Annotated in this window: 51 protein-coding genes, 2 pseudogenes and 1 riboswitch (2 of these 54 only partly in view); of the genes and pseudogenes, 16 read left to right on the top strand and 37 right to left on the bottom strand. The window is 43.9% G+C overall.

Annotated features, from left to right (window positions below):
• The 4 genes in view from TY16_RS06200 to TY16_RS06185 are tightly spaced (at most 58 nt apart) and all read right to left on the bottom strand, a layout consistent with a single transcriptional unit that may run on beyond the window.
• Positions 1-360, bottom strand: the 5' portion of a protein-coding gene (locus tag TY16_RS06200; protein ID WP_331281077.1) for a potassium channel family protein. 48 nt of this gene lie to the left of the window's left edge; only the first 360 of its 408 coding nucleotides appear in the window; the start codon lies at positions 358-360; the stop codon falls past the left edge of the window.
• Between the two features lie 58 nt (positions 361-418).
• Positions 419-1204: an ABC transporter permease gene (locus TY16_RS06195; RefSeq protein WP_043930943.1), complete on the bottom strand. Its 786-nt coding sequence runs from the start codon at positions 1202-1204 to the stop codon at positions 419-421.
• Between the two features lie 2 nt (positions 1205-1206).
• Positions 1207-1998 (bottom strand): ABC transporter permease, encoded by a 792-nt coding sequence (locus tag TY16_RS06190; protein WP_043930941.1) that lies wholly within the window; start codon positions 1996-1998, stop codon positions 1207-1209.
• 11 nt (positions 1999-2009) lie between these two features.
• Positions 2010-3023: an ABC transporter ATP-binding protein gene (locus TY16_RS06185; RefSeq protein ID WP_043930939.1), complete on the bottom strand. Its 1014-nt coding sequence runs from the start codon at positions 3021-3023 to the stop codon at positions 2010-2012.
• A gap of 558 nt (positions 3024-3581) precedes the next feature.
• Between TY16_RS06185 and TY16_RS06175 the strand changes: the two genes are divergently transcribed.
• The 4 genes from TY16_RS06175 (at position 3582) to TY16_RS06160 (ending at position 11669) form a co-directional block, all read left to right on the top strand.
• The gene (locus tag TY16_RS06175; protein WP_043930937.1) at positions 3582-4877 is read left to right on the top strand and encodes a glutamate-1-semialdehyde 2,1-aminomutase; all 1296 of its coding nucleotides are present in this window, start codon (positions 3582-3584) and stop codon (positions 4875-4877) included.
• A 301-nt stretch (positions 4878-5178) separates the two neighbouring features.
• On the top strand, positions 5179-9648 hold the full coding sequence (locus TY16_RS06170; protein WP_043930936.1) for a glutamate synthase-related protein: 4470 nt from the start codon (positions 5179-5181) through the stop codon (positions 9646-9648).
• 386 nt (positions 9649-10034) lie between these two features.
• Positions 10035-10382, top strand: a complete 348-nt coding sequence (locus TY16_RS06165; RefSeq protein WP_043930935.1) for a hypothetical protein — start codon at positions 10035-10037, stop codon at positions 10380-10382.
• A gap of 207 nt (positions 10383-10589) precedes the next feature.
• Positions 10590-11669, top strand: coding sequence for an FUSC family protein (locus tag TY16_RS06160; protein WP_043930934.1), 1080 nt, complete (start codon positions 10590-10592; stop codon positions 11667-11669).
• 116 nt (positions 11670-11785) lie between these two features.
• Here TY16_RS06160 and TY16_RS06155 read toward each other — a convergent pair whose 3' ends face one another.
• From TY16_RS06155 to fabL, 5 genes are all read right to left on the bottom strand, one after another.
• Complete coding sequence (locus tag TY16_RS06155) at positions 11786-13537, bottom strand: ABC transporter ATP-binding protein (protein ID WP_043930932.1); 1752 nt, start codon at positions 13535-13537, stop codon at positions 11786-11788.
• Positions 13538-13656: 119 nt separating this feature from the next.
• The gene (gene ntdP, locus TY16_RS06150; protein WP_043930931.1) at positions 13657-14187 is read right to left on the bottom strand and encodes a nucleoside tri-diphosphate phosphatase; all 531 of its coding nucleotides are present in this window, start codon (positions 14185-14187) and stop codon (positions 13657-13659) included.
• A 196-nt stretch (positions 14188-14383) separates the two neighbouring features.
• On the bottom strand, positions 14384-14647 hold the full coding sequence (locus TY16_RS06145) for a YgaB family protein (RefSeq protein WP_043930930.1): 264 nt from the start codon (positions 14645-14647) through the stop codon (positions 14384-14386).
• A gap of 180 nt (positions 14648-14827) precedes the next feature.
• Positions 14828-15037 (bottom strand): gamma-type small acid-soluble spore protein, encoded by a 210-nt coding sequence (locus TY16_RS06140; RefSeq protein ID WP_043930929.1) that lies wholly within the window; start codon positions 15035-15037, stop codon positions 14828-14830.
• Between the two features lie 76 nt (positions 15038-15113).
• Positions 15114-15863, bottom strand: a complete 750-nt coding sequence (gene fabL / locus TY16_RS06135) for an enoyl-[acyl-carrier-protein] reductase FabL (RefSeq protein ID WP_043930928.1) — start codon at positions 15861-15863, stop codon at positions 15114-15116.
• Between the two features lie 113 nt (positions 15864-15976).
• Here fabL and TY16_RS06130 point away from each other — a divergent pair, with 113 nt between their 5' ends.
• Positions 15977-16201 carry a hypothetical protein gene (locus TY16_RS06130; protein WP_043930927.1) on the top strand — a complete coding sequence of 75 codons (225 nt, stop codon included), beginning with the start codon at positions 15977-15979 and terminating at the stop codon, positions 16199-16201.
• Between the two features lie 487 nt (positions 16202-16688).
• On the opposite strand, the gene mutY is transcribed toward TY16_RS06130, so the two are convergent.
• Positions 16689-17783 carry an A/G-specific adenine glycosylase gene (gene mutY / locus TY16_RS06125; protein WP_043930926.1) on the bottom strand — a complete coding sequence of 365 codons (1095 nt, stop codon included), beginning with the start codon at positions 17781-17783 and terminating at the stop codon, positions 16689-16691.
• Between the two features lie 295 nt (positions 17784-18078).
• Here mutY and TY16_RS06120 point away from each other — a divergent pair, with 295 nt between their 5' ends.
• The gene (locus TY16_RS06120; protein WP_043930925.1) at positions 18079-19059 is read left to right on the top strand and encodes a metal-dependent hydrolase; all 981 of its coding nucleotides are present in this window, start codon (positions 18079-18081) and stop codon (positions 19057-19059) included.
• Positions 19060-19380: 321 nt separating this feature from the next.
• Here TY16_RS06120 and TY16_RS06115 read toward each other — a convergent pair whose 3' ends face one another.
• On the bottom strand, positions 19381-19650 hold the full coding sequence (locus TY16_RS06115) for a YfhJ family protein (protein WP_043930924.1): 270 nt from the start codon (positions 19648-19650) through the stop codon (positions 19381-19383).
• Between the two features lie 111 nt (positions 19651-19761).
• Here TY16_RS06115 and TY16_RS06110 point away from each other — a divergent pair, with 111 nt between their 5' ends.
• Positions 19762-19935, top strand: coding sequence for a small, acid-soluble spore protein K (locus TY16_RS06110; protein ID WP_043930923.1), 174 nt, complete (start codon positions 19762-19764; stop codon positions 19933-19935).
• A 51-nt stretch (positions 19936-19986) separates the two neighbouring features.
• Here TY16_RS06110 and TY16_RS06105 read toward each other — a convergent pair whose 3' ends face one another.
• Positions 19987-20307 (bottom strand): YfhH family protein, encoded by a 321-nt coding sequence (locus TY16_RS06105; protein WP_043930922.1) that lies wholly within the window; start codon positions 20305-20307, stop codon positions 19987-19989.
• A 91-nt stretch (positions 20308-20398) separates the two neighbouring features.
• Between TY16_RS06105 and TY16_RS06100 the strand changes: the two genes are divergently transcribed.
• Positions 20399-21076, top strand: a complete 678-nt coding sequence (locus tag TY16_RS06100; RefSeq protein WP_043930921.1) for an SDR family NAD(P)-dependent oxidoreductase — start codon at positions 20399-20401, stop codon at positions 21074-21076.
• An 18-nt stretch (positions 21077-21094) separates the two neighbouring features.
• Here the strand turns inward: TY16_RS06100 and recX are convergent, their stop codons facing one another.
• Positions 21095-21904, bottom strand: a complete 810-nt coding sequence (gene recX, locus TY16_RS06095; RefSeq protein ID WP_043930920.1) for a recombination regulator RecX — start codon at positions 21902-21904, stop codon at positions 21095-21097.
• A gap of 97 nt (positions 21905-22001) precedes the next feature.
• On the opposite strand from recX, the gene TY16_RS06090 reads away from it, so the two are divergent.
• The 4 genes from TY16_RS06090 to TY16_RS06080 all read left to right on the top strand — a co-directional run bounded on the left by TY16_RS06090 (position 22002) and on the right by TY16_RS06080 (position 25197).
• Positions 22002-22931 (top strand): TIGR01777 family oxidoreductase, encoded by a 930-nt coding sequence (locus TY16_RS06090; protein WP_043930919.1) that lies wholly within the window; start codon positions 22002-22004, stop codon positions 22929-22931.
• Positions 22932-23174: 243 nt separating this feature from the next.
• Positions 23175-23300: a YfhE family protein gene (locus tag TY16_RS25575; RefSeq protein WP_081772900.1), complete on the top strand. Its 126-nt coding sequence runs from the start codon at positions 23175-23177 to the stop codon at positions 23298-23300.
• A gap of 354 nt (positions 23301-23654) precedes the next feature.
• Complete coding sequence (locus tag TY16_RS06085) at positions 23655-23843, top strand: YfhD family protein (protein ID WP_043930918.1); 189 nt, start codon at positions 23655-23657, stop codon at positions 23841-23843.
• Between the two features lie 289 nt (positions 23844-24132).
• Positions 24133-25197 carry a M20 family metallopeptidase gene (locus TY16_RS06080; RefSeq protein WP_043930917.1) on the top strand — a complete coding sequence of 355 codons (1065 nt, stop codon included), beginning with the start codon at positions 24133-24135 and terminating at the stop codon, positions 25195-25197.
• A gap of 103 nt (positions 25198-25300) precedes the next feature.
• Here TY16_RS06080 and TY16_RS06075 read toward each other — a convergent pair whose 3' ends face one another.
• The 3 genes from TY16_RS06075 to TY16_RS06065 are packed head-to-tail and all read right to left on the bottom strand — an operon-like array spanning position 25301 to position 27531.
• Positions 25301-25972 carry a hypothetical protein gene (locus TY16_RS06075; RefSeq protein ID WP_043930915.1) on the bottom strand — a complete coding sequence of 224 codons (672 nt, stop codon included), beginning with the start codon at positions 25970-25972 and terminating at the stop codon, positions 25301-25303.
• Positions 25962-26651 carry a GNAT family N-acetyltransferase gene (locus tag TY16_RS06070; protein WP_043930914.1) on the bottom strand — a complete coding sequence of 230 codons (690 nt, stop codon included), beginning with the start codon at positions 26649-26651 and terminating at the stop codon, positions 25962-25964. The genes TY16_RS06075 and TY16_RS06070 overlap by 11 nt, the downstream gene beginning before the upstream one ends.
• 4 nt (positions 26652-26655) lie before the next feature.
• Entirely contained in the window at positions 26656-27531 is an 876-nt protein-coding gene (locus tag TY16_RS06065; RefSeq protein WP_043930913.1) for a carbon-nitrogen hydrolase family protein, read from the bottom strand.
• A gap of 210 nt (positions 27532-27741) precedes the next feature.
• Between TY16_RS06065 and TY16_RS06060 the strand changes: the two genes are divergently transcribed.
• Complete coding sequence (locus TY16_RS06060; protein ID WP_043930911.1) at positions 27742-28374, top strand: hypothetical protein; 633 nt, start codon at positions 27742-27744, stop codon at positions 28372-28374.
• 5 nt (positions 28375-28379) lie between these two features.
• Here the strand turns inward: TY16_RS06060 and argH are convergent, their stop codons facing one another.
• Both argH and TY16_RS06050 read right to left on the bottom strand, forming a co-directional pair.
• Positions 28380-29753 carry an argininosuccinate lyase gene (gene argH, locus TY16_RS06055; RefSeq protein WP_043930910.1) on the bottom strand — a complete coding sequence of 458 codons (1374 nt, stop codon included), beginning with the start codon at positions 29751-29753 and terminating at the stop codon, positions 28380-28382.
• A gap of 152 nt (positions 29754-29905) precedes the next feature.
• Positions 29906-31117 carry an argininosuccinate synthase gene (locus TY16_RS06050; RefSeq protein ID WP_043930909.1) on the bottom strand — a complete coding sequence of 404 codons (1212 nt, stop codon included), beginning with the start codon at positions 31115-31117 and terminating at the stop codon, positions 29906-29908.
• Between the two features lie 94 nt (positions 31118-31211).
• Here TY16_RS06050 and TY16_RS26080 point away from each other — a divergent pair, with 94 nt between their 5' ends.
• Positions 31212-31376, top strand: coding sequence for a hypothetical protein (locus TY16_RS26080; RefSeq protein ID WP_155922158.1), 165 nt, complete (start codon positions 31212-31214; stop codon positions 31374-31376).
• 91 nt (positions 31377-31467) lie between these two features.
• Here the strand turns inward: TY16_RS26080 and argF are convergent, their stop codons facing one another.
• The 9 genes from argF to TY16_RS06000 all read right to left on the bottom strand — a co-directional run bounded on the left by argF (position 31468) and on the right by TY16_RS06000 (position 43429).
• Positions 31468-32439: an ornithine carbamoyltransferase gene (gene argF, locus TY16_RS06040; RefSeq protein ID WP_081772899.1), complete on the bottom strand. Its 972-nt coding sequence runs from the start codon at positions 32437-32439 to the stop codon at positions 31468-31470.
• A gap of 21 nt (positions 32440-32460) precedes the next feature.
• Positions 32461-35685 carry a carbamoyl-phosphate synthase (glutamine-hydrolyzing) large subunit gene (carB, locus tag TY16_RS06035; RefSeq protein WP_043930906.1) on the bottom strand — a complete coding sequence of 1075 codons (3225 nt, stop codon included), beginning with the start codon at positions 35683-35685 and terminating at the stop codon, positions 32461-32463.
• Positions 35672-36754, bottom strand: coding sequence for a carbamoyl phosphate synthase small subunit (locus TY16_RS06030; RefSeq protein WP_043930905.1), 1083 nt, complete (start codon positions 36752-36754; stop codon positions 35672-35674). Before TY16_RS06030 ends, carB begins: the two co-directional genes overlap by 14 nt.
• A 31-nt stretch (positions 36755-36785) precedes the next feature.
• On the bottom strand, positions 36786-37979 hold the full coding sequence (locus tag TY16_RS06025) for an acetylornithine transaminase (RefSeq protein WP_043930904.1): 1194 nt from the start codon (positions 37977-37979) through the stop codon (positions 36786-36788).
• A complete protein-coding gene (gene argB / locus TY16_RS06020; RefSeq protein ID WP_043930902.1) occupies positions 37966-38775 on the bottom strand; it encodes an acetylglutamate kinase in 810 nt (269 codons plus the stop codon). Before argB ends, TY16_RS06025 begins: the two co-directional genes overlap by 14 nt.
• Before the next feature lie 274 nt (positions 38776-39049).
• Complete coding sequence (argJ, locus tag TY16_RS06015; RefSeq protein WP_043934542.1) at positions 39050-40267, bottom strand: bifunctional ornithine acetyltransferase/N-acetylglutamate synthase; 1218 nt, start codon at positions 40265-40267, stop codon at positions 39050-39052.
• Between the two features lie 253 nt (positions 40268-40520).
• Positions 40521-41558, bottom strand: coding sequence for an N-acetyl-gamma-glutamyl-phosphate reductase (gene argC, locus TY16_RS06010; RefSeq protein WP_231505568.1), 1038 nt, complete (start codon positions 41556-41558; stop codon positions 40521-40523).
• A gap of 307 nt (positions 41559-41865) precedes the next feature.
• Positions 41866-42822 carry a glycerophosphodiester phosphodiesterase family protein gene (locus tag TY16_RS06005; RefSeq protein ID WP_043930900.1) on the bottom strand — a complete coding sequence of 319 codons (957 nt, stop codon included), beginning with the start codon at positions 42820-42822 and terminating at the stop codon, positions 41866-41868.
• A 46-nt stretch (positions 42823-42868) separates the two neighbouring features.
• A complete protein-coding gene (locus TY16_RS06000; protein WP_043930898.1) occupies positions 42869-43429 on the bottom strand; it encodes a GNAT family N-acetyltransferase in 561 nt (186 codons plus the stop codon).
• Between the two features lie 341 nt (positions 43430-43770).
• On the opposite strand from TY16_RS06000, the pseudogene TY16_RS27250 reads away from it, so the two are divergent.
• Positions 43771-43998: pseudogene (locus TY16_RS27250) on the top strand (sugar phosphate nucleotidyltransferase); the annotation flags it as partial.
• 328 nt (positions 43999-44326) lie between these two features.
• Here the strand turns inward: TY16_RS27250 and TY16_RS05990 are convergent.
• The 4 genes and pseudogenes from TY16_RS05990 to TY16_RS05975 all read right to left on the bottom strand — a co-directional run.
• Positions 44327-44896, bottom strand: a complete 570-nt coding sequence (locus tag TY16_RS05990) for a CBO0543 family protein (RefSeq protein WP_052342616.1) — start codon at positions 44894-44896, stop codon at positions 44327-44329.
• A gap of 100 nt (positions 44897-44996) precedes the next feature.
• The gene (locus tag TY16_RS05985) at positions 44997-46304 is read right to left on the bottom strand and encodes a homoserine dehydrogenase (RefSeq protein ID WP_231505567.1); all 1308 of its coding nucleotides are present in this window, start codon (positions 46302-46304) and stop codon (positions 44997-44999) included.
• A complete protein-coding gene (gene metX, locus TY16_RS05980; protein ID WP_043930897.1) occupies positions 46268-47350 on the bottom strand; it encodes a homoserine O-acetyltransferase MetX in 1083 nt (360 codons plus the stop codon). Before metX ends, TY16_RS05985 begins: the two co-directional genes overlap by 37 nt.
• Positions 47351-47358: 8 nt before the next feature.
• Positions 47359-48672: pseudogene (locus TY16_RS05975) on the bottom strand (homocysteine synthase); the annotation flags it as partial.
• Positions 48673-48770: 98 nt separating this feature from the next.
• Positions 48771-48881, bottom strand: a riboswitch (SAM riboswitch).
• A gap of 243 nt (positions 48882-49124) precedes the next feature.
• Here TY16_RS05975 and TY16_RS25095 point away from each other — a divergent pair.
• Complete coding sequence (locus TY16_RS25095; RefSeq protein WP_052342615.1) at positions 49125-50024, top strand: YhcN/YlaJ family sporulation lipoprotein; 900 nt, start codon at positions 49125-49127, stop codon at positions 50022-50024.
• 112 nt (positions 50025-50136) lie between these two features.
• Here the strand turns inward: TY16_RS25095 and TY16_RS05965 are convergent, their stop codons facing one another.
• The 6 genes from TY16_RS05965 to TY16_RS27050 form a co-directional block, all read right to left on the bottom strand.
• Complete coding sequence (locus tag TY16_RS05965; protein ID WP_043930894.1) at positions 50137-51084, bottom strand: siderophore ABC transporter substrate-binding protein; 948 nt, start codon at positions 51082-51084, stop codon at positions 50137-50139.
• A 39-nt stretch (positions 51085-51123) separates the two neighbouring features.
• Positions 51124-51882, bottom strand: a complete 759-nt coding sequence (locus tag TY16_RS05960; RefSeq protein WP_043930893.1) for an iron ABC transporter ATP-binding protein — start codon at positions 51880-51882, stop codon at positions 51124-51126.
• A gap of 1 nt (position 51883) precedes the next feature.
• Positions 51884-52828 (bottom strand): iron chelate uptake ABC transporter family permease subunit, encoded by a 945-nt coding sequence (locus TY16_RS05955; RefSeq protein ID WP_043930892.1) that lies wholly within the window; start codon positions 52826-52828, stop codon positions 51884-51886.
• Positions 52821-53771: an ABC transporter permease gene (locus TY16_RS05950; protein WP_043930891.1), complete on the bottom strand. Its 951-nt coding sequence runs from the start codon at positions 53769-53771 to the stop codon at positions 52821-52823. Before TY16_RS05950 ends, TY16_RS05955 begins: the two co-directional genes overlap by 8 nt.
• A gap of 360 nt (positions 53772-54131) precedes the next feature.
• Positions 54132-54896: a MerR family transcriptional regulator gene (locus TY16_RS05945; protein WP_043930890.1), complete on the bottom strand. Its 765-nt coding sequence runs from the start codon at positions 54894-54896 to the stop codon at positions 54132-54134.
• A gap of 547 nt (positions 54897-55443) precedes the next feature.
• A protein-coding gene (locus TY16_RS27050) for a S8 family serine peptidase (protein ID WP_081772898.1) crosses the window boundary here: on the bottom strand, positions 55444-57671 show its 3' end. 2302 nt of this gene lie beyond the right edge of the window; the window shows 2228 of its 4530 coding nt (coding positions 2303-4530); the start codon falls outside the window, past its right edge; the stop codon is at positions 55444-55446.

The raw sequence follows: 57671 nt of genomic DNA, 5'->3' as shown, positions 1-57671 counted from the left end.
GGTGTAGCCGATCAGTGCTTCGAGGATGGCAATCCACCTGCCTGCGCCGAGTGGCACAACATCGCCGGGGCCAACCGAGAATAGGGTCATGGCACTGAAGTAAATGGAGGATTCTGCTTGATGAATGAACTGTTTTGAAGCAGCATGTGGATCTGCGAGGACGGGTTCTGCATAGAGGCCGAGCAATAAGTAAATCATTCCAAAACCAACGAGCACTGTAAAATAAATCATCCCTAGAAATAGGAAGTTTTCAAACGATACAATCCTGCCTCTAACCTGGTTCGGTGTAAATAGTGTTTTGAGGCTCATGAACAGGCAAAAGCTTGTTCCAGCCAATAAAAAATAAAACAAATCGCCCACCACCCGCTTATGTTTGTCCATTCTAACTATATGCGGGTATGGCGGACTGTATTAGTTGTTAATTTCCGGCACCTCTGTATTTCTTTACTCCCTGATTCCAAAGCAGGACAGAGACTGCGAAAAAGATAATTCCCATGAGCGGTGTCAGGAACGCGTAGCCAAACCATTCCTCCCTGCCAAGGAAGTATGCGGCTGGGTACACGCCAACGAAAGCAAATGGCAAAATCCAGGTGAGGACGAAGCGGATGGCTTTATTATAAATATCTACCGGGTATCTTCCGTAGTTTCCAATATTGTACATCATTGGCATGATCGAGGTCTTTGCATCGGCCCAGAAGCTGATGCAGGCAAGCATTACGAAGACGCCTCCATAAATGAGTGCCCCTCCGGCCACAAACAGCAGGAAGATGAGCACATCATACCAGACAAGTTCAAGGCCGAGGTTCTGTCCGGCATACCACATGACGGCTATCCCTGTCACTGCTCCAAAGAGGGCTTCCAATTCAAGCCGTTCAAGAATGATCTGGAACAGGCTATGAATCGGCCGAGTCAAGATCCGGTCAAGCTCCCCTTTTACGATGTACCGCTCATTAAAATCCCATATATTAAAAAAAGCCGAAAAGACAGCATATGGAACAAGAAAGAATCCATATATAAAGATAATTTCATCTCTTGTCCAGCCGTTTAAGAGCGATGTATGGCCAAAAACGACAAGGATGAAAATGAAATTGACAGCCTGGGACAGCAGGTCCGAAAAAATTTCTACAACCAGATCAGCCCTGTACTGAAGCCGGGTTTTCATATATTGTCCCGCATACTGAAAAAACATTGATCCGTAAAACATGGTCAGCCCCCCTGGATAATAAGCTGTTTTTTCGCCAGCTGCCACAAAATATAAATTGGTACAAGCAGGATGAGGACCCATACTGCTTGCTGAAGCAGTGCTTCAACTACCTGGCTGCCGGTGAAACCCTTAGTCACTATCATGCTCGGAATATAGCTGATTCCCTGGAATGGCAAGTATTTCATGATTTCTTGAGCCCAGCCTGGAAAGAAGCTCATCGGCAGGAGCAGTCCGGAAAATAGATCGATGACAACCCGCTTCGCCCGAATCAGGCCGGCATTATTATATAAGAAGAAAGTCGTGATACCTGTCAGCAAATTGATTTGTGTGTTGATCAGAAAACTGAAGGTTATGGATACTGCAAACAGCCCCCAGATTACCGGATCAAGCGGCAGCCTGACTGGGAAAATAAGCATAACAATGATCATTCCGGGTACCGAGAAAAAGAAAAGGCGGAATATCCCTTCACCGAATCCCTGCATCATTTTCATCCCCAGGTAGCTGTATGGGCGGATCAGCTCGATCGCAACTTTCCCCTCCATGATTTCCTGCGCCATTTCCCGGTCAAGGTTATTGAAATAAAACGCCCTTGCCATCCAGGCGATAGCCACATACGTAGTCATTTGTCCTACCGACAGCCCCTGGATTTGGTCTTTCCCGCTATATATTGCCTCCCAAAGGAAATAGTAAGCACCGATATTGATGCTGTAAATTAGGATGCCTGTGTAGTAATTTGTCCTATAGGCAAGCATCATTAAAAAACGGATCCTTACCATTTCAAGGTATTTATCCATCTTACGCCCCCCTATGCTGAACCTTTTTCGTATATATTGCGAATGATTTCCTCAGTCGATGTTTCATTTATTTTTACATCTTTTACTTTGAGGACAGAAACCACCCGGGCGATGATCTGGGAGATGATTTCATCTACATCGTCCGTCTGCGCAGAGAATATTTGACCTTTTTCGTCCATTTCCCATTTAACTGGGAGTCCCGAGGTTAGATGCTGGAGCCTGGCCAAATCCGTTTGCTCGAGGAATTGGAATTGCAGTATCTTCCCTTCGCCCCATTTGTCCTTCAGGTTTTGAAGCGCGCCATCATAGATGATTTTTCCTTCATCCAGCATGACGACACGTTCACATAGAGCTTCGATATCAGTAAGATCATGAGTGGTTAATAAAATTGTCGTGTTATATTTTTCGTTTATTTCCTTTAGGAACTCCCGGATTTTCAGCTTCACAAGAACATCAAGCCCTATTGTCGGTTCATCAAGAAATAGGAGTGGCGGATTATGGATCAATGCGGCTGCAAGCTCACAGCGCATACGCTGACCCAGCGATAATTTCCGGACCGGTTTATCCAGGAGCGGGCCGAGATCCAAAGTCCTGATGACGTGTTCCATGTGGGAGTTATAATCCGCATCAGATACTTTGTAGACTTTTTTCAATAGCCTGAACGACTCCTGGACTGCGATATCCCACCATAGCTGGGAGCGCTGTCCAAAAACAACGCCGATTGTCTGGGTGAATTTTTCCCGTTCTTTATGTGGATTCATTCCATTTACGATGATTTTTCCTGACGTCGGGGTAAGGATACCCGTCAGCATTTTAATTGTTGTTGATTTTCCCGCACCGTTTTCACCTATATATCCAACCATTTCGCCTCGTTTGACAGTGAAGTTGATGTCATTGACGGCCGGAACTATTTTATAATTGCGTGTAAAGAGGTCTCTGAAGGCACCAGCCAGGCCGGACCTGCTCGAATACGCCTTGAATTCTTTGCGGAGACCTTCCACTACAATTGCATTTTCCTTGTCCATTTGCAATCCTCCTGAACATACACTCTAACCAAGTCAGTTTATCCATTTCCTTTTTCTAAAACAACTTTTATGTCTTTGGGAATGGCTGGGTTAGGTTTCCAGGCAGATTAGTTTAGTAGATTAATCTCTTGCTGCCGATTCATAATTAATCCACTAAATGGGGTTTCGTGGATTAATCTCTTGTTGACCACCTATGATTAATCCACTAAATGGGGTTGTCTGAATACAAACCCCGGTGGCATTATTCACCAAGACAGTATGCTTATCAATTAAGATAACGTTTGGATTTATTAGAACAAATTCCAATATAATGGAGAAGACAAACGCGTCCCATAGCAGAAAGTTTAAATCCAATAATTAGAACAAACGCTGCCCAAACCTGGTTGTGGACGAATAATGGTGTGATGCGCTCACCAGCGCTGCCGAACTGGGCGGCGTAGGCCATGCTTTACCGTCCTCTAGCGTCGGCCATACTCCACCGAAAAGGCTTCTGCGCTTTTTCCATATAAAAAACAGTGCTAGAATAATAACGTACTTACTACAGGAGGTTACTATAAAATGAACTTTACCAATTCGGAACGATTACATAGCGAGGCTCTTGAGCATATTGTTGGCGGTGTAAATAGTCCATCCCGTTCATACAAGGCTGTTGGCGGGGGAGCACCTGTTGTGATGGAGCGTGCGTCTGGCGCATATTTCTGGGATGTCGACGGCAATCAGTATATTGACTATTTGGCTGCTTATGGGCCGATTATTACAGGCCATGCCCATCCCCATATTACAGAGGCGATTAAAAAGGCAGCTGAGTCCGGTGTTTTGTATGGGACGCCGACTCCGCATGAAATTACTCTTGCGAAGATGCTTAAGGAAGCAATGCCGGGAATGGACAAAGTTCGGTTTGTGAACTCAGGTACTGAGGCTGTTATGACTACAATCCGTGTTGCCCGCGCATATACCGGGCGCGACAAGATTATTAAATTTGCGGGATGCTATCATGGCCATTCCGACCTGGTTCTCGTTGCTGCCGGTTCAGGCCCCTCGACACTTGGAACACCTGACTCTGCCGGGGTACCGAAGAGCATTGCCCAGGAAGTTATTACGGTTCCATTTAATGAAGTGGAGCCGTTGAAGGAAGCACTTGATAAATGGGGCAGCCAGGTTGCGGCAGTGATGATTGAACCAATTGTCGGCAACTTTGGGATTGTCGAGCCAAAACCTGGCTTCCTCGAGCAGGTTAAGGAACTCACCCATGAGGCGGGAGCTCTGTTAATTTTTGATGAAGTAATTACAGCCTTCCGTTTTGCTTATGGAGGTGCTCAGGATATTCTCGGGATTACTCCTGATTTGACCGCGCTTGGTAAAATCATTGGCGGCGGACTCCCTATTGGGGCTTATGGCGGCAAACAGGAAATCATGGAAAAGGTTGCACCGCTTGGCCCTGCGTATCAAGCCGGCACGATGGCAGGAAACCCAGCTTCGATGCTATCAGGAATTGCCTGCCTTGAAGTTTTGAAGCAGGACGGGGTATACGAGTATCTTGACCGGCTCGGTGCGATGCTTGAAGATGGAATCCTGGGTTCTGCAGCAAAATATAATGTCCCGATTACGATTAATAGGCTAAAAGGAGCACTGACAGTATATTTTACAACAGAAAAAGTTCAGAATTATGAGCAGGCGGAGAATACCGATGGCGAGATGTTTGCGCGATTCTTTAAGCTGATGCTGAATCAAGGAATTAATCTGGCTCCTTCCAAGTATGAAGCATGGTTCGTTACGATTGCCCATACAGAAGAGGATATTGAAGCAACGCTCCATGCAGTCGATAACGCGTTTTATTCACTTATGAGCGAATAAATATACATTTTTTATGCAGCAGCCAGGGAGGGGAATTTCTGGCTGCTTTAATAATTTTTATTGAAAACGCTTACACGTTACTATCTTAGTGCTTATTTCACTAAATTGTAATGGATTTTACATCCAAAAGTTTGCATAATTATTTGAATATTGAATATTCGTGTGATAATATTAATCTATTATTTTTGTTTTCTGCACACCAGCCCTTCCCTATGAATGACCAGGAGACATTCTTATAGCCACAAAAAACTTGGCCAACACAAAACTGAACTCAGGAGGTGACTGGCTCACGCCGGACCCTATGTCAAAAATCTGGAGCCCTCATACTTTCAAGGATTTCCATAAGCACGAGCATGATGCCTGTGGCATTGTCGCCTGCATGGAAAAAAAACGCATTCCGACGAGAGAAAATATTTATGCTTGCATAGATGCACTTGTGACAATGAATCACCGCGCTGGCTTCATTAATGGTGAAGGTGATGGAACAGGCATCCACATTGACATCCCTCGTTCCCTATGGAAGGAAAAGCTTACCGCTTCAGGAGCCGACCCGTTGCTTGCTGATAGACCTGATTTATCTATTGGCCACATATTTATTAGCAGAAAAGCAGATGCGGAGCTTGTGAAAAAAGATATTAAGATTTTGTTAGCAGCCAACAGCCTGAAGCTTGTTTTTGAAACCGATTCGGTAACGGACAGTTCAGCACTTGGCCCAATTGCCATCCAGGAGAATCCTGTCTTTTGGCAGATCGCATGTGTACCTGCTTCAGAGACTGCGAACCTGTCCCAGCTCCTTTTTAATTTGATCGTAACAATCGAGAAAAACCAACAAGTTCATGTTGCCTCATTTAGCCAGTACCACGCAGTTTACAAAGTTATGGGTGCCGGTGATATCCTCCCTCATTATTACAGTGATCTTGCAAGCCCGGTTGTTGCCTCGACGATGACCCTTGGCCATAACAGATATTCTACCAACACGCTTTCCAGTTTTTTTAGAGTCCAGCCCTTCAGTGTCCTTGGCCATAACGGTGAAATAAATACCATTGCAAAATTGCGCGAGGAAGCGCTCCAGATTGGCGTGCCGCTTGTTCATGAAGGAAGCGACTCCCAAGATTTGAGCAGGACAATTGAAACCTTGATTTGCAGAGACAACTATACTCTTTTCGAAGCAATGGATGTTCTTTTCCCGCCAATCATTAATGAAATAAAAGCATACCCATCCCATCTTCAGGATTTATATGTATATATCCGCGAAGCCTGGGGACATTTTGCCCAGGGTCCGGCCGGAATTATTTCACGATTTGCCGATGAGGCTGTCTTCAGTGTCGATGCTCTCGGCCTGAGGCCGCTTTGGATGCTTGAGACCGAAAGCTCCTTCTTGTTTTCTTCCGAACCCGGGATTCTTCCAACAAGCGAGTATGTAAGCGATCCGAAACCTCTTGGGCCAGGAGAAAAGGTTGGCTTAAAGTGGAACGGAGACACTCTGAATGTATATTGGCAGCCTGACTATCAGCAGGAAGTGTATGAGCGTTTTTCGAAACGCGTGAGCCTTGATGGTTCTCAGGCAAGAATCAATGTGCCTGTCCTGCCTAAAACAATTATTGTTACCTATCCGGATAAAATCCACAATGGACAGTATAAGGCATTTGGATGGGAACGCGACCATATTCAGCTTATCGAGCAGATGGCTGAAAAAGGTATTGAGCCGATCAGGTCGCTTGGCCATGACGCACCGCTTGCTGCCTTGAACCCTGAAAGAAAGAATATTGCCGACTATATAAAGGAAAGTGTCGCAGTGGTCACAAATCCTGCAATTGACCGGGACCGGGAAACGGAACACTTTTCTACCCGTGTCATTGTTGGCAGACGCCCTTCCCTTATCCATTCCGAGGCTGCGGGAACTATTCTTGAACTACTTTCACCGATAGTGATTGAAGGCAAGGAAGGGTTGGATTGCTCCGATGAGACTGGACAGCCCAGCTTTGATCAGATTACAGCCTTTTATCGTGAAAAAGGGCTTGCTTTCCATATTCCTGCCACCCTTCAGAAGCAGGAAGACATTGAGGGCGCGCTCCAGCGACTCTCGAATCTTGCTGTGGAAGCTGTCAAGGGCGGCAAAACATTGCTGATTGTGGATGATTCCCCAGCCCATGCAGACAATTCCTATTGGATTGACCCGCATCTGGCCATTTCAGCAGTCGACCAGGCACTAGCTCTCGCAGGCATGAGAAGAAATTGCTCGCTTTTGCTCAGGTCCGGGGCTATTCGTTCCTTGCATGACATTATTACTGCTTACGGCCTTGGAGCAGATTTGATTTCACCATACTATATGTTCCTAACTGTTTCGGATGGACAGACGAAGCCGATTTCCAATCTGTATAACGCGCTGATTAAAGGCCTTGAGAAAGTTGTATCGACTATTGGAATTCATGAGCTCCGCGGCTATGCACGGCTTTTCTCATCAATCGGGTTGAATCAGCATGTTGCCGACTATTTAAAAATAGTCAATTTCTTCGGGTCGAAGTCCCTAGAATCTGGTTTTGTTGAAATGAAGCAGGATACGATTCAGCGCGCTGCTGATTTCCAGAGTGATAAGGAACGGGTCGGCAAGACGTTCCATCTATTCCCGCGAATTTGGAAGGCAATCGGGGAAATGGCCCAGACCGGAAGCTATGATGTATATCGCGATAAAATATCAGAGCAGGAAGAAGCTAATCCGACGACGATTCGCCATTTGACCTCGTTGAAAAAGGCATCCAATCCCGTTTCACCAGCTGATGTCGATTTAAGTGTTGGTGACCACAGCCTTCCGTTTGTGATTGCCTCGATGTCGTTCGGTTCGCAAAATGAAACTGCTTTTCGTGCTTATGCTGAAGGTGCAGACCGTCTGAGTATGATCAGTATGAATGGTGAGGGCGGAGAAATTAAGGATATGCTTGGAAAATATCCAAGAACTCGCGGACAGCAGGTTGCATCTGGGCGATTCGGCGTCAATGCTGAGCTGCTCAATTCCTCGAACCTTCTTGAAATCAAGATTGGCCAGGGGGCAAAGCCAGGAGAAGGCGGCCATCTTCCTGGATCAAAGGTTACGGCAAAAATAGCCGAAGCCCGTAACGCAACAATCGGTTCGGATTTGATTTCACCTTCAAACAACCATGATATTTATTCGATTGAAGATCTTGCGCAAATGATTCTGGAATTGAAGACCGCCAATGACCAGGCACGGATTGCCGTAAAGGTGCCTGTTGTCCCAAATATCGGCACGATTGCTGTCGGCATCGCCAAGGCGGGCGCTGATATCATTACATTGAGCGGTTTCGACGGCGGAACAGGTGCAGCGAGGATCCATGCAATTCAGCATGTCGGCCTTCCGGTGGAAATTGGTGTTAAAGCGGCACATAACGCCCTGCTTGAAGCTGGTCTTCGTGATAAGGTGGAAATTTGGGCCGATGGCGGAATGAAAAGTGCCTCTGATATTCTGAAAGTTATGCTGCTTGGTGCAAATAGGATTGGCTTTGGAACTCTGTCCATGCTCGCAATCGGCTGTACAACCTGCCGTGGATGCCACCTTGATACCTGCCATGTTGGTATCGCAACGCAGATTGACTCTGAAGCCAAGGCAAAAGAGCATGGGCTTAGACGATTTGTCCCCCGCCAGTTTGATCTGGCCGTACAGGGCCTTATCAACCTGTTCACGGCATTTTCAGAAGAAGTAAAGGGTTTAGCAGCACAAGCTGGCATTAAAAGGCTCCAGGATTTTGTTGGCCGTTCCGATTTGCTTGAACAAACTAAGGGACTTAACAAGCTGGATCTGTCTTATCTGCTAAAACCATTGGAGATCAGCCAATTCAGCACACTGGAAGGCGCTGTATTACGGAACACCACTCAGCTTGAGGTTGCAGCAGGGGCTGAGTACCTGGATTCAAGCGTGGAACAGCTTCATACCTCAAGGGAATTCGCGTCCGTTACCTCTAACCAAAGGGTGTTGGGCAGTAGGGTTTCCTGTCACCGCGTCCGCGGACGCCTTGACGGTGCCTATAAAAAGCTCGCCAAGGTAAAGCTCGCGTACCGGAACGGTTCAATCCCTGGCAACGGGCTTGGCGCATATAACAGCGAGGGCATTGATATTGTAGTCAACGGCGGCGGCCAGGATGGTGTTGGAAAGACTTCCTTTGGCGGAAGCGTTGTAATTTTAAAAGAAAAAGGTAAGAACGGCAGCTATCTGAACGGGTCTGTTGGAAAAGGTTTCGGATATGGAGCCCAAAGGGGATTGTTAATTGCTCAGGGAACTGCTGACGCTCGCGCTGGTATTAGGCTTTCCGGTGCGGATATTCTAATCGGCGGACAGCTCGTGCAGCCATTGCCTGAAAAGGATGCCGGGAATGTTGGGGTCCATTCAACCATTAAGGGTTTTGCATTTGAGTATATGACGAATGGACGCGGCCTTGTACTGGGAGACCCTGGTCCATGGATTTGCGCCGGCATGACTGGCGGTGTTGTTTACCTCCGGCTCCAGCCTGAAATGGGGCTGACCGTCGATCGTCTGAAATCGCGGATTGCAAAAGGAGCTAATGTCTCCCTGCTCCCTCTTAATGAGACAGGAGTGAAGGATATCCAGGAGCTTCTAGGCACTTATCATTCTATCCTTCTCGATAATGGTCAGACTGAGGAAGCTGAAAAAATTGCTTCCCTCCTTTCTTCTCCTCAAGAAAATTTTGTCATGGTCTTGCCAGTCAAGGAACAGGCAGATCCATCTGTTTCGACGGAATAACTTTAATGTTTAGATAAGAATGAAGTATGCCCAGAGCCGTCTCTGGGCATTGCTTTCGTTTAAAAGCTTTTATTTAAGGAGAAGATAATTCTAGTAAAGTTGCGGGGCTTAGGCGGAAGAGAGCTTAAAGGTTATCACTCAGCCGCACCATTGGCCGAATAGGCTTCGAAGCGCTTTGAGCAAAATTGAACTTAACCTCTTCTAATAATACTCACGCCTTATTGCAAAAGGTAAAAATAGTACTTGATTGGCAGGATTATATGGATAATAAAATATAGACGTAAAACCGACATGATTTGTTCGACAGTTTGTGACATTCACTTTTCCTATTAACATAGTTTTTAAGTGATAATACAGGAAACCGGTACCAAAAGAAAGGGATTGCGATGAAAACCACACTAGGTGATATGCTGGAAAAACGCCCCGGGATGACTATGCTTCAGCTGAAGAAATCTCTTCAGCATTTTCAAAAAAGGGGAATTCTCTATATGGATGCAGAGCTTCTTACACTAGAACTTGACCAGTCCTTTTCTGTTTTTTATGCTCGCCATAGACGCAACGGTGCTCATACCGGTCCATTTCCTGTCCCGGCAGACAAATATAAACAGGATTATGATTTTAATTATCTTAAAGCTTTCTATCTTGATTATTATCGGAGACAGCCTGATGATTATGACCTTACCGGGCTTTCCATTGTAAGTGGAACAGAATTTATTTGGTATACAAAATCATAAATCATTGTATATTTTGATTAGGAGAAGGAGTGCTCATGCGCCCCTTCTTTTTATATAGAAATGTCTTTGTCCAAATCTATACGATTCATTTTTCCGCGAAACTCTCTTGCTTCCAATTCGTAAACAGGTTATAGTAACAGAATTGTTTAATGCAAATACAAAAGGTTTATAGTAGAGATAAAAGATGATTGAAAGGACTTTTTTAAAATGAAGTTAGGAGCCCGGATTTTAAAAACGGGAATATCCATTGTTCTCGCATTATTTCTTGCTGAATTACTGGACGTCCCTTCACCCGTTATGGCACCCATTGCTGCTATTTTCGCAGTCCAGCCAACCATATATCGCTCTTATCAATCCATACTCGAGCAGGTGCAGGGAAATTTTTTAGGGGCTTTGATGGCTACAGTATTCTATCTGCTTCTAGGCAACCATGTCGTGGTCATAGGACTTGCGGCTATCATTGTTATTACCTTGAACCTAAAGTTAAAGCTGGGGAATTCAACGGGATTGGCTCTAGTAACCTTAGTCTCCATCATGTATATGCCCGGAGATCAATTTATTCAGTTCGCTGCACTCAGGTTCGGAACCATTATGCTGGGGGTATTCTCGGCATTTATCGTAAACCTTGTGTTCCTGCCACCCCGGTATGAAAACAGACTGTACCATAAAATTTCGGACACAACCGAAGAGATTATTCGCTGGATTCGGCTTTCGACACGGAATGCATCCGATCACACCCTTTTAAAAACAGATATAGAAAAACTGAAGGATACGCTCCTTAAAATAGACCTCACTTACACGATGTATAAGGAGGAACGGAGTTATTTTAAACGGGATGATGCTGTTAAAGCACGGAAGCTTGTTATCTACAGACAAATGATTTCCACAGCTAGAAGGGCATTGGCAACACTCAACCGCCTACACCGCTTTGAAAATGAATATCTCGCCCTGCCGGATAAATTTCAGCAATCCGTGCAGGAACAGCTTGACTGCCTCATTACACTTCACGAACAGGTCATGCTAAAGTTCATTGGCAAGGTACGTCCATCGGCTGCAGCGGAAAATCCGATTCAATGTCTTGATAAAAAGGAAGTATTCCGCATGTTCATTTCAAGGCAGCGTGAATACGAAGAAGAGGATGACAACCATCTATATCACACAATGCAAATCATTTCCGCCATCCTTGATTATGATGAGCATGTCGAACACCTCGATACCCTTGTCACCAGCTTCCTCTCTTACCATAAGGAAGACAATGAAATAACAGTTGAAGAAACATTAGAATAAAGTTTCAACCAAAAAACCGGAATAGAGCTGTCGCTCCATTCCGGTTTTTCATTCAGCATCGTCCACCCCAAACGGACAAAATAGCTTGAAAGTCCACGATAGGGGTCTGACCCCTTTTACTCATGTTCGAGCTGCTGGACTTGGAATAGTCTGTAGTAGCCGCCTTGTTTTTCCATGAGTTCTTCGTGGGTGCCTATTTCGACGATTTCACCGTGTTCGATTAGGACTATTTTATCGGCATGAGTGATTGTGGATAAGCGATGGGCAACAATGAAGGTTGTCCGGTCCTTGGCCAGCTTCTCAAGAGCCTCCTGGATTTGGTGTTCGCTTTCCAGATCCAGCGCTGATGTTGCCTCGTCAAGGATAAGGATTGGCGGGTTCTTCAGGAACACCCTGGCAATGGCGACCCTCTGTTTTTGCCCGCCCGACAGTTTGACTCCTCGTTCGCCCACCTTTGTTTCATAGCCTTCCGGGAGGTTCAAAATAAACTCCTGGGCATTCGCCTGCCTTGCCGCTTCCTCCACCTCCTCATCACTTGCCTCGGGTTTTCCTAACAGGATATTCGTACGTACCGAGTCACTGAATAAGATATTATCCTGAAAAACAACACCGATTTTATCTCTCAACGATTGGACATTGAATCTTCGTATGTCAACTCCATCGAGGAGAATCTGTCCTTCGGTTACATCGTAAAAGCGGGGAATTAGGCTCACAAGCGAGGACTTTCCTCCACCGCTCATGCCAACGAGAGCAATCGTTTCCCCTTTCCTCGCTTCCAAATTGATATTTTTCAAAACCAACTCATTTTCTTCGTCGTATGAGAAGCTGACATTCTCAAATCGGATATTGCCTTTTACCTCGGTACACTCGATTGCATTCGGCTCATCCACGATATCGTATTTTTCATCAGCAAATTCAAATACACGGTCCATCGAAGCAAATGACTGGGTCAAGGTGGTAGATGAATTAACCAGCCTTCTCAGCGGATTATAAAGCCGCTCAATATATGCAATGAATGCGACCATTGTCCCAAGTGTCAACTGTCCTTCAATCACCAAATATCCCGAATAGCCAATGACAATCAAAGGAGCAATGTCCGTTATCGTATTAACGACCGCAAACGCCTTTGCATTCCAGCTTGTATGGTCCAAAGCCTTTTGCAAAAAATTCTTATTCCGTTTATCAAATTGGTTCTGCTCATATTCCTCAATCGCGAAGCTCTTAATAACAGACATACCCGCAACCCGCTCATGCAAATAGCTTTGCACCTCGGCTAGCGCCTGAGAGCGCGTCCTTGTCAGGCTTCTAAGGTTTCCGAAAAAATACTTAACGGAAAATGCATATAAAGGGAAAAGCACAAGCGAGACAATTGTCAGCTTCACATTCAACGTAAGCATGACGGCTATCGCTATCAGGATGGTTGCGACATCGAGCCACAGATTCATTAACCCTGTGATGACAAAAGTTTTCGTCTGTTCAACATCATTTATTACCCTGGATATGACCTCGCCTGCCTTCGTATTTGAATAATACTTAAAGCTTAACTTCTGCATATGGTCATACAGTTTATCGCGAATATCATAGAGGATTTTGCTGGACGTCCACTGAGCGAAATATTGCCGATAATATTCAACCGGCGGCCTCAGGACAACAAAGATGACAATCATGATACCCATAATCCAAAACAGCTTATCAATCTTCTCATCCTTGTTCAGCGTGTCACTTCCAACAATATCATCCATGACATATTTAATGAGTATCGGAATGATCAGTGGTATTGCAAATTTAATGATTCCAATGATGATTGTGCCTATGATTTGCCACTTATATGGCTTGACGAAATGGAGATACCTTCGGATACTCTCCAACTTGTTTCCTCCCCTGGATTCTCTGATTTATTTCATATGTATTACTTATCCAGTAATGAAGCAGCCAAACAAAAACCTGTTGATATGTGATCAACAGGGCGCTTTGCTTGAAACCAGCTTTACTTTCTGTAATTCAGGTATCGTTCATACCAAGTATCGATGAATTCTGGTGAGAATGGTCCCTTTCGCTGGTTGATCCAAATGATGAGCTTCTCAACATTCTTTTTTAGAATCTTGTCAATCACCTCTGGATAGTTCATCTCTCGGCGATGCCGTTCATACTCATCCTCGTCCAATAGATTATAAGTCATATCTGGAAACACTTTAATATCAAGATCATAATCAATATATTTCAACGTATCGCCATCAAAAATGAATGGAGAACTAATATTGCAATAATAGTGCACGCCATCCTCACGAATCATCCCAATCACATTAAACCAGCACTCCGAATGGAAGTAACAGATTGCAGGTTCCCTGGTCACCCAAGTACGGCCATCGGACTCTGTAACGACGGTCCGGTCATTACCGCCAATCACCAGGTTTTCGGAACCTTTCAGGATGATCGTCTCGTCCCATATGCGATGGATGTGCCCATTATGTTTATAGCTGTGTATTTGCATTGGTTCTCCTTCAATGGGTAAACCCATGAATCTCCCCTACTTTCATTTCCCGAACGCTTTGCACCTATCTTAAATCAAAAAATCGACAAAAGGCAACAAAAGACAATTCCCGTTTGCTTCTATTATAACGGTTACAGGGCAATTTTAAAACAAAAGAGCCATTTTTAGGATAAAATGGCCCATTCAAAACTCTATTTATTTTCCCCGCACATCATTAAAGCATTTATACGGATGAACCATTCAGGCTTTTCCCAGGCTGATAGGAACGGATCACTTCTTCTGTCTGATGCTCAAAAACCTCTTGAATTTCCCTAAGTTCTCTTTTCATTGCCGCTATTTCCTGCTGGATGCTCTCGAGGCCTGTTTCATGCTGAAGTAATTGCAGCTGTCCTTCAATTTCCTGGCAACGTTCCAATTCACCTTGTAAAAAAAGCAGTTTTTCCATTGTTTTCATTTGTTCAGAAATTAAACAATTGAAGGTTTTCACACTTTCACCGCCCTCATATTTTGCTCCTCTATGTATTCTTGAAAACCTCGCTTATTCCTTTGACTACTTCTGTAGGTTTAAAAGAAGTTTTGTCGAAGGATATTTTATCCAAATGTGGAACCCCTAAACATAAAGCAGGGCACCCTTTCGTTAAAGGGCACCCTCTTTCAGCAATAAAAATTAACGATTTTGACCTTGTTGGCCAGAATTTTGGCTCTTACGGCTTTCAGCTTGTTGGTTTTGTTGTCTTACTTCTTGAGCATTAGTTTCGCTTGCGAATTCAGTACCGAATTGCCCTTGTCCGCCTTGAGCAGATTGAGCATTTTGGCGACGAACTTCTTGAGCGTTTGTTTGAGAAGCTTGGCTTCCTTGGTTGTTGAAGTTTGCCATTGTAATCACCTCCACGACTGTTAATTTAACCATGAAGGGGATTATCTATCCGGGATTTTTTTGGAAAAAATAAACATTAGACCAAAAGGGATAAGCCACCATCCACAATAATGGTCTGTCCGCATATCATGTTGGACTCCTCTGATACAAGGAACATCACACAATCAACGAGGTCTTTCATATCAACAATCCTGCCCGCTGGCGTTTTCGTCCTGGATTCAGCCAGAAGTGTTTCTCGATTAGGGAAATGGGTTAAAGCATCTGTATCGACTGGTCCTCCGGAAACGGCATTTACAATGATATTTTTTGGTGCCAGCTCTACGGCCAGATATCGGGTTAATGCCTCAAGTGCCGCTTTCGATACTCCGACAGCCGTATAATTTTCCAAATAACGAATTGAACCGATAGAGCTGATACTAACAATTTTGCCTCCACCGTTCTTTTCCATTAACTTTGCAGCTTCCTGGGCACAAAAAAGGAGAGCCTTGCTATTAATATTCATGGTCCAGTCCCAATGTGACTCCTCAAGCTCCATTGCCGGACGAAGTACTCCAGATGCAGCATTGTTAACAAAAACATCAAGCCTTCCAAATTCCTCTTCAACAGTCGCGAACATGCCCTTAATTTTTTGGACATCACCGACATTGGCGCGGATCACCACCGCTTTTCTGCCAAGTGCCTCTATTTCTGCCGCGGTTTCAAGTGCTGCCGATTTGCTTCGGGCATAGTTAATAGCGATATCATATCCTGCTTCAGCAAGTCGTAAGGCAGCTGCCCGTCCTATTCCCCTGCTGCTCCCAGTAATAAGCGCAACTTTTTGTGTCATAATATGTAGTCCTTTCTTGTTTCATTTTGTTTCTATTTTAGCCGTTCGGGGTATAGAAGACAATTGATTCCTAACACTAAACCTGAGCAATCCATTACGAAAGGAGAATTGCCATGTATGTTGGACGGGATATGACGGAATTGACGATGATGCCAAAAAGCGATTGGGAGGACAGCGAGCTGGCATTTTTTCACCATTCATTACAGCAGGTTGTACCATACCTAAACGCTGAGGGCCAGACGATTCACCGCGAAATCGTTGAGGAAATTGAAAAGCGCGGCGGCCTCAACCGGAATGAAGCTGATTATACACACGGGACTAAGGTAAGTTACGATTAAGAACAAAAGCGCAAGCGCCTTCGTGACAGACAAAAGGCGTCTGTCCCTGCGATGACTATTCTCAGGAGCTTTCCTTTGTGGTCATCGCCGTATAAACTGGAGGGGCTTTGACTGAGATAAAATGAACCTTCCATCAGCGCTTTTTGCTGATGGTTAGGTGAATGAATCGGACCTTTAGGGACAGTTGCCGACGTAGGAGGCCTACTGTCCTTTAAGGTGGGGGTAAAGGAATCACGAAGAGCGTAAGAGATTCGATGATGACTTATCGTAGGGAGTAGGCCTAAAGTTTACTAGGCGATAGGCGCTCCTCATTACGCTATCGCGTAATTTTGTGCGATGCAATTTCGGGGAAGCCTTCCTTGTGGAGCTAGACGTAGCCATGCCTCATAAATAGAGTTATAAACTGTCGTAAATCTAAAGTATCTTTAACATTTAAAAGAGCCAGGCTGTACGAATGTCTCAAACAGCCAGGCCCTTCTTTTGTATATTATTGGTTTCTGTTAAGGTATAAAGCAAGCATTTTCTGATGAGGTACGGGCAGAGCAAATTCCGATAGCTCCTCCAGCGTAACCAGTTTTACTCCAATGGTCTCGGGAAGTTCAGAATTTAATTTCCCGGTATACACAGTAACATTCCAGATGAGATGGGAGAAAATATGCTGAATCTGGCCAAGCGCTTCACCGAATTCCACATCCACATCAAGAAACTCATTATACAGACCTGACAGCCCTTTACGGTCATCAGCAAACGGAAGATGCAGTTCAACTGATGGCAGCTCCCACATATTTGCCAGCAGTCCCTCGTTTGGCCGCTTGCGAATGAGTATTCTTCCAGCTTCATCTTCAATCACCGCGGCTGCAAGACGGAGCTCCCTTGGCTTTTTCTTTTTAGCTTTGATAGGGAGCTCATTTTGGGCTCCTTCATGAAAGGCCTGACAATGCTCCCTTACCGGGCAAAGCAGGCAGGACGGTGAGGTCGGCGTACAGACAAGTGCCCCTAGTTCCATTAGCGCCTGATTGAAATCAGAAGGTGAATCCGGGGATATTAATACCCGAACTGCTTTTTCAAAAATCTTTCTTGAAGAGGGCTTGGCAATATCTTCTCTAATCAAGAGGATTCTTGATAGTACTCTCATTACATTGCCATCAACAGCCGGTTCAGGGATTCCATAAGCAATACTTAAAATCGCACCCGCTGTATAAGGGCCTACACCTTTTAGCGTAGCTATTTCTTCAGGTGTATCGGGTACAATGCCATTGTATTTTTCTTTAACCTCCCTGACAGCAGCCTGTAAGTTTCGTGCCCGTGAATAGTACCCAAGCCCTTCCCATGCCTTCAGAACCTTATCCTCATCCGCATTAGCCAGTGCATCTATAGTTGGAAACTGTTCCATAAATCGGTGATAATAAGGAATCACAGTATCAACTCGAGTTTGCTGGAGCATAATTTCCGAAACCCAGACTTTATATGGATCCTTATTGAGACGCCATGGCAGACTCCTTTGTTCGGCCCTGAACCAGGAAATTAAATCGTCGCGAAACTGTTCTATGTTAATTGTTCCAATATTTTCCAATGCCTTCATTGTTAGATTTAGCCTCCCTGATGTTAAAAGACAAACGAAAGTGGGAATATAATAAATGTACTTACGATCAGTTGTCCCCACTGATGGTAATTACTATAGTTTTTTCTGAGCTTACGGGCGGTTTATCCCACAGTAAATTCTATAATTTTTAGATGTATTACTTCCCTCTAAAAATGTGGTAAAGTAATTATTTAAAACGGAGTACCCGTTAACACCATCTTCTACGGTAAAACATACGATGGAAACTGGCAAGCAATTTCGGCGGGGAAACTCATTAAAAGGAGGAACCGGCACCTTGGATACTGGTACACATGTTGTTATGGGGCTAGGCCTTGGCGCTTTGGCCACGCTTGATCCAGCTGTTGCCGGGCATACTGCGACAGCAACCAGCGTTATGGTCGGCACCATTGTCGGCTCACAAATTCCCGATATTGATACAGTACTTAAATTAAGAAATAACGCAGTCTATATACGCAATCATAGGGGTATCACCCACTCCGTACCCGCAGTCTTTTTATGGCCACTCCTTATTACAGGCGCAGTGTATTTATTTAATCCTGACGCCAATCTGCTGCATTTGTGGCTATGGACACAGCTCGCTGTATTCTTGCATGTGTTCGTGGATATATTTAATGCTTACGGCACCCAGGCACTTCGTCCGTTTTCTCCCAAATGGGTTGCTCTTGGTGTTATCAACACATTTGACCCGTTCATCTTCGGTATCCATGTCGCCGGTCTGGCAGTCTGGATTATGGGAGTACATCCGGGTTATACCTTTGTTGTAGTGTACGCGATTATGATTTTCTATTACTTCCTGCGGTTTTCAGCGAAGCGGGAGGTTGTGCAGGCAGTCAGAATCATGTTCCCTACTGCTACGCAAATTGTTGTCGCACCCACCATGAGATTCAATCACTGGCGTGTTGCCGTTATGACCGAACAGGAATTTTTTGTAGGTCGGGCCCAGGGTGCAACCGTACGTATTCTTGATAAATTCAAGCGCGTGCCGGTTCCGGATACACCAATCATTCATGCGGCGAAAAAGGATTCCAATATCTCTGCCTTTTTATCCTTCTCCCCTGTTTATCGATGGGAAGTAAAGGAATTCGATGAATACCATGAGGTTCGCTTTATTGATTTGCGATACCGCAGCAATGGGCACTATCCATTTGTAGCTGTCGTCCACTTGGATCCAGATTTAAACATTAAGAATTCATACACTGGCTGGATTTATAGCGAGGAAAAACTTCGGAAGAAACTCGAAATTCTTCCAGGTTAACACAAAAAGCGTAAGCGCCTTCGTGACAAGCAAAGAACGCTTGTCCCTGCGATGATTATTCAAGGGAGCTTTCCTTAGTGGTCATCGCTCTACAAACTGGAGGGACTTCGTCTGAGATAAAGGAATCACGAAGAGCGATAGCGCATTTGTGCGTGGCTTATCGTAGGGAGGAGGCCTGAAATTTTCGCACGCGTAGGCGCTCCTCATTACGGTACCGCGTAATTCGTGCGATGCACTTTCGTGGAAGCTTTCCTTATGGAGCTAGATTAAACAAAAGAAACGGCAGTCCAATTTTTTTAATTGGATGCCGTTTTTAATTTGTTAGTGCAGTCTATTTTTATCCTCATTTAGATACTGGCTGTATTTCGGGTTTCTTGCTGCGAACTCATGAAGGTTTTCACCGTAATGTTCAATCCATTGGCGTACAACCTTTTCAGTCATCTCGCTTCCCAGATATTCTCTGCCAGCTTTGGCATAGGTAGTCTCAAAATCATCCCATAGCAATTCTACCCATGTCCTGGCTTGGCCGTAGGAAAGCAAATCATTTTTATCGAGGAGCAGATTGGTCAGCCTTTCATGATAATCATTCATATACAATCACCTCTCTTGGGAGAATTGTGAAAACATATCGCCAACTAATGTGTAAATACTAACGATACGCAGACTTGTTCTGCATTACTAATTAAGGATGGAGGCTGGACAATGAGAAACAAAGCAAAGGGCTTCCCATACAACAATGATGACAAACTCGAAGGGGAACCTCGTGCGAAAGCTGAGTATGCCTCAAAGCGGGCAGATGGTTCAATCAATACTCATCCGCAGGAACGAATGAAAGCTTCTTCTCAAAGGAACCCAGACGAGATTAAGTCTTTTTAACACATTTTTCACTGTCTGCCTGGTATTGTAATGGATGCCAGGCATTCTATTTTATCTATTCATAAGCATTGAAATCGGCAGGGCTTCTTCTTTTCCATCGCCATTAAGACGGTATCCCCAGGCAAATACACCATTTAGATAATCAATTTTAAAATATGAACCCGGGTCGCCTTCAATTGCATAAATTTCACCCGGCGCAAAGTTCGCCGGATCGAGCAAATAAGCTTTTGCCATGACAGCTTTTCTCTCAAGAACAGCGAATTCGTTCACAATGCCCATCTGTTCCGCTTTCCTTGCTTTTTCTTTTAAAAAGGCGATTTCTTGCTTTAATTCGTATTCTGTCATTTCGCTATAACGCTTTTCCTGCTGCATTCGGGCAACCACCTTTGTTATTTTTCCTACCTTAAGTATAGTAAATTTAAGATAGATTAGAAAGAATACTGCTTTATTACGGAGGTATCTTATGAAGACTTTAATTGTAACAGGTGCAGGGTCCGGGCTTGGACGTGAGCTTGCATTGCTTTTTGCTAAAAAGGGGTTTAGGTTAATCCTCGCTGGAAGGTCTGATGTGCGGCTTCAGGAGGCAAAAAAGGAAATTGAAGCCCTTGGCGGGACAGCAGAAACACTGGCCATCGATGTAAAAGAAACATCCGCAATCCCAAATAGACTTGCAAACATACTCAAGGATAAGCAAGTTTACGGTCTTATTAACAATGCAGGCATTGGCCATTTCGGGCCATTTACACAGATGAAGGATAGCGACATTATCGAAATGCTCCAAACGAATATATCTGGGACCATATTTATGACAAAAGCGATACTGCCCTATCTGGAGAGAGCCGGAGAAGGCCACATAATCAATATTATTTCTACCGCAGGCCTTCGGGGCAAGGTGAATGAATCTGTTTACGCTGCCTCCAAGTTTGCAGTAAGGGGATTTACCGAGAGCCTGCAAAAGGAGTATGAAGGCCAGAAGATACGGTTTACCGCAGCTTATATGGGTGGTATGGATACTCCGTTCTGGTCAAACAGTACACATGTTGCAGATCCTTCACGATTCAGGGCGCCTCGCGAGGTTGCTGAATATATTGTTACCAATCTTGGAAACGACGAAATCATACTAGAGAGTAAAAAATCATGACAAACGTGTCATGATTTTTCATTCTTCTTGCCTTGATTCAAGGTAACGTTCGATTAAGTCTATTGGGAAACCTTTTCGAAAAAGAGTTTCTTTCATTTTTTGCTGATATGCGTACCCTGTCAACTTCCCGTATTTTCGGTGCGCTTTTTCCCCCTGGACTCTGATTGCCTCAAGCTCATCATCTTCTTCCCTGCCAAAATCAGCTTCACTCAAAGCAAATTGGATGGCATCGGTTTGATATCCCTTTCTTCTGAGCATGGCATCAAGCTTTTGCTTCAAGACTCTTTCGGATTCAGAAGAATATTTCCTCGCATACTTTTCAGCAAGTAGTTTTGCTTTTTCAAATTGCTGCTCCTGGGTAAATTGCTCCATTGCATCGGCAATTAAAGCCTCATCTACCCCGCGCTCTTTTAGTTCCATTTTTACAACATAGGTTCCTTTATTGGTGGTGCTGATTTGGGTCCTTACATAAGCATCCGCATATTCCGCGTCATTCAGGTAACCCTGTTCCTTAAGCCTGATTATGACTTCGCTGATTGCAGCATCTTCAAGCTTTTTTTCCTTCAAGTAGCTGTAAATTTCCTTTTCTGTCCTCATCTTATGCGCCAGATAGTTAATCGCGTTATTATATGCCTTACGAATTTCGTCATGATAACCGACTTCAGCCAGTAAAAACTCATCCAGTTCCATCCCTTTCTTGAGACGGAAATTGACAATGACAGACTCATCCGCACTAAAGGCATATTCTTCCCCTTTGCCGAAATCCATATAAATATTGTAACGCCCTGTATCTCTTTTCTGGGTGGTAATTTTGGTTATGGTTGGCATGTCCTCACCTCTATTTCACTTTACCACACCTTTACTATGCCATTCATACTCCAAAAATGTAAAATAGAAACAAACGGTTTGTAGAGGGGGAATTCTATTGAAACTGGCAATTGCGGGCGGAACAGGATTTCTGGGCAGCGCATTAGTTGACACATTGCTATCCGACGGGCATGAAATAGTTATTTTAACAAGGAAAAAGGCCTCAAGTTCCAAGACAAACCTTACCTATGTTCAATGGATGGCTGAGGAAAGCGAGCCTGAACGCTATCTTGAAGGAATCGACGTTTTCATTAACTTGGCTGGGGAATCCTTAAATAGCGGACGCTGGACAACTGTGCAGAAGGAAAAGCTTTTAAAAAGCCGGCTGGATGCCACAAATGAAGCTATCCGCATCCTCTCCAAGCTTTCTAAAAAGCCCTATGCCTATATTTCTGCAAGCGCAGTCGGCGTGTATGGCACTTCCGAGGAGAAACTGTTTACTGAGGAAAGTAGTCTGGGCCAAGATTTTCTGGCAAGTCTCGTTAAACAATGGGAAGTTGCCGGCTCCAAAGCTGAAAAGCTTGGAATCAGGACCGTTTTTTGCAGATTTGGAATCATTCTGGACCGGGAAGAAAGCGCCCTCCCCCAAATGGTTCTTCCTTATAAACTCTTCGGGGGCGGAACGGTTGGCTCCGGAAGGCAATGGGTATCCTGGATTCACAGGGAAGACGCAGTCGGTGCCATCCTTTTTATAATTAAGAATAACAGTATCAGTGGCGCCGTAAATTTCACTTCTCCCAACCCGACAACCATGAAAGAATTTGGCCAAACAATCGGCCAAGTGCTTTGCAGACCTCATTGGCTCCCGGTTCCTTCCTTTGCGTTGAAGCTTTTGCTCGGCGAAATGAGCATACTTGTACTTAAAGGGCAAAGGGTCATGCCAGTAGTCCTTGCTGAGGCGGGCTACCAGTTCCGTTTTCCACAATTAAAAGAGGCGCTGGAGGATCTTTTCAGTAAGCAAAATCCTTTTCCATCTCACACTGATTAACCATATGACACTTTGCGTCAACCGGTACTCCGTAATCTCATATTCGGCTTTATTAGCGGGATATCCTAGCATTGCTTAGCACAAATGTTTTATTTGACGATTTTAGGTTAAAGAATGAACACCGGCTGCTTTTTGCCCCCGGTCAATACTTAATTAAGAAATATCTTTGCAGGTTGAATCAATGGCTTCCATATAGGAAAGGCTGGAAGTAGCAGTTTACTTTTCAAGAAGGAAGGGACCAAAATGGAAAAACCTAAAAAAGATAAGAATCGAAAAACATTGACGAGTACCCAGGAAGTCCTGTACCAAAGAGAATTTAAAGCCGCTGATAGAGCAGCGGGTTTTGATCCGCCAGGAAGAAGAAGGTAAAAACAAAAGCGTAAGCGCCTTGGTTATCGCCGTACAAAATGGAGGGGTTTCGACTGAGATAAAGGAATCACGAAGAGCGATAGCGCATTCGTGCATGACTTATCGAAGGGAGGAGACCTGAAGTTTGCGCACGCGTAGGCGCTCCTCATTACGCTATCGCGTAATTTCGTGCGATGCATTTTCGGAGAAGCTTACCTTGTGGAGCTAGACGTAAACAAGCAAGACTAAAGGAGCTATCAACAATTGCTAAAGCGTGCTTGTGGAAAATTTCCACTCATGTAGAAGTCCCGGACGGAAACGATAAGACCATGGGGGTACTCCTCCGACTTTTATTTCCGAAAGGGGTTTTTGCTTTTGGCACGTTCACGTGGACATAGGAATCGCGATAAAAATTCTGCTTCTCTGCCGCAAACTCCGAAGAATTTAAAGATCAGTGATGGACTTGATGTGGAATTTGACCGTGACCTTGCCGATCATGACGATCTTGAAGCAATGGCAAGATCAAAAGCTGCCGATCAAAGGGCAAAAAGCAGGCGGAAATAATTTTAAAAGCGCAGCTTCTTATTGGAGCTGCGCCTATTTTATGAATACGTTTTAAATTTATTTGGATTTATTTCTGTGGATTGTGCATAACATCTGGGGATAGAACTGTGGATAATGTGGATAAGCCTGTGGAGTACTTCGAAAAACTATACTTTTCTTGTGGAAATCTCTTTGGATAACTTAGTAATTTATCAACAATGCTTTATTCCATACAAATATTTTCGAATTCATTCTTCAATAAAGTTTCCGTGCTAAAATGGATGGTATGGTTATAACAGAGGTGAAACTGATGGTTCTTAACTTATTAAAAACATTAATTTCAATAGACAGTTCAACTATTCCTGGTGCAAATGAAGCTGTGGAATTTTGCGGAAATTGGCTTAAATCTCACGGTATGGAAGTAAACTTTCTTGAAAATAACGGGCGAAAAATGCTGGTTACTGAAGTAGGTTCCGGCGAATTCACACTAGTTCTTAACGGTCATGTTGATATTGTTGCAGGTAAGCACGGCCAATTCTTTCCTTACGAAAGCAACGGCAAATTATATGGAAGAGGTTCAGCCGATATGAAGGCAGGTGTCGCTGCAATGATGGCTGCCATTGTTGAACTAAAGCAGTATAAACTAGGAATCAAAGTACAGCTGCAAATTGTATCGGATGAAGAAACTGGCGGTGAGAATTGCTCTGGATTCCTTTCAGAGTCTGGATACAGAGGCGATTTTGTTATTTGCGGCGAACCAACGGGGCTTCGGATTGCCATCCAGGCAAAAGGCATTCTTCGTACTGACATTACTGTTCCTGGGAAATCAGCACATGGAAGCAGGCCGTGGGAAGGAATTAATGCGATTGAACAAGCATATGAGATCTTCAAGCAAATCAAAGATCTCCGATTTGCAAAGGAAAGCAGCGAATACTATATGCATCCTTCTATTAATCTTGCAAAAGTGGCCGCTGGCGATGCCTATAATGTCGTACCGGACGAATGTACAATCGGACTCGACATACGATACTTACCCGGGCAGAACCCGGAAGAAATCCTCGAACAAATTAAAGGGATAAGCCCTGAAATTAGTGTGGTTTCAGGATGGCAGGCCGACCCTATTAACACAGACCCAAAACATCCATTCCTAAATCATTTAGATCGGGTTATAAAAAGGCATCCGGGCCGTGAAACTGTATACTTTGGCCAACACGGAAGTGCCGACACTGTATATTTTGCCAAACATGGAATTCCTGCAATTGAATTTGGCCCGTCTGGAGCAAACTGGCATGGAGACGAGGAATATGTTGAAATCGAGTCAGTATTTGCGTTTCGGAACATCCTTGTAGAGCTGGCTACTGAACTGATATTCTAATATTAGTTGTTGTTAGATAATTGATATGGTAAAAAGTTAGTTGGAGCAGAATCAACATACAAAGAGAAAAGCCCCGTAAGCTCATACTAGCGGGGCTTCATTTTTAGAGTGGGAGCAATGCAACTTCATCTTGCTTCCTGAGTCCTTCAATCATACTGATCCACTCTTGAGGTTTATTCTGCAGAACCGTATAGTAAGTGGTTAGGAAATCCGCAACAAGACTTGCTTCGATTTCGCCCTGGCTGTCATCAGACGGCATAAAGCCCAAATCAAGCCCTGTAACTGCTTCTCCGTTATTTTCCCAGGATGGATGTACATACTCAATGTCAATTCGTTTATAACCGAGATGGGAAAGAACCTCCCTGCGGACATAGGGATCCATCACCTTAATACCGCCAAACTCATACTCCTCAACTCTGTAAGGATCATAAATCTCAGCAAACATTCCGTAAAGCTCCTTACCGTTTTGGGAGGCAAGTGCATTCAAATCCTTCATCCGGTTTACGGCAAGAAAGCGGCCAATCCCCATTCCCTGCAGGCCAATGATTGTGAAGTCCGTCATCGCGATATTCCAGTCCTGATAATAACGGTACTCGGTTGCACCAACAACCTGGTCACCATCAAGAGCAACAAAAACCCGGATGCCCGGATCTTCAAGTGGTTCCCTCCACAGTTCGTATTCGAGCACCTCTTCCGGCGGGAAGATTTGCCCCATCAGTGTGTGCATTTTCCTGAAATTCGGGTCATCAATACTTGTTATGCGTTTATATTCCATTCCCTGGCACTCCTTCATTTTTAAAAGGATTTTTCCATTCCATGAGGACGGCGTAGTTATGAGATTCTTCGTCCTCCAAATAATTTTCCACCAATGCAACCGGCACACGCCCGCATCTCAACAAGAACGAAACCACCGGATCATTTAGTTCTCCGGCCATCACTGCTTCTAGGTACTTTGCTGGCTCCAACTCGGAGGACACCTTGTGATAGCCCGGCATCCGTGCTCCTCCGAGGAGACGGTCAGCACCTATTTCAATGACGACATGGTACATAGCCTGCATCATCAATTTGCCAAGTCCAAGCTTCCGGTGCTGTGGCCGGACGCTAATATCAACAATATAAAGGGAGTTTCCATCCGGCTGATGATTTCGGATATAACCGCCATCGGTGATCTCCTCCCATGTATGGTCTGGCTGCGCCGGATCAAAATTGACGCGAAGGCCTGTCAACGACCCGGCAAGGACACCATCCACCTCTATGCAAAGGGCTCCTTCAGGAAAAAGTTCAACATGGTTGGAAAGCTGCTCCTTGTTCCACCAGAGCTCTTGAGGAAATGGCGGGGGGAAGCATTCGGACTGGATATCAATTAGTCCTTCAAAATCCTCTTCTGTATAATTCCTGATGCAAACAGAAATTGGTTTATCATTCTGGTAGACAAAGAATTCGCTTTTGTACATGTGATCACCCCTTGGATTCTAATTCTTCCCAATCTACGTACAGATCGCTTCTACGATCTCTCCATGTTGTCACTGAGCCGCCTTTGCGAACCTCATATAAAAGCTGAAGATCAAGATCTGCTGTCACGATCATATCGCCATTTATTTCCCCTTCAACCTGTATACCCTTTGGCGGGAAAGGAATATCGTTAGGAGTAATGACAGCAGCCTGGCCAAAGTTCAGCCGCATAAAATCAACTGTCGGCAATGCCCCCACCGTACCTGTCAGGACTACATACACCTGGTTTTCAATCGCGCGCGCATGGCTTGTGTAACGGACACGGTGGAAGCCATGCCTGTCATCGGTACATGATGGGCAGAAAATCACATCGGCTCCCTTTGCCTTTGCCATCCGAACGATCTCCGGAAACTCGATATCATAGCAGGTCAGAATCGCTATCTTGCCCTTTTCCGTCTCGAAAATTTGGAAGCTGTCTCCCTTGGCCATGTTCCATTCGTGGACTTCGGTCGGTGTAATATGCAGCTTTGCCTGCTCGCCAATCCTGCCGTCCGGATAAAACAAGTGAGCCGTATTGTACAGCTTGCCCCCTTTTTCGATAACATGAGTACCACCGATAATGTGCATGCCAGTCTTCTTAGCAAACGAGGTGAATAATTCACGATATTGTTCTGTAAAGCCCGGCAGGTCGTTAATGGTCAGGGCTTTGCCCTTGCCATCCCCAATCGACAACAGCTGGGTCGTAAAGAATTCAGGGAACAGCACGAATTCCGCTCCGAATTCCTCAGCGGTTTTTATATAATGCTCGCACTGAGCTGCAAATTCTTCAAAAGAAGAGATTGTATGCAGGTGGTACTGAACTGCAGAAACTCTTAGTTTCATCTAAAAACCTCCCTTTTCATGGAAAACATTATAGTAATTATTCACTATTCTTTCTTATAAGACAAGTGAGATGAATTCGTTTTCCTATTTACGAAAACTTAAGGCTGCGTTAAAGATGCGTTCATATTGAGGGGGTAAGATAGAATAGAAGAATACGATAAGCTGCGGCAACTTTTTTTGGGAAAAAGATACTCCAGAGGAGGACTGTAATTGAAGAAAACTTTCTTCATGTTGATTGTCGTATGTATCTTAAGTGGTTTTTATGGGGGATATCCCGGGTATGACGGTCAGAAAGTTGAGGATGTTTCGCCATCGGCACAGGTAACGGTAGATTCTGAGGAAAAACAGGCCGTTTATCCGCCTTTTGAAAAACTACAAAAGCCCGGAGACTCGGTGACAGGAGGTAAAGGAATGCTGACAATGCTTGCTGCTTCACCTGTTTATGATCTTTTCTTACTCAGTGGCCTTGAATTTATTGTTAAAGATGTAAAGCTAATGGAATTCAAACCTTTGCGTAAACACGATGACCCACCAAATGGAGAACTTATTTTTATCAAAATAGACGTTGAACTCGTTAACCAGAACCCATTTCCCGTGAAATTTAATCCTATCGAAAAACTTACCGTGAATGGCAAGCCATTGATTGAGAAAACTGAATTACTTCATGAAAATATGGATGGCATGATAGGTGGCGGTGAAACAAAGATGGGCAGTATAGGTTATCTGCTCCCAGCCTCGTCCTCCTATTCAATAGCTGCAAAAACAAGTAATGTTACAGATATGAATAATAATGAAATAACCAAGGCTGCCTCATTCAAGGTTATTCTGAATCGACAGCCTTAGGTTTATTAGGAAAGATAGCTTTTAGCAAGGGCAATTTGTTTGGCAACCTGCGCCGGGGAAGTCCCCCCGTAGCTGTTCCTTGCACCAGCAACGTGCTCGGGCGTTAGGATTTTATAAATATCACTATGAAACAACTCGTTAAATTCCATATATTCTTCAATGCTAAGGTCTAACAGATATTTTTTATTTTGAATGCAATAAAGCACTATTTTTCCGATAACCTCATGAGCCTGACGAAATGGCAATCCTTTCGTTACAAGGTAATCAGCAATATCCGTTGCATTTGAGAAATCTTCGTTAAGAGCCTTCCTCATTACATCCTGGTTCACTGTCATCGTCTCAATCATTGGGGCAAGCAGCTTTAACGAACCTTCCAGCGTTTCCACTGTATCAAACATACCTTCCTTGTCTTCCTGTAAATCTTTGTTATAAGCCAATGGCAAGCCTTTTAAAACAGTAAGCAGGCCAATCAGATTACCATATACTCTGCCCGTCTTACCGCGTAGGAGCTCTGGAACATCAGGGTTCTTTTTTTGTGGCATAATGCTTGAACCTGTACAAAACGAATCATCTAGATCTATGAATCTGAATTCTTGGCTTGACCAGGTAATGAATTCCTCCGCCATACGGGAAATATGCGTCATGATAATTGAACCAATTGACAGGAATTCAAGAATAAAGTCCCTGTCACTGACTGCATCCATGCTATTAGGGTAAATCGTATCAAAACCAAGTAGTTCGGCTGTTCTCTCGCGGTCGATTGGGAAAGTTGTCCCTGCCAATGCGCCTGCGCCAAGCGGCAGCCAATTTACTCGTTTCAGGCTGTCCTGCAGCCTTTGTTTATCTCTTTCAAACATCCAGAAATACGTCATCAAATGATGTGCAAAGGAGACTGGCTGCGCCCGCTGGAGATGGGTGTAGCCTGGGATGAGCGTATGGATATGCTCATTAGCTTTTTCGATGATAGCTGCCTGGACACTTGATACCAATCCAATAATATGTTCCGTCTTATTTCGAAGATAAAGATGCATATCGGTTGCGACCTGGTCATTTCGACTCCTACCAGTATGTAGCTTGCCGCCAACCGGTCCAATCAGTTCAATCAGCTTCTTCTCAATATTCATATGAATATCTTCATCTTCTACAAGAAACTCAATTTCATTGTTTATGGCCATTTGCTTAATATGCTCGAGCCCTGCTATTATTTTTTCAACATCCTCAATCGGGATAATCCCGCATTCACCAAGCATTCTGGCATGCGCCAGGCTTCCTTCGATATCCTCCATGACTAGTTTTTGGTCAAATGATATCGAGGCCGTGAATTCTTCTACCAGCCTGTTCGTTTCTTTTGTAAAACGGCCGCCCCATAGCTTAGACATTGTCTTCCCTCCTCTAAACGAAAAGACTTCCCAGATGTTTTTTTGGGGGGAAGCCCTAAATTAATCGAGTTCGAAAGCGGGTTTCGAATCACTCGCAACAGCTTACGAAGGTCAACCAGCTTCCGAACTGCTAGAAACCTATTAAACTATCACTATTTAAATACACTTTGCTTGCTGTTTACTTCCGAAAACACCTTAGTTGGGAGGCCCCATATTTTAATAAAGCCTTCAGCAGCGAGGTGGTCAAAGGCATCTCCCTTCGAGTAAGTCGCAAGCTGTTCATTATAAAGGCTGTGCGGTGATTTGCGTCCGACTGTCATATGTGTACCCTTATGAAGCTTTACACGGATGGTTCCCGTTACGACTTCCTGTGTCTGGTCAACAAAAGCATCCAAGGCAGCTTTAAGAGGTGAGTACCAGAGGCCCTCATAAACAATTTTGGCCATCTGCTGGTCTACCTGTGTTTTAAATTGGGTAACCTCACGAGGCAGTGTTAAAAATTCCAGCTCTTTATGTGCCTGGATTAAAATGAGAGCGGCCGGGTTTTCGTAAACCTCACGGGATTTGATCCCAACGAGACGGTTTTCGATATGGTCAATCCTGCCGATACCATGCTTGCCGCCAAGTTCATTAAGCTTTTCAATCAGCTCAACCAACGGGAGATTCTCCCCATTTAAGCCAGTCGGCACACCTTTTACAAAATCAATTTCGACGTATTCAGGTGCATCCGGAGCCAGTTCAATTGGATTCGTCCAATCAAAGGCGGCTTCAGGCGCTTCTGCCCACGGATCCTCAAGCACTCCTGCTTCACAGGCGCGCCCCCAAATATTTGCATCTATTGAGAATGGATTATCGAGGTCAACCGGAATTGGAATACCGTTTTCTTCGGCATACTTGATTTCCTCATCCCTTGTCATCCCCCACTCGCGTACAGGAGCAATAACCTTCAGGTTTGGATTTAGCGCCTGGATAGAAACCTCGAAACGGACCTGGTCATTGCCTTTTCCAGTACAGCCATGGGCAACCGCAACCGCGCCTTCCTTTTCTGCCACCTCGACAAGAAGCTTTGAAATAAGCGGTCGGGATAGCGCTGAAGACAGTGGGTATTTCCCTTCATATAGGCAATTGGCCTTTAGGGCCGGAACAATGTATTCCTTTGCCAGAAGTTCTTTTGCATCTACCATATACGCTTTAATGGCGCCTACATTTAACGCTTTCGTGCGGATTGCTTCGAGATCCTTGCCCTCTCCGACATCCAGGCCGAGAGCGATGACGTCGTAGCCATATTTTTCTTGAATCCACTTTACTGAAACTGATGTATCAAGCCCGCCGGAATAGGCGAGTACAATTTTCCCCTTAGACATGAATCCACCTCATTTTTTAGATTGGGCTGCTTTCTCGGTCGAGTCTAAAATTGTGAACTTTTCCGATATATTTGTGAACACGGGTGATAAAATCGTGAAACTGTACGATATATTTGTGAAACCAGTCGATAAAATCGAAATAGTGACCGATATATTTGTGAACATGACCGATATATTTACTGCTTCAAAAGTAATCCTCACTATTGAAGCTGAAGATATGCGTAGTCCAAAAATTATTGAACAAAAGACGCTTTTATAAGGTGAACTAAAAAATCTTAATTTAATTGGAGCGGAAATCAAAGCTAAAATAATAAGCTCATCTTAAATAAGGGACCTAAAGTAAGACGGGTTTAATCTTCCATCAACGCTTTCAGGATCGCTTTCTGGGCATGAAGCCTGTTCTCGGCTTCATCAAACACAACCGAATGCGGACCGTCAATGATACCCGCGCTTACTTCCTCACCACGATGTGCCGGCAAGCAGTGCAGGAACAAAAAATCGTTTTTGGCTAATGAACAGAGCTCTTCATTCACCTGGAAGGAGGAAAACGCGGCAAGCCTTTCTTCCGCCTCGCCTTCCATTCCCATACTGGCCCAAACATCTGTGACAACAACATCTGCACCGCTAATTGCTTCAGATGGGTCATTTGTTAAGATGATACTGCTGCCAGTCCCCTTAGCATCCTTTTTTGCCTGGGACACTATTGCCTGATTGGGCTCATATCCTTTAGGGCTTGCGATGCTGACATTCATGCCTACCTTAACTGCCCCTTCAAGAAGTGAATGAGCCATATTGTTATTTCCATCTCCTACATAACAAAGCTTGAGCCCTTTCAATTTCCCTTTATGCTCTAGAATTGTAAGGAGGTCAGCCAGCACCTGGGCTGGATGATGCAGGGTTGTTAACCCATTAATGACAGGAACGGTGGAAGCGGAGGCAAATTCTTCTATGCGTTCATCGCCAAACGTCCTGATCATAATTCCGTCTACATACCTGGACAATACCTTTGCAGTATCGGCAATCGTTTCACCGCGGCCAAGCTGGATATCTTTTGTGCTTAGGAAAATTGCATGGCCGCCAAGCTGGAGCATCCCGACTTCGAAGGACACTCTTGTCCGGGTGGACGATTTTTCAAAAATCATCCCAAGTACTTTTCCATTTAAATAAGGCTGCGGCTTCCCTTGTTTTTGGGATTTTTTCAATTGAACTGCCGTTTCAAGAAGCCAGTAAATCTCTTCAGTTGTAAAATCGGCAAGCTTCAAAAAGTGTCTTCCTTTTAAAGTGGGCACGATGGCTTTACCTTGCCCTATTGCTTTTATCATGTGTGAAACCCCTCCTAGCAGTTAGTTGGCGATTATTTCATCCTTTAAAACATGGAGGTCCTGAATTGTTCGGACAGCAGCACCTGAAGCTTCCTGTTTTAATTTGATGAACGAGACCAACGTATCAATATGTGTAAAACAAGGAAGGTTATAGCGAACTGCAAGCTGCCTTAATATAAAGCCGAATGTCCCCGGCCTGCGTCCCTGTGTCGGAATATTGACAACCATATCTATCTTTCCTTCCCGGAAAAATTGTTCAAGGCTAGTAACATCCGAGGAAAACGAATTTGCGTGAACCCCATTTTCATTCAGAAACTGCGCAGTACCTTCGGTGGCCAAAATGGCCGCACCTTTTTCGCAGAGATCCCGCATCGCATAAAGGATTTCTCCTTTATCTCGATCCGGCACTGAGCAAAGAACTGTTTTCCCTTCCATATCGATAGAACGTCCTCCATGTTTGAACGCCTTGGATAATGCCTCGGAAAAGGTTAGTCCGAGCCCCAATGCCTCACCAGTTGACTTCATTTCCGGCCCAAGTACCGGGTCGACTCCTTTTAGCTTACCATTTGAGAAGACAGGGGCTTTTACCGTAAAATATGGCGGTTCGTCAAGCAGGCCACACTCGGAATGAATCTCGGATAATGGCAGTCCCAGCTGAACCTGAGCTGCCCATTCAATCAAAGGTATTCCAGTTACTTTACTGATTATCGGCACGGTTCTTGATGCCCTTGGATTGACTTCAAGCACAAAGACTGTACCCTCATGGATGACGAATTGGATATTCATGATCCCAACGACCGGAAGTGATTTGGCTATTTGCGTTGCATACTCAACCATAGTCTGTTTCAATACCGAATCGATAGCTATAGGCGGGAAAACTGAAAGGCTATCGCCAGAATGCACACCTGCTTTTTCAAGATGTTCAAAAATTCCCGGAACTAAGATCGATTGGCCGTCTGAAATGATATCCATTTCACATTCCATGCCCGGAAGGAACCGATCAACGAGAAGCGGCCACATTTGTGAATCCGTTTCATCAAGGGTCGCCAAATAACTTTCCAGATCTTCTTCACGGTAAAAAGTGAACATTGACTGCCCTCCGATTACATATGAAGGCCGGACAAGAACCGGGTAGCCTATTCCCTCAGCCGCTTGAAGGGCGTCCCTGACATGACTGGCTATTTTCCCATCAATGTGAGGGATATTGAGCTCCTTAAGCAGTTTGTAGAATTCATCGCGATCTTCTAGACGATCGATACTGGTGACATCAGTTCCAAGAATGTTGATCCCGGCTGCCTCTAAATCCTTGGCAAGATTGATCGCTGTTTGGCCTCCAAATTGGAGCATAACTCCTTCAACTGCTTCTTTTTCAATCACATTCATGATGTCTTCAAAAGCAAGAGGCTCAAAATATAGGCGATCAGCAACAGAATAGTCGGTGCTGACTGTTTCAGGATTATTATTGATGACAATCGCTTTATATCCTTGTTTTTTTAAAGCCAAGGCAGCATGAACCGAACAATAATCGAATTCAATGCCCTGCCCGATTCGGATTGGGCCGGAACCTATGACGGCCACTTTCTTCCCTTCTCCTACTCCAGCCTCGTCGCCTCCAGCCCAAGTTGAATAATAGTAAGGAGTTACCGCGTCAAATTCAGCGGAGCAAGTATCAACCATCTTATAACCTGGTGAGATACCGAGTTCTTTCCACTTTTTCCTCACTTCTGTTTCTGCAATTCCAAAAGTGGCGGCAATAAATCTGTCGGATAGATTGATTCGTTTAGCCTCTTTTAAGAGCCTGGCTGAGATTGTATCCCATTTAAAGAACGAAAGCTCTTTTTCCACTTCGACAATTGCCTCGAGTTTGTGCAGAAACCATAAATCAATCTGCGTCAGACCATGAATCGTTTCCACAGTCACTCCCCGATGCAAGGCTTCTGATATAGCAAAAAGCCGCATGTCATTAGGTGTTATGATAAGCTGTTCAAGCTCGGCCTGCGCCAGATTAGCAAACATCCCTGTCTTTAAACCCCATGCCTTTATTTCCAGTGAACGGATTGCCTTATTCAGTGCACCCTCAAAGCTCCGGTCTATCGCCATCACTTCACCTGTTGCCTTCATTTGCGTGCCTAGGGTTCGATCCGCTTCAGGGAATTTATCAAACGGAAAACGCGGCAGTTTTACAACCAGGTAATCAATTGCTGGCTCAAAGGAGGCAAACGTATTCCCGGTAATCGGGTTAAGGATTTCATCAAGGTGATAGCCTACCGAGCACTTGGCCGCAATCCTGGCAATTGGATACCCGGTCGCTTTCGACGCCAAAGCTGAAGACCTGCTGACCCTTGGATTCACCTCGATGATGAAATAATCATTGGACTTTGGATGGAGGGCAAATTGAATATTACAGCCTCCAATTACACCGAGCTCGCGGATGACTTTAATCGAAGCGTCCCTTAATAGCTGATATTGCACATCGTTCAATGTCTGTGAAGGAGCGACAACGATTGAATCACCGGTATGGACCCCGACGGGATCAAAGTTTTCCATGTTGCATACAATAATGCACGTATCGTTGGCATCGCGCATCACTTCGTACTCAATTTCCTTCCAGCCTTTAATGCTTCGTTCAACGAGCACCTGGTTGATCGGACTTGCGGCAAGACCTTTTTTCAGGACACCTTCAAGTTCATCTTCCGTCTCGGCAAATCCCCCGCCGTCCCCTCCCAATGTATAAGCAGGGCGGATAATCACTGGAAGTCCAATCTTTTTCGCAAACGCAATTCCTTCATCCACACTATGGATGATTTCTGATTCCGGAACGGGCTCACCGATTGAAAGCATAAGGCTCCGGAATCGTTCGCGGTCTTCCCCGTTCTTGATTGATTCTACTGATGTCCCCAGTAATTCCACATTGTATTTCTGTAGAATTCCCTGCTCATAGAGTTGAACAGCAAGATTCAATCCTGTCTGTCCGCCAAGGGTACCTATGATTCCATCCGGTTTTTCTTTTTGGATGATTTGTTCAAGTGTTTCCACGGTTAGCGGTTCAATATATACTTTGTCTGCGACTGTTTGATCTGTCATAATTGTTGCCGGGTTATTATTGACAAGAACAACTTCGATTCCCTCTTCCTTAAGGGCTATGCACGCCTGGGTGCCGGCATAATCAAATTCAGCTGCCTGGCCGATGACGATTGGACCCGACCCAATCACCATGACCTTTCTTAAATGGCTATGAAATGGCATAACGGGTTTCCCCCATACTTTTCAGGCTGCCGACAAAGTCTTCAAGAATATGAAGGGTATCACGTGGTCCAGGATGAGCCTCCGGATGGAATTGGACAGTCGCAATTGAAAACTTTAGATGCTGCAAACCTTCGATTGATTGGTCATTCACATTCCGGTACGTAACCTCAAATTCATTTTGGTCAACCGTACCATCGACGACCACGTAGCCATGATTTTGTGACGTGATTTTTACTTTTCCAGTGGAAAGCTCTTTAACCGGGTGATTCGCCCCCCTGTGCCCATATGGCAATTTCTCTGTTTTTGCCCCGAATGCTAAAGCGATTAGCTGGTGGCCGAGACATATGCCCAGTGTTGGATAAGCGGTGGCGATTTTTTTAATTTCTGGGAAAAGCTCTTTAAGTTCCATTGGATCACCAGGGCCATTGCTTAATAAAACTGCATCTGGTGATAATTGCTTTATCTCTTCTAGCTTCGTTTTGTAAGGTACGATTGTGACCGTACAATTTCGCCCGAGTAGGAAGTTCAGGATTGATTTTTTAAAACCGTAATCTATTAAGACGACGTGTGGTCCGTTTTTCTTATAAGTCAGCTGCTGTTTTACAGAAACCTTTTCAACCCAGCCTGAAATAGTTTGTTTGCATTCCAGCTCCGCCCATGATGCCTTCCTGTTGGATATGACTCCTTTTACAGTTCCTACCCCGCGGATTTTTTTGACAAGTGCCCTTGTATCAACACCGGCAAGCCCTGGCACACCGGCTTGCTCAAGTTTTTCCGAAAACCCGCTGATAGACTGAAAATGACTTGGGGTTTCACAGGCGTCACTGATGATAACACCTGCCAGTGAAGGCGTGATACTTTCATCATCAAGATCATTTACTCCATAATTTCCAATTGCCGGATAGCAGAACGTGATAATTTGCCCTGCATATGAGGGGTCCGAGATAATTTCCTGATAGCCGGTCATCCCGGTGTTGAAAACAACTTCCCCGCTGGAACCCTTGAATTTGCCTATTAGGAATCCTTCAAAGATGTCGCCGGTTTCCAGAATGAGAAATCCCTTTTCCAAACAAACCACTCCTTCATCAAAAAAGCTTTATCTATTCATACATATTGGTTAACACTTTATCCAGAGCCCCAAGAAAGCTGGTTGCTTCTTCGTTTGTTGCCGTCAGGGGCGGGAGGATCCGTACAACATTTGGACCTGCTGTCAAAAGCAGGACATGCTCATCCATTGCTGCTTTGACAATATCCAAAGCACTTCCGTTAACCTCCAGGCCTTTTAACAGACCAATCCCCCTTACCTTTTTAATGGAAGGGTGCTTTTCCTGAAGCTTTGCGAGGCCATCATCCAAAAGAGCGGACAGCTTGCTGGCATCTTCAAGGATATTTTCCGACAGGATAGTTGTGACAGTAGCAAGTCCTGCCACTGCAGCGAGCGGATTGCCCCCGAATGTGCTTCCATGGCTTCCTGGCTCAAAGCCTTTTGCTGCTTCACGGGTAGCAATCATAGCCCCGATTGGAAACCCTGAACCAAGTCCTTTTGCAAGCGACATGATGTCTGGTTTAATTCCATATTGCTCATATGCAAATAATGTTCCAGTACGGCCTATTCCAGTCTGGACCTCGTCTATGATAAGCAGGATTCCTTTTTCCTTGCAGATTTCCTCAAGTTTCCTGACCCATTCAAGATTTGCCGGGACAACCCCGCCCTCACCCTGTACAAGCTCCAGGAGGACAGCACATGCATTGCTTGCGGCTATTTCCTGCAATGCTGACCCGTCATTGTATTCCAGATAGCGGAAACCTTCCAGAAGCGGGTGGAACCCATCATGAATTTTATCCTGGCCAGTTGCAGCCATCGCCCCCATTGTCCTTCCATGAAAGGATTGTTTGAAGGTAATGATTTCCGCCGTGCTGCTGCCACTTATTTTCCTGGCATATCTCCTTGCCAGCTTGATTGCAGCTTCATTTGCTTCAGCGCCACTATTGCAAAAGAACACATAATCTCCAAAACTATTTTTCACAAGCAGGGAGGCTAGCTCCTCCTGTGGCGGAATATGATAAAGATTTGAACAATGCCAAAGCTTTTCTAGCTGCTGCTCAAGGGCTGTTTTTACAGAGTCTGGGGCATGGCCCAGGTTACAGACAGCTATACCCGATGTAAAATCGAGATACTGATTTCCGTCTGTATCCCAGACGTTACTTCCCTTCCCTTTTACAAGGGCAAGCGGAAACCTTCCGTATGTCTGCAAAATCGCCGATTCTTCTAACGCCGCGCTATTGATTCCCATGGACAGCCTCCTTTTCAAGAACGATTTTCGTACCGGCTTTCCCTCCGCTGCAATAAGAAAGAAGGCTGCCAGGTTCAAGACCACTGATGATTGCGGTTTCCCCGACACCCGCTAACAAAGCATGGAGTGCTGAACGGACCTTCGGGATCATTCCGCCCCATATTTGGCCGGAAGCAATCATTTCATCTATGTCCCTATTTGTTGCGGTATCCAATTTGGACTTTTCACCGCCTTTATCGATTAAAATCCCAGGAATATCACTAATAAAACAAAGCCTTCCGCCTAATGCTGCTGCTATCGCTGCCGCTGCGGTGTCACCATTTATGTTGTATCGCTGTCCCTGCAGGTCGGCCCCGATTGGAGAAATGACCGGGATATATCCGCCTTCGATTAGGTGTACAATGACCGAAGTGTTCACATTGGCCACATCTCCCACAAATCCAAGCGAGCTTGAAGTGCTGGCCGGTTCTGCTGTTAATAAACCGCCATCAGTACCGCTGATCCCAATCGCCTTTCCTTCTGCAAGGGCTATTTTTCTAACAATCTGCTTATTCGCAATCCCGCTTAATGCCATTTCAACAACATCAAGCACCTCATTGGTTGTTACCCTCAGACCTCCGATAAACCGGGTTTCGATGTTAAGCTTTTCAAGCATCGAGGTAATCAACGGTCCGCCGCCATGGACGATAATTGGTGCCCATTGGCCTGAATTGGCAAGTGTCACTATGTTTTCAAACAATGCCGGGGGCATTTTTTCCATGATGCTGCCGCCGCATTTTATCACCACGTATTCCATTCTTTTCACCTGCCTAATTTTCGCATCCTAATAGATTGGAATAATCATTAGAGTCATTGGATACATTTCCTTGCTTCAAAAGTATTAAAATGCTTCCAATAAAGGTTCTTGGCTACATTTTGGCTATTCTAAAGCATTGAAATGTTTCCAATAGAGATTCTTGGCTGCATTTTCTCATTTCTAGAGCACCGAAATGTCGCCAATAGAGATTCAAAGGCTAGAATTTCACGTTGCCCCTACGGAACTCGCATACACTCATGATGGATTTACTGCATTACGTCCGGTACGAAGCATTAATTTTGATATAGTCATAGGTTAGATCGCAGCCCCAGGCGGAGGCATGCGCGTCACCCTGTTTTAAGTCAATAAAGATAACAACTTCTTCACCCGACAGGTAAACTTTTGCCTCTTCCTCTGAGAATGGGAGCGGAAGCCCCTTGGAAAAGACAGAAAACGGACCGATGGTTACTTCCACGTCTTCAGGGATTACAGGGATGCCGCTATAGCCGATTGCCGCTACAATCCTTCCCCAATTGGCGTCTTCCCCGTAAATCGCAGTTTTTACTAGATTAGAAGAAATCACAGCTTTCCCAACTGCTCTCGCTGCCTCTAAACTCTGTGCACCGGAAACCCGGACCTCAATGAGTTTTGTCGCTCCTTCTCCGTCCCTGGCGATTTGTTTTGCTAGTCCTTCACAAACGGTCTTGAATGCCGAACTAAATTCCTGCCAGTCCGGGTGGCTTTCGTTCAGCACCTCGTTCCCGGCTAACCCATTTGCAAGGGCAAGCACCATATCATTCGTGCTTGAATCACCATCAACTGTAATCATGTTAAAGGTTTGGTTGGTTGATTCCTTTAATGCCGAGAGCAAGGCTGGCTGTTCAATATTTGCATCCGTTGTAATAAAAGCAAGCATGGTGGCCATATTCGGATGAATCATTCCCGAACCCTTCGCTGCTCCTGAAATGGTTATAAGTCTTCCGTCCACCTCAACTTGAGCAAACGCACTCTTTATACATGTGTCCGTTGTTAAAATAGCCTTTTGGAAATTTACCGGGCCTTGATTTTCCGGATTAAGTATCTTATCAATTCCATTCCGTATGCATTCCATCCGAAGCAGTTCACCAATTACACCTGTAGAGGTTACTGCGACCAGATGGTCATGGATGCCAAGTTTCTTTGCAAATTGGCTCTGCATTTCATAAGCATCCTCTATCCCCTGTTTGCCGGTACAGGCATTTGCGTTACCGGAGTTAACGAGCAACGCCTGGATTTTCCCCTCAACCTCCAGGCTCTTTTGAGTTACAACAAGCGGCGCAGCTTGAAAGCTATTCACCGTATACACGCCAGCAGCTGTTGCCGGGATATCGGAGGCGATATAACCAAGGTCTTCCTTCTTTCTTTTCAAGCCGCAATGCATTCCCCCGGCTTTAAAGCCCTTGGGCAATATAAAAATGTCCCTTTCCTCCTGGTTGATCTTTTCTCCCGACATTGCCTGCACGTATTATTCCTCCCTCACTTGTTCTCCTGTCCTTTATTCAGGACGACTGTACAATAAATTTTGCCACTAAGGCCGTTAAGAACTGCTGTTGACGACTCTACGGATTTACTTTTTCTCGCAGGGTCGGCAAGAACTGCTTTTGATGACTCTCCGGATCTATTATTTCCTCGAAGGCTTATCAACTGGTATTAAACGAATCTTCAATCAATTTTCTCCGCAGGATAGTCACCGCTGTATTGCTGTATTATGGATATTGAGGGATATCGTATAGACCCGTCCGGATATCCCAGCCATTCATTAAATTCGCATTTTGGATTGCCTGACCGGCTGCACCCTTCATCAAATTATCAATGACAGAAACAATCGTAAGCCGCCCGGTCCTTTTATCAGAGAAAAGACCGATATCGCAAAAGTTGCTGCCATAAACTTCTTTTGTTGCCGGCAAGCTTCCTTCATCCCTGATTCGGACAAAGGGATTGTTTTTATAAAATTCACGGTAAAGTCCAATGATTTCTTTTGTAGAAATAGCTTGTGATAAATTCACATAAATCGTTGCCATAATTCCCCTGGTCATCGGTGCTAAATGGGCGGTAAACGTAACTTTAATTTCCCTTCCAGATTGCTCGGATAGAATTTGCTCAATTTCCGGGATATGCTGATGAGTGCCTAATTTGTAAGCTCTCATATTCTCATTGACCTCAGAGAAATGAGTTCCAAGCGAGGCACCGCGCCCGGCACCTGAGACGCCTGATTTTGCATCAATAATTATTGAACCCGTATCTGCGAACCCTGTCTTTATAACAGGCAGCAGGCCCAGCAGGGAAGCGGTTGGATAACAGCCCGGATTCGCTACAATTCGGGCATTTTTGATTTCTTCGGAATATAGCTCGGTTAATCCATATACAGCTTCGGCAATCACTTCCGGATCTGCCGGGATGTGTTTATACCATTCCTCGTACTGTTCCGGGGACTTTAACCTTAAATCCCCAGATAAGTCGATACATTTAGTTCCATTTTCGATTAATTGGGGAACGAGTGATTTGCTGATTCCTGATGGAACCGCCAAGAATGCGATATCTGCGGACTCACTTATTTTCTTCGCATCAAAGCTTTCCATCGTAACATCCAGCAACTCTCCTGTGTGGGGAAATACACTGCTAATGTCAGTTCCTCCGCGTGAACTCGAAATGACTGGCCCCAATTCAAGCTTAGGATGTTTATCTATCAGCCTCATCAATTCGATAGCACTATATCCCGTGCCCCCGATAACTGCTGTTCTCACTGCATTCCCTCCCTTATATTGAATCATTATAATTATAGATTAATATTTATGCAACCCGTCTTTTAAAAATATTTCTGTTTTTTTAAAAAAATAGTAAAAGCGCCTAGAATAATCTATCTTTTCATTTTCAACCTTTCATTCTCCATGCATACCAATGTATAATTATTGAAAGGTGCAATAAAAAGCCCCAGCTGCTGGAATCCGCTGAGGCAATTTTATCTTTATTTACTTTTGGAAAAGCATCTCTATCAAGGTTTTCAATTGTTAACAGCGACACTGACCGCCAACTCACAAACTGCTAAAAGCACTACTCACTGACTCTATCAATCCGGTTTGTCCAAACCCATCCAGAATACCCTTTCGGCAATCGTTTTATATCCTCTTTAGTGTCAAACCCTTCTGAAAAACCTCCATCTCCCGCGACTAAAACTACCCTTGTTCCTGCACTATCCATCCTGGAACTAAATTTTCCCGGCCAACCCCAGATAACGGGTGCAATTTTCTCGGGTATATGAAGCTGGGTGTTCTTGCATGCATCCGGAATAAATCCAGTCCAGCCAATCGCTATATACGGAAGGAGGCAGCTTTTTAGGGTAGCCTTCGACATCGCCCGCACCTCTGGAAGCTCTTTTAACAGCGATGCGATAGGTTCGTCTCCGCCGTATACCGATATATGCTCCAATCTACTTACAGTACGCAAATATTCAGCCAGCATTTTCCCCTCATTAGGATCATTGCTTTTAATATGAAGTAATAACTCCTTGTCCGGAAACTCTAACAGCACCTCCTCAAGAGAAGGCATTAGTCCGACCCCTTTCCCACGGAAAGGATACGTCTTTCCATTATCGGCGGTATACCCATAACCAATATCAAGGGCCTTCAGATCTTCCATTGTATGGTCTCGTGTAATTCCGGTCCCATTCGTTCTGCAGTCTAGAGTCCAATCATGGAATACAGTAAACTTTCCGTCCTTTGTCGGATGGATATCAAGCTCGACTATATCGGCTCCTGCCGCGAATGCTGCCTCCATTGAAGGCAGTGTGTTTTCTAAATACGGATGTTCAGGTGGATAAATCCGCTCGGCCGTACATGTTTCATTGGTAATCCCGTCCATCGGGAAGGTTTGTGCCAAGCCTCGATGAGCCAGGAGCTTGGGGTCTGCCTTGCTTTTGGAAAAATAAGAAGTGTTATTCAGGAACATAAATAAGACAAGGATAATGAGGGCTATTATTGCGCGTTTCCACTTCCTTTTCAGGATTTCCATCTCCTTTTAAAAAGCATTGCCCAAATGGACAATGCCCCGAAAATTATCAAATGGTGGTTTTTGCAAAAATGCATGTGGAAGAGAGATTTCCCACTACATCAATACTATCATTTTTCAAGATACCTTCCAGTTGGAAACCGAGCCTTTCCGGAATCTTTCTGCTTTTTTCATTTCTCGAGTCACAGCGGATTTCAACCCGTTTTGCGCCAAGTTCATTGAATGCAAAATTTGCAATCCCTTTTGCAGCCTCTGTCATAAAGCCCTTTCCACTAAATCTGCTGTCTATCCAATAACCTATTTCAAATTTAGGGACCTCCCAGTTAATGCGATGGAGACCGGATGAAGCAATCAATTCACCGGTGCTCTTATTAAATACAAGCAGCCTTAAGTCTTCCCTCATTAAAAACTTCGTATGTGATTCCCTGATGTTCGCTTCAACGTCGTCCTCACTTTGGTTGGCATGTGCCCAGGGCATCCATGGTTTCAGCTCTTCAAGCGAGGCCTGGATGGCCTGGTATACGGCTTTGCCATCCCCTGGTTTCGGCAGTCTGATTAAAAGTCTATCTGTTTCAAATTCTGAAGGAAATTCCAGTAAAATTGGATTCATATCTCTGCCCCCTTTTATCTTTTTATGTAACCAACAGCCCCCCTATTAAAAATGTCTACTATTTTCCTGTTCAAATACTGGAAGGAACGAAACTTCCACTTCGACTGATGATTTTCGCTCTTTCTATTTTTGTTACCATTCCAAGAGTCAGCCGTCTCTAACTCAATCTAAAAAAAACTGCTTTTAATCCAAAGTTTACATCATGATTGCACAGTAGTCCATGTGATAAGATATTTTCTGCATATCTTACTGTCAGGAGAAAGGGGGATATTTAATCTGTTCCAGGATACTAATGACAATGATAATTTTGATAGAAAAGTATTGTTACAAGGGGTGTTAATATGAAAGTTGTGATTCTGGCTGGCGGATTCGGGACAAGGATAAGCGAGGAAACCCATACAATTCCAAAACCATTAATAAAAATCGGCTATCATCCTATCCTTTGGCATATTATGAAAATCTATTCGACATATTGTTTCAATGATTTTGTGATATGTCTAGGATATAAGATTAAAGAATACTTTGTGAATTACCTTCTCAATCACTCTGATTTTACAATTGATTTATCAAATGCAGGTAAACCAGTTATTTTCAAATGTAACTGCAATCCAGCCTGAGGGAAGATTCGGTTCATTACAAATAACAGAAGCCGATTCAGTGTCTAAAATGCAGGAAAAGCTTCCGGGGGATGGAATGTGGATCAATGGAGGATTTTTCATTTGTCAACCAGGATGTACAGGTGTTGCTTGTGCACGTGTTCAGTTTTTGGCAATACCATTCACAAACGAAGTGGCTCCAATACTTTCCCAAAGCTCCTTCAATCCGCAAAATATTATGCGCCCTTTTTACTTCAAAAAAACACTCCTTCATCAGGAGTGCAACTTTATTCCCAAGTATTCATTTTGCTTTATCATTGAAATAAATAAAAAGGTTCGTCAGCCATTTTGCCAAAAGGACCACAATCAAATAGCAGATAAATAAGGTTAGGTAATTCGTACCTTGCTTCAGTACCATTAGATTAGCAGAGACATAAATAGGCTTAAAAATGAATGCAAGTATTGCCGATACAATAATCGCATACAAGTAGTAATTTTTATTTCTATTCAACGTCCATTGATAGGTAAGCATAAACACGACCGGAATCAGCGATACATCCAGTGTGAAGCTCGAAGGCAGTATAGGGAAGACTTTATATGGGTAAAAAACCTTACCGTGAGTAGAGTTGTATGCATCAATATACGTGAATAAGAAATGAACACAAAATCCATAAAAACCCAGTAGGAAAGCGCGTTTTCTATCAATCGTAAAAAATAATAGGATAAGCGGGGCAATTAGCAAGGCAGCGTTCACCCAAAACTGCCAGGAATCGAAGGACGAGTATTCCCGCCAGTAAGTGTTCCACACTTCTGTTAAACTCTTTTCCAGTGAATCAATATTATTGATCATATCTTGCTGTTTGTCAGGCATGGTTCACCCCCGTCACACAGGATAGGGTTATCTTGCCAAGTGCCGCCTGATTTTATTCTTCATTAAACTGAGGGCAAAAAAAGTGCCCCTTCAAGCATAGTTATATGCCTTCAGGGACAGCCACCTTTCTTCTTACACTAGTGTCATTGTGCTGAGTGTTTTCCGTGAACCCTTTGCTAATGTGGCCATAAAGCTGGTAGATTTTTAATCCTGGATTAACCTCAAGCAATTTATCTATATCCTTTTCCTTCCCCTTCACAATAACAGCCTTTTCTGGCGCAATGGCTATTACTTCGAAGGATCCCGATGTGAATAGGTTCGTTTGTTTAGTTAGAACAACCCATTTTTGCAACGGGGCTTTTTTAAACCGGACATTCTCTTTCCCTTCAAAGTAACAGCCCTGTTTAGGGTTAAGCTGGATTAAATCCTCTACAATGGCACTTGCAGTTGGAAACTTCCCGGCACCTGGCCCTTGAAGAGTTATATTCCCAACGATATCCGCATCTATTGAAACGGCATTTTGAACACCCTCAACCGAGTACAACGGATTCGAGGGAGCAACAAGCACAGGTTTAACGGAGCAACTGATGCCCCGGGTCCCTTTTTCAAGTGAGATGACATGCTTTACACGCAATCCCCACTCTGAAAAGAGTCGAATTTGAGAGTAGGAAATCCCCGATATCCCTTTCCTTGTTACCCTCTGCCACTCCGGCTGTTTCCCAAACGCAATTTGGCTTAACACCATGGCTTTATAAAACGCGTCATACCCTTCAATATCACTGCTTGGGTCTGCCTCGGCATATCCTTTATCCTGGGCAGCCTGAAGTGCCTTATGGAATGAAACTCCCTCCACACGCATTTTGGACAATATATAATTGGAGGTTCCGTTAACAATTCCTTCAATCCTTATAATTTTGTTAACATTCAAAAGTGTTCTGACCGTTTGGATTGCAGGGATTCCACCGGCAACAGTCGCTTCAAACCCACAGGCAACATGATATCTGGAAGCATGTTCAAGAAGTTCACTTCCATGGTAAGCAAACATTTCCTTATTCGCGGTTATAATGTGGCAGCCTTTTTCAATTGATTTTTTCAAATAAGTATAACCTGGTTCCCTGCCAACAATTGCTTCTATTACCACATCAAGCTTCGGCAAATTTAAAATGTCATTAAAATTTGAGGTTAGGAGGATGTCATCATCTTGCACTTGATGTTTTTCAACATCCCTTACAAGTATGGCCGCAACCTTTACATTTTTACCCAGGATTGCTTTTAACCTTACCTGATGGGACTTGATTGTTTCGTATACTCCTTTGCCGACTGTGCCAAAGCCCAATAGTGCAACATGGATGTCGCCATTTAAATCCCTCCTCAAATTTTTAGGGAAGCTTTGAGAATTCCTCCCCACTTTGAAAACTCGGCAAGGAATCCGTCATGCCCGAAGTTAGTCTCCACTTCAACATAATCAGCCTTTTTCCCAACCTCCTCCAATGCTTCCGCAATTCCCTTTACATGTTCGGGAGGATACAGCAAGTCACCCGTATAGCCTAACAGCAGGGTTTTTGCATTAATTTGCTGAATAGCCTTCCTCCAGCCAAGCCTTCCTCTTCCAATATCATGCGAATCCATTGCCTCCAACAAGTACAAATAGCTGTTGGCATCAAAACGGGAAGCAAGCTTTTGCCCCTGATATTTTAAATAGGATTCAATCTGAAAAGTGTCTCCATCCTTTAGCTCTCTGTTAAATCTCTGATTGAACATGGTGCCGGTCCGGTAGGTGACCATTCCGACCATCCTGGCGATTTCCAATCCAGCAATCCTGTCTGTCTCTGAATAGAAGCCACCTTTCCAGACTGGGTCCTGCATGATGGCGTTACGGCCTATTGCGTTAAAAGCAATCCCATAATCGCTTAAGAAAGGGGTAACGGCCATTGGAATGATTAAATCGGTAAAATCAGGGTATTCAATTGCCAATTCGAGCACTTGCATACCTCCAAGAGACCCTCCAATCGCCGCTTTTAATTTATCAATACCAAGTTTGCGGAGTGCCAAGTACTGTGCATGGACAATGTCTCTTATCGTTATTTTTGGAAAGTCCAATTGGTAAGGTTTGTTCGAAAGAGGATTTATACTAGTTGGACCAGTTGATCCCGAGCAGCCTCCCAATACATTGAACGTAATAACCTCATATTCTTTCGTATCGATATACTTTCCATCACCAATCAGGCCATGCCACCAGCCGGGATAGTTTTCCGTACCAATCGTAAACTGATTTCCTGTTAGAGCATGGCAAACCAGGATGATAGGGCCTCCCCTATTCCCGGTCCTTTCGAAGGTTAGCTCGGTTTCAGGGAGTATCACACCGCTTTCAAGTACAAGGTCACCGACTTTTATCGTTCCATATTCCGGCGGAGCTGCCGTTTCAAAACGTATCGATGAATGTTCTGCTCTCATCGATTGAGCTGTTCCTCAGGTCTGGCCGAAACACTTGCAGCCTTCGAGAAAGCCTGGTCCAAGTCTTCCTTTAGATCCTTTACAGTTTCAAGTCCGACTGAAAGTCTGATTAGCTCTTCGGTTACGCCGCTTTTCCCAAGATCCTCTGCACTGAGCTGCTGGTGTGTAGTAGAAGCTGGATGGATAATCAGTGACTTTGCATCGCCAACATTTGCAACATGGGACCACAGTTTGATATTGTCGATAACCTTTTTACCTGCTTCCCGGCCGCCTTTAATGCCGAAAACAATAATCGAGCCATAGCCGCCGCCAAGGTATTTTTTTGCAAGTTCATGACTAGGATGATCTTCTAGACCTGGGTAAGAAACCCATTCAACAGCTGGATGATCTTTTAAGTACTGGGCAATCTCAATGGCATTCTCATTGTGCTTTTGAATTCTCAGGTGCAATGTTTCAAGTCCCTGCAGAAGGAGGAAAGCACTTTGCGGGCTTAACGAGGAGCCAAAGTCCCTCAAAAGCTGTACACGAAGCTTAGTGATGAAGGCGAGCGGGCCGACATCCTGGGCAAAGCGAAGGCCATTATAACTTGGATCCGGCTCGGTAAAGCCAGGGAATTTATCGCTGTTCCAATCAAATCGCCCAGCATCGACAATAAGGCCGCCGATTGTTGTACCGTGTCCTCCAATCCACTTAGTTGCTGAATGAACGATAATATCCGCTCCCCATTCGATAGGCCTGCATTGATAAGGAGTAGCAAACGTGTTGTCTATGATGAGAGGGATGCCATTTTCATGGGCAATATCTGCAACCGCCTCAACATCAAAGACATTCAAGCTTGGGTTGCCAATGATCTCGCCGAAAATTGCCTTTGTTTTAGGTGTGATTGCCTCACGGAAGTTCTCAGGGTTGGTCGAGTCGACAAACCGCACATTGATTCCAAATTTGGGAAGGGTAACAGCAAATAAGTTAAATGTGCCGCCATATAGGTTCGCCGCGGCTACAATCTCATCTCCAGCCTCAGCAAGGTTCATAATCGCCAATGAAATAGCGGCCATACCGGAAGAAACAGCAAGGGCAGCCGCGCCTCCCTCAAGAAGGGCAATTCTTTTTTCCAGTACATCAGTTGTTGGATTCATAATCCTTGTGTAAATATTTCCTGACTCCGCAAGAGAAAATAGGTTCTGTGCATGGTCGGTATCCTTAAACACATAGGAAGTTGTCTGGTAAATAGGGACTGCCCTTGATCCAGTTACAGGATCAGGGGTTTGCCCACCGTGCAATAATAGTGTCTCTAAGCCAAAGTTTTCATTTTGATTTGTCATTATGTGAATCCCTCCAATTTTTAATTCCTATGTGATTCAGGCAGCAAATGAATAATTCATATAAAAAACCCCCTCTCCATAAGAAGAGGGGGTTCCTCCTCTTATCTTCCAGGCAAAATACACCTGCAGGAATTAGCACCTTTTCAAGTTTTCACTTGAAGGTTGCCGGACTTCATAGGGCCTGACCCCTCCGTCACTCTGGATAAGAGATTTATATGTGGTTTTTAATTACTGTTCATTTTACTACCAGTTGTTATAGAGGATTATAAATGAAGTAGGAGGAATAAGTCAACGGAAAATTCTAAATATTTATTAATAATTTAAGCAAAGAAATTTGAATCCCTGGAATCTACACTTTATAAAAGCTTTTTTTCCAAGTTTTATTTGTGAATATGACCAGTACCATATTCACAAACTAACTCTGAACCAAATTAAAAAAAGGAGTGAGTTTTGTGAATAACGGTTTTAAGATTATGCTCTCAGCTTTATTGCTCTTTGGCCTTGCTGGCTGTGGTGCTGACAACAATGATAACGGTGCCCAAACAAACAGGGTCAGGACGAACAATGTCAGGACAAACAATGCTGACGACAACCAGAACCTTAGGGTTTCGGAAAAAGCAGCCCGTGCTGTTGAGCGCCTTGACAGGGTCGACAGGGCTCATGTCATCATTTCAAACAACAATGCATATGTTGCCGTTAGACTTGGCGATGATCAAAATAATGGCAATCGCGCCAATACACAAGGTAACCAAAACGGTAATGACAACAACCTGCTGGAAAATGGCCGAATCAACCAAAATGGTGATGACGGAATCATCAATGGCAAAGGTGATGCAGGAAATAAAGGAAATGGAAATGGAAATGGAAATAACGGAATCAACCAGGGAATGAATAACAATAACAATGGAGGAGCTGCTGGAAATGATACAGGCAGTTTCGGTTATGAAACAGGAACAGGCAGCGGTGTTGGCTTAGGATATGGAGTCGGGAACGGCACATTAAATGACATGAACAACAATCAAGACGGAGATAACAATCAAGACGGAGATAACAATCAAGGTGGAAATAACAATCAAGGTGGAAATAACAGGACATTCGGCGGTAACAATGGCGATATTATTCGTGACCAGGACTATAAAAATGTGTCGACTGCTTTCGACCAAAAAATTGCTGACCAGGTTAGGACTGCAAACAAAAGGATCCACAGAGTTTACATTTCGTATAATGACGATTTTTATAACACCATGAACAATTACGCAAACGACATTGATAATGACCGTAATGGACGCGGACTATTCAATGACTTTACCGACACGATGCAGGATGTATTCAACGTAGACAACCGCAGGTAATCTAAAAAGCGCAAGCGCCTCGTGACAGGCCTAATCCGCATGTCTCTGCGCGGGAGAAGGACACCGGGTGAAAAAAATGCCCTCTCTCTATTTTAAGAGTGAGGGCATTTCATTAGTTTATTCCTTCTTCAATTTCTTTGGCCATTTCCGTTACTGAAACAAGACCTCCGCCTGACAGGTACCAGTAATCCGGATCCAGGTAAACGATGTTATCATTTTTATAGGCCTTTGTCTTTTTAATAAGGTCATTTTCAATAAGTGGTTTTGCAGAAGAACTTCCTTCCTGGACCACAGCTCCACGGTCGATAACAAACAAGTAATCAGGGTCTTGTTCCAGAATGTATTCGAACGAAATGGTCTGTCCGTGTGTTGAAACCTCGATGTTTTTATCTGCTGGCTCTATTCCGAAGTTGTCATGGACAATCCCAAACCGCGAGCCTGAGCCGTATGCACTTAACGAACCTTCATTCGCAAGTACGATGAGGCCATTCTTGCCAGTCGCTTTTCCTTTTCCATTCAAGGAATCGATTGTTTTTTGTACCTCAGAAAGCTTTTCTTCCACTTCAGCTTCTTTTCCAAAAATCTTTCCGAGTGTTGTTGTATTTTCTTTAAATGACTCAAGGTATTTACTTGTATCTAGCCCCATAAAAATGGTCGGCGCAATTTCATTCAGCTCTTCATACGAATCCTGCTGGCGGCCTGAAATAATAATTAAATCAGGGCCAAGCTCGTTGATTTTTTCAAAATCAGGCTCTTTAATTCCACCTACATTTTCATATTCAGACCCTTTGTACTTTTCAAGGTATCCAGGAACTGTTTCTTGAGGTAGTCCTGTCACCTTTACACCGAGTTCATCAAGAGTATCAAGTACACCATAATCAAATACTATGACATTTTGCGGATTCTTCTTGACCTTTGTTTCCCCAAGCTGATGGGTGACTGTTATTTCTTCCGATTCATCAGAAGATGCCCCATTGTTCTTCGCATCCGAATTTCCACAGGCTGCTGTGAATACCATTAGCAGTCCAAGCAGAGCTGTCAAAACAAGGTTTTTCTTCATTATTATCCACCTCATATAGTTAAGTAATCGCTAAGTTAGTTATGAAAAAAAGACACAGATATTATTACCATTGATTTCTTCAATATGGAAATCCATGTCGTATACCTTGTTGAGTACCGGACAAGAAATAATATCGCAAGTAGGCCCTTCCTGGACTACCTTTCCATCCTTCAACGCGACAATATAATCAGAATAGCACGATGCAAAGTTTATATCATGGAGGACGATAACAACTGTTTTGCCAAGTTCATCACACAGCCTGCGCAGGACCTTCATAATTTGAACAGAGTGTTTCATGTCCAAGTTGTTGAGTGGTTCATCGAGCAGGATATATTCCGTATCCTGGGCAAGCACCATCGCAATATATGCGCGCTGCCTTTGCCCGCCGCTTAGCTGGTCGAGATATTTATCTTGGATATCTTCAAGTTCCATATAGTTGATTGCCTCATCAACAAGCTTCCAGTCCTCTTTATTGAGCCTGCCCTGTGAATACGGGAAACGTCCAAAAGATACTAGCTCACGGATGGTAAGCTTCAAACTGATATGGTTTGATTGCTTCAGAATTGAGATTTTCTTCGCTAGATCAGTGCTCTTCTTTTTGCTGATATCGACGCCATCAATCAAAATTTGACCTTCATCTTTAGTGATTAATCGGCTAATCATGGACAGAAGAGTACTTTTTCCCGCGCCATTCGGGCCAATGAAGGAAGTAATTTTACCCTTTTGGATTTTTACAGAGACATTGTCGACAACATTCTTTGTACCGTATCCTTTTGAAACAGAAATGACATCCAACATTTTATTTACTCTCCCTTAGCAAAAGATATATGAAATACACTCCGCCGATAAAGTTGATAATCACGCTCAATGTTGTTGAGAACGTAAATACTCTTTCAACGATAAGCTGCCCCCCAGCAAGGGCAATGATGCTGATTAAAACTGAACCTGTTAAAAGTACACTGTGCCTGAATGTTTTTAGGAATTCGTGGGCCACGTTAGCAACCAATAGGCCGAGGAACGTGATAGGCCCAACCAATGCAGTCGAAACAGAAACAAGAATGGCAATTACAACAAGAAGCCGTTTGACAATATAGTCATAATCGACGCCAAGGTTTATTGCATGTTCCTTGCCAAGGGCCATAACATCAAGATATTTAACGAATTTTACTGAATATGCCATGACTGCAATCACTGTTATAAAAGCGAGAATCAATAATTCGGTGTTGACGTTATTGAAACTTGCAAACATACGATCCTGGACAATCTGGAATTCATTCGGATCAATCAGGACTTGCAGGAAAGTTGTAATGCTTCCAAAGAACGTCCCGAAAATGATTCCGACCAGAAGGAGAAGATATATATTTTGCCCTTCCCTCTTAAATAAAAGCCTGTACAGAATGCCGGAAAAAATGACCATCAAGCCTACAGAAATCAGGAAGTTTAGATTTTTATTCACGACCATGACACTCATTGAGCCAAACCCGAATATTAATACGGTCTGAATAAGCATATAAAGGGAATCGAGTCCGATAATTGATGGTGTCAAAATCCGGTTATTGGTAATCGTTTGGAAAATCACTGTCGATATTGCAATTACTGCACCTGTCAGAGCTATCGCAAGGATTTTTTTCAGACGCCTAGGAAGGGCATAATCCCAATTTGGGCCAAGATCCAGAAATACGAACAGCGCGATGGCAAGTAGTGAGAAGGCAGCGAGCAGCAGAATTTTTGTTTTGTTATGCATAAGCCTTTCTCCTCATCACCAAATAAAGGAAGATTCCGCTGCCAATGACTCCGACTGTCAGGCCAATTGGAATTTCGTATGGATAGATAATGATCCTTCCAAGAATATCGCAGGCCAAGACGAAAACCGCTCCCATCAGGGCTGTATGGGCTAGACTATTTTTTAAATGATCTCCCCTGTACATCGTTACAATGTTTGGAACGATCAAGCCCAGAAATGGAATCATCCCGACTGTCAGAATTACTAACGCTGTAATCATCGCCACAATGCTAAGGCCGATATTAACAATCTGCTTATGGTTCAGACCAAGATTTGTTGCAAATTCTTCGCCCATCCCCGCAATTGTGAATTTATTCGCATATAGGAACGCAACTACAAGAAGCGGAATGCTTATATAAAGAAGTTCGTATCTCCCTTGTATCATCATGGAGAAATTCCCTTGCAGCCAGGAGGACATGTTCTGGATCAGGTCATTTTTATAAGCGAAAAACGTGGTGATCGAGCCAACGATATTTCCGAACATCATTCCTACGAGCGGTATAAAAATAGCATCCTTATATTTTACTCTGTCGAGGATTTTCATAAATATGAATGTACCTGCTAAGGCAAACGCAAAAGCTACTAGCATTTTTACAAAAGGGCTGGCAGATGTGAACAGCATTAGAGAAACAAGAATACCAAGCCTTGCAGAATCCATTGTTCCGGCAGTAGTCGGAGAAACGAATTTGTTTCGCGTTAGCTGCTGCATAATAAGTCCACTAATACTCATCCCCACCCCGGCAAGGATGATACTCATCAAGCGAGGAACACGGCTTGCAAGCAGTATGTCCGCCTGGTCTCCGCTCAAACTAAATAAATCGAGCGGACTTATATCAGTGACCCCAATAAATAGGGATGCAATAGATAGGATGATAAAAGCTGCAAATAAATAAATCAGTCTCATGTGGCTTTCCCCAGGCCTTCAAAATTTTAGGTTAATTGTCTAATAGAGAATTATTATCATTTACTCATAAAAAAAAGGTGGAACGCGTTTTTAAAATATACTAACAAAAAAAGATGGAATAACGTTTTTCATGTTTTCACTATGCTTAGTGAATTATCTTACAAGTTTAATGTTAATGATATTCATTCTCATTGTCAATCAGTTTTGACTATTTAAATGTGGCAAAAAGCAAAACCTTCATTATTATCTCTCAGTTATTTTCTGATATGTATATTCCTGTAATTATATTGTTGTTTTATCCATAATTGATTGAACCAGGAACGTAAAAAGCGGCCAAAGAAAGCTTTAGCCGCTACGTTATTACTTTTTAAATTCTGTATAAATATGAATAGCATCCCTCAGGAATTTTGCAGTGCCTGGCTGATCCTTATCATAATATGAAGTAAAACGTTCGTCATCAACATACATCTGCGCAAGACCGGCGTGAGCCTCCTTGCTATAGCTGCTCCAGTAAAACATCAGCCACTTCTTATGCAAATCCGCAGCTTTTTGAGCGAGTTCTCCGGCAGGATCACCGGTTTTGAAGGCTTCTGCCAATGTATGCTGGACTTCTTCAGCAAGTTTTGTCACTTCTTCATGCTGTTCCGGCGTCATGTTCTTTACTTTCGCATACGATTGCTCAACTTTATCTTTTCCATACTTTTGTCTAATCTCATCTCCGTACTTTTCTTCATTCTCCTCAATCATCTTTTGTTTGAACCCTTCGAACTTTTCTTTGTCACTCATCGTGAAACTCCCTTCTTTTGCTTTAATTGTTTTATCCACATTGGCTATCAACAACTCAAGCTGACGCCTCTTTTCCAGGAGTTTTTCGCGATGGTCCCTCAAAGCAGCCGCCTCATCGTAGCCGGGTGCAACGATGATTTCCTTTATCGTTTCAAGTGGCACATCAAGCTCCCTGTAAAATAGGATTTGCTGCAGCCTGTTCACTTCGGCGCTTCCATAAATCCTGTAACCTGATGAATTTATCCTTGACGGCTTTAGGATACCTATTTCATCGTAATACCGTAATGTCCTAGCACTAATCCCCGCCAGATTGGCAAGCTTCTGTACCGTATATTCCATCTGAATCCCTCCTAAGTCCCACTCTATACCTTTACGTTGCGTGAAGGTCAAGGGGATCATGAATAAATGGGCAATTTTTTTGAAAGGTGAAAGCCCAATATTGTTTTGTCTAGTGAATGTTAACTATAAAGGTTTCAATTTTGATGGCTGTTTTGTGCTACTTTTACCGAATTATATAGTACTTCATAGTATGGTTACTAACTGTGCGTAACGAACCCTTGCACGCCATAGACTAGTTACTGCCTGTCAGCGCCTAGTCATATCGATTGAAAAGTTGGGTTGTTACTAGTAAAACCCAAGCTATATAGATTAAACTTAAGTTTTTCTACAATTTCCGTTCCAGGCACTTCAATCAATTAAACGCCTACGCTTCTGAAATTCTTTAGTTTAACTTATATAGTAAAATGCAAGCCATTTTAACTCTTTCTTCCTATTAAACAAGGCTAGTTAAATGGTTAATCCTTGTAAACTTACAATCCTTTCACTAAAAAAAGCCCCTCCCTGGCAGGAGGTTCCTGCCTTGAGAGGGACTTTTTGCAGTTAGCGATTAATACGTTTTAGCGGATCCAACAGAGGAATAACCACTGTAGTATTTCTTTCCGCTAACGGTTTTGACCGCGCGCACTTTGTAGTAATATGTTTTGCCTTTTGTCAGCTTGGTATTGACCACGCTTGTGACACTGCCCTTTGTAACAGTCGCTACTTTGGTATATTTGCCAGTTTTCGAAGTTGCACGATATACCTCATATCCTGTTGCTTCGCTTGATGCCTTCCAGGATACTTTGAGTGAAGTAGCCGAATATTTCTTTACAGACAGGCCTGTCGGTGTAGCAAGAACTGGAGCCTTGCTAACGACTGCGGAATATGGGCTTACCACTTTTACGCCATCTACCCTCTTGTAGGAGACAACTTTATAATAGTAAGTTTTTCCTGGATTCAACGCGCCATTTGTGTAGCTTGTTGCCGTTCCGCTTGTTAAAGTTGCAATTTTACTGTATGTGCCGTACTTGGAAGTTGAACGATAAACTTCATAGCCTTGTGCACCAGACACTTTACCCCAGCTTACTTTAACCTTGTTATAGCCGGCAGAAGCTGCCTTAACAGATGCAGGAGCGGCAATGTTTGCAAATTTGGCATAAAGATTAGTATTTCCAGTTACTGCTTTGCTGAAATTGTACTTAGTCTTTAGTGCTTGATCTGAGTACCAGCCGATGAATGTATATCCTTTCTTCACCGGTTTTGCAGGAGCCTTTATTGTATTACCCTCAATGACATCAACAGTTTTATAAACTTTACCATCAACGTAATAGTTGACTGTGAAAGTCTCCTTGCCCCGGAATACATTGACCTCTTTGGTTGTCTTGTTGCCTGCAACGTCGACTACTTCAAGCACGAATGTATTGGCACCCGGCTGGAGCGGAAGTACTGTTTTTACAGAAGTCTCATAGCCGTCCATTACGTATGGCTCTGCAAGTTCCTTGTAGAATTCTTCGCTTCCATCCACAAAGTAGCGGACTTGGGCAAAGTTATCAGAAAGGATTGCCTCAAGTTCTACAGAATCTGTTTCTTCACTAACTTTCGCAGGTACTTTAACATCTAAGCCAGGCGCAGTTGTATCTACAAGCACTGTGCGCAGGAAGGAGATTTCGTTACCCGCTTTATCCGTGCCGGCAATCCTGATTTTATGAACGCCATCTTCCAAAGTAAGGACTGTGTCGAATTCATACCGTTGATCCTCTGAATCCCAGGTTAATTCAACAGACTCGCCATTTACAGTGAAGTTTGTTAGCTTTGTCTGATCCGAAACATATCCGGAAACAGGTACTTCATTGGTGTCATATACCCCAAGTGGTTCAGGAGAAGTCGCATGGATATAAGGGATTGTCACATCATCCGGACCTTCCAATACCTCTATAACCCTCTCAGCCACGTTTCCTGCATAGTCCACAGCAACAAGAGTTACCTCCGCCCCATTTACTGGAGCTTCTTTAAACTTGTACGTTCCACCGTTTCCTGCTAGTGGAAGATCGTCTGCACCAAAAACGGAAACGCCATTGACAAGCACATCAACATAAGCCACGCCGGCGCCGTTCTTATCGACAGTTGTATAGTTCAATGCTCCGTCCACAATTACGCCTTCAACAACTGGCTTGACTGTATCAACAATCACAGGAATCTTGAAAGACTGTGGAGCTTTTCCTGGATAGTCAATAGTTGAAAGTACTTCGTAATAATATTTCCCATCAGGCACCTTAACGTTCTTCACCTTACCATCCCATGCATTAGCAGAGTTTAAGGAAAAAGGAGAACTGGAACCGCTATTATAGTAGTTCTTTCGGACAAGTGTATCCGACTTGATTTTGCGGAGTTTTGTTCCATCCTCGGCAAGGACGTTGTACTCAACTGTTTTCGCATTTCTCAGGAATGAGAGAATTGGTATAGCATTATCACTTACACCGTCACCATTCGGGGAGAATGCAATTTTGTCAGATTCAAAGGTATCTTTTACTGGATTGTATCCAAGGTAGTTGTAATCATCACCGGCTTCAGTTACTAAGCCAGTATATCCGTAGAAGGACTTAGCGTCATCGTAGCCTAGGCCATCCACTACCGGCGGCTTGTTCCAGTCGCCTTTAAATCCAACATACGGAACTGAAAGCGCTGGAAGATTGTCTTCAGTATCAGTCAGTGTTACAAAACCTTCCACAAAGTAGCCGTTAGGGAACCTTAACTCAAGTGATTTATTGTAAACCCAATCAACATTGTCAGACAAAT

It is taken from the genome of Bacillus sp. EB01, from assembly GCF_000613125.1.
GTDB lineage: Bacteria > Bacillota > Bacilli > Bacillales > Cytobacillaceae > Bacillus_D.
Note: the sequence above shows the minus strand (reverse complement) of the source record. Positions and strands in the feature narration are given on the sequence as shown.

Coding starts and splice junctions, on each gene's coding strand:
- TY16_RS06160 (WP_043930934.1), top strand. CDS start 10,590: ATGAAGTTAGGAGCCCGGATTTTAAAAACGGGAATATCCATTGTTCTC.
- TY16_RS06130 (WP_043930927.1), top strand. CDS start 15,977: ATGTATGTTGGACGGGATATGACGGAATTGACGATGATGCCAAAAAGC.
- TY16_RS06070 (WP_043930914.1), bottom strand. CDS start 26,651: ATGTACAAAAGCGAATTCTTTGTCTACCAGAATGATAAACCAATTTCT.
- TY16_RS06185 (WP_043930939.1), bottom strand. CDS start 3,023: ATGGACAAGGAAAATGCAATTGTAGTGGAAGGTCTCCGCAAAGAATTC.
- carB (WP_043930906.1), bottom strand. CDS start 35,685: ATGCCATTTCATAGCCATTTAAGAAAGGTCATGGTGATTGGGTCGGGT.
- TY16_RS06190 (WP_043930941.1), bottom strand. CDS start 1,998: ATGGATAAATACCTTGAAATGGTAAGGATCCGTTTTTTAATGATGCTT.
- TY16_RS05955 (WP_043930892.1), bottom strand. CDS start 52,828: ATGCATAACAAAACAAAAATTCTGCTGCTCGCTGCCTTCTCACTACTT.
- TY16_RS06175 (WP_043930937.1), top strand. CDS start 3,582: ATGAACTTTACCAATTCGGAACGATTACATAGCGAGGCTCTTGAGCAT.
- TY16_RS06065 (WP_043930913.1), bottom strand. CDS start 27,531: ATGAAACTAAGAGTTTCTGCAGTTCAGTACCACCTGCATACAATCTCT.
- recX (WP_043930920.1), bottom strand. CDS start 21,904: ATGCCAACCATAACCAAAATTACCACCCAGAAAAGAGATACAGGGCGT.
- TY16_RS06080 (WP_043930917.1), top strand. CDS start 24,133: ATGGTTCTTAACTTATTAAAAACATTAATTTCAATAGACAGTTCAACT.
- argB (WP_043930902.1), bottom strand. CDS start 38,775: ATGGAATACGTGGTGATAAAATGCGGCGGCAGCATCATGGAAAAAATG.
- TY16_RS06170 (WP_043930936.1), top strand. CDS start 5,179: ATGTCAAAAATCTGGAGCCCTCATACTTTCAAGGATTTCCATAAGCAC.
- TY16_RS05945 (WP_043930890.1), bottom strand. CDS start 54,896: ATGGAATATACGGTACAGAAGCTTGCCAATCTGGCGGGGATTAGTGCT.
- TY16_RS06165 (WP_043930935.1), top strand. CDS start 10,035: ATGAAAACCACACTAGGTGATATGCTGGAAAAACGCCCCGGGATGACT.
- TY16_RS06100 (WP_043930921.1), top strand. CDS start 20,399: ATGAAGACTTTAATTGTAACAGGTGCAGGGTCCGGGCTTGGACGTGAG.
- TY16_RS06005 (WP_043930900.1), bottom strand. CDS start 42,822: ATGGAAATCCTGAAAAGGAAGTGGAAACGCGCAATAATAGCCCTCATT.
- metX (WP_043930897.1), bottom strand. CDS start 47,350: ATGAGAGCAGAACATTCATCGATACGTTTTGAAACGGCAGCTCCGCCG.
- mutY (WP_043930926.1), bottom strand. CDS start 17,783: ATGAAGGCATTGGAAAATATTGGAACAATTAACATAGAACAGTTTCGC.
- TY16_RS06000 (WP_043930898.1), bottom strand. CDS start 43,429: ATGAATCCAATTTTACTGGAATTTCCTTCAGAATTTGAAACAGATAGA.
- TY16_RS05990 (WP_052342616.1), bottom strand. CDS start 44,896: ATGCCTGACAAACAGCAAGATATGATCAATAATATTGATTCACTGGAA.
- TY16_RS06110 (WP_043930923.1), top strand. CDS start 19,762: ATGAGAAACAAAGCAAAGGGCTTCCCATACAACAATGATGACAAACTC.
- TY16_RS06195 (WP_043930943.1), bottom strand. CDS start 1,204: ATGTTTTACGGATCAATGTTTTTTCAGTATGCGGGACAATATATGAAA.
- TY16_RS05965 (WP_043930894.1), bottom strand. CDS start 51,084: ATGAAGAAAAACCTTGTTTTGACAGCTCTGCTTGGACTGCTAATGGTA.
- fabL (WP_043930928.1), bottom strand. CDS start 15,863: ATGACACAAAAAGTTGCGCTTATTACTGGGAGCAGCAGGGGAATAGGA.
- TY16_RS06075 (WP_043930915.1), bottom strand. CDS start 25,972: ATGGAATATAAACGCATAACAAGTATTGATGACCCGAATTTCAGGAAA.
- TY16_RS25575 (WP_081772900.1), top strand. CDS start 23,175: ATGGAAAAACCTAAAAAAGATAAGAATCGAAAAACATTGACGAGTACC.
- argJ (WP_043934542.1), bottom strand. CDS start 40,267: ATGTCGGGAGAAAAGATCAACCAGGAGGAAAGGGACATTTTTATATTG.
- TY16_RS05960 (WP_043930893.1), bottom strand. CDS start 51,882: ATGTTGGATGTCATTTCTGTTTCAAAAGGATACGGTACAAAGAATGTT.
- TY16_RS06050 (WP_043930909.1), bottom strand. CDS start 31,117: ATGTCTAAGGGGAAAATTGTACTCGCCTATTCCGGCGGGCTTGATACA.
- TY16_RS06115 (WP_043930924.1), bottom strand. CDS start 19,650: ATGAATGATTATCATGAAAGGCTGACCAATCTGCTCCTCGATAAAAAT.
- TY16_RS06105 (WP_043930922.1), bottom strand. CDS start 20,307: ATGCAGCAGGAAAAGCGTTATAGCGAAATGACAGAATACGAATTAAAG.
- TY16_RS06140 (WP_043930929.1), bottom strand. CDS start 15,037: ATGGCAAACTTCAACAACCAAGGAAGCCAAGCTTCTCAAACAAACGCT.
- argF (WP_081772899.1), bottom strand. CDS start 32,439: ATGATAAAAGCAATAGGGCAAGGTAAAGCCATCGTGCCCACTTTAAAA.
- argH (WP_043930910.1), bottom strand. CDS start 29,753: ATGTCTAAGCTATGGGGCGGCCGTTTTACAAAAGAAACGAACAGGCTG.
- TY16_RS06025 (WP_043930904.1), bottom strand. CDS start 37,979: ATGGGAATCAATAGCGCGGCGTTAGAAGAATCGGCGATTTTGCAGACA.
- TY16_RS05950 (WP_043930891.1), bottom strand. CDS start 53,771: ATGAGACTGATTTATTTATTTGCAGCTTTTATCATCCTATCTATTGCA.
- ntdP (WP_043930931.1), bottom strand. CDS start 14,187: ATGGGTTTACCCATTGAAGGAGAACCAATGCAAATACACAGCTATAAA.